At 66.6% G+C, this 56,885-nt stretch carries 52 protein-coding genes and 7 pseudogenes (2 of these 59 only partly in view); 18 read left to right on the top strand and 41 right to left on the bottom strand.

Going from position 1 to position 56,885, the window contains the following annotated elements:
• Positions 1-266, bottom strand: the start of a protein-coding gene (glmU, locus tag N0A20_RS05825) for a bifunctional UDP-N-acetylglucosamine diphosphorylase/glucosamine-1-phosphate N-acetyltransferase GlmU (protein ID WP_260583020.1). The gene continues 1,087 nt to the left of window position 1, outside the view; only the first 266 of its 1,353 coding nucleotides appear in the window; the start codon lies at positions 264-266; its stop codon lies off the left edge, out of view.
• Positions 267-325: 59 nt separating this feature from the next.
• Between glmU and N0A20_RS05820 the strand changes: the two genes are divergently transcribed.
• The gene (locus N0A20_RS05820; protein ID WP_260583019.1) at positions 326-994 is read left to right on the top strand and encodes an HAD-IA family hydrolase; all 669 of its coding nucleotides are present in this window, start codon (positions 326-328) and stop codon (positions 992-994) included.
• 140 nt (positions 995-1,134) lie between these two features.
• Here N0A20_RS05820 and N0A20_RS05815 read toward each other — a convergent pair whose 3' ends face one another.
• From N0A20_RS05815 to N0A20_RS05775, 9 genes are read right to left on the bottom strand one after another with little or no spacing between them, the layout of a single operon-like run.
• Positions 1,135-2,148 carry a nucleotidyltransferase family protein gene (locus N0A20_RS05815; protein WP_260583018.1) on the bottom strand — a complete coding sequence of 338 codons (1,014 nt, stop codon included), beginning with the start codon at positions 2,146-2,148 and terminating at the stop codon, positions 1,135-1,137.
• Positions 2,145-3,011 carry an HprK-related kinase A gene (locus N0A20_RS05810; RefSeq protein WP_260583017.1) on the bottom strand — a complete coding sequence of 289 codons (867 nt, stop codon included), beginning with the start codon at positions 3,009-3,011 and terminating at the stop codon, positions 2,145-2,147. The genes N0A20_RS05815 and N0A20_RS05810 overlap by 4 nt, the downstream gene beginning before the upstream one ends.
• On the bottom strand, positions 3,008-3,289 hold the full coding sequence (locus tag N0A20_RS05805; protein ID WP_260583016.1) for an HPr-rel-A system PqqD family peptide chaperone: 282 nt from the start codon (positions 3,287-3,289) through the stop codon (positions 3,008-3,010). The genes N0A20_RS05810 and N0A20_RS05805 overlap by 4 nt, the downstream gene beginning before the upstream one ends.
• Positions 3,282-3,728: a MarR family winged helix-turn-helix transcriptional regulator gene (locus tag N0A20_RS05800; RefSeq protein ID WP_260583015.1), complete on the bottom strand. Its 447-nt coding sequence runs from the start codon at positions 3,726-3,728 to the stop codon at positions 3,282-3,284. The genes N0A20_RS05805 and N0A20_RS05800 overlap by 8 nt, the downstream gene beginning before the upstream one ends.
• A gap of 55 nt (positions 3,729-3,783) precedes the next feature.
• Positions 3,784-5,838, bottom strand: a complete 2,055-nt coding sequence (locus N0A20_RS05795; RefSeq protein ID WP_260583013.1) for a TonB-dependent receptor — start codon at positions 5,836-5,838, stop codon at positions 3,784-3,786.
• On the bottom strand, positions 5,835-6,467 hold the full coding sequence (maiA, locus tag N0A20_RS05790; RefSeq protein ID WP_260583011.1) for a maleylacetoacetate isomerase: 633 nt from the start codon (positions 6,465-6,467) through the stop codon (positions 5,835-5,837). The genes N0A20_RS05795 and maiA overlap by 4 nt, the downstream gene beginning before the upstream one ends.
• Positions 6,464-6,850 (bottom strand): hypothetical protein, encoded by a 387-nt coding sequence (locus N0A20_RS05785; RefSeq protein WP_260583010.1) that lies wholly within the window; start codon positions 6,848-6,850, stop codon positions 6,464-6,466. Before N0A20_RS05785 ends, maiA begins: the two co-directional genes overlap by 4 nt.
• A complete protein-coding gene (locus N0A20_RS05780) occupies positions 6,762-7,511 on the bottom strand; it encodes a hypothetical protein (protein WP_260583009.1) in 750 nt (249 codons plus the stop codon). Before N0A20_RS05780 ends, N0A20_RS05785 begins: the two co-directional genes overlap by 89 nt.
• A complete protein-coding gene (locus N0A20_RS05775; RefSeq protein ID WP_260583008.1) occupies positions 7,508-8,686 on the bottom strand; it encodes a parallel beta-helix domain-containing protein in 1,179 nt (392 codons plus the stop codon). The genes N0A20_RS05780 and N0A20_RS05775 overlap by 4 nt, the downstream gene beginning before the upstream one ends.
• Before the next feature lie 155 nt (positions 8,687-8,841).
• On the opposite strand from N0A20_RS05775, the gene N0A20_RS05770 reads away from it, so the two are divergent.
• On the top strand, positions 8,842-9,255 hold the full coding sequence (locus tag N0A20_RS05770) for a DUF2147 domain-containing protein (protein ID WP_260583007.1): 414 nt from the start codon (positions 8,842-8,844) through the stop codon (positions 9,253-9,255).
• A gap of 3 nt (positions 9,256-9,258) precedes the next feature.
• Here the strand turns inward: N0A20_RS05770 and N0A20_RS05765 are convergent, their stop codons facing one another.
• From N0A20_RS05765 to N0A20_RS05740, 6 genes are all read right to left on the bottom strand, one after another.
• On the bottom strand, positions 9,259-9,519 hold the full coding sequence (locus N0A20_RS05765; protein ID WP_260583006.1) for a DUF2147 domain-containing protein: 261 nt from the start codon (positions 9,517-9,519) through the stop codon (positions 9,259-9,261).
• Positions 9,520-9,693: 174 nt separating this feature from the next.
• A complete protein-coding gene (locus tag N0A20_RS05760) occupies positions 9,694-10,392 on the bottom strand; it encodes an aspartate/glutamate racemase family protein (protein WP_260583005.1) in 699 nt (232 codons plus the stop codon).
• Between the two features lie 188 nt (positions 10,393-10,580).
• Complete coding sequence (locus N0A20_RS05755; RefSeq protein ID WP_260583004.1) at positions 10,581-12,089, bottom strand: NAD(P)(+) transhydrogenase (Re/Si-specific) subunit beta; 1,509 nt, start codon at positions 12,087-12,089, stop codon at positions 10,581-10,583.
• 1 nt (position 12,090) lies between these two features.
• Positions 12,091-12,372 carry a proton-translocating transhydrogenase family protein gene (locus tag N0A20_RS05750; RefSeq protein WP_058808197.1) on the bottom strand — a complete coding sequence of 94 codons (282 nt, stop codon included), beginning with the start codon at positions 12,370-12,372 and terminating at the stop codon, positions 12,091-12,093.
• A gap of 24 nt (positions 12,373-12,396) precedes the next feature.
• Positions 12,397-13,518: an NAD(P) transhydrogenase subunit alpha gene (locus N0A20_RS05745; protein WP_260583003.1), complete on the bottom strand. Its 1,122-nt coding sequence runs from the start codon at positions 13,516-13,518 to the stop codon at positions 12,397-12,399.
• 10 nt (positions 13,519-13,528) lie between these two features.
• Positions 13,529-13,648, bottom strand: coding sequence for an aa3-type cytochrome c oxidase subunit IV (locus N0A20_RS05740; protein WP_260583002.1), 120 nt, complete (start codon positions 13,646-13,648; stop codon positions 13,529-13,531).
• Between the two features lie 242 nt (positions 13,649-13,890).
• Here N0A20_RS05740 and N0A20_RS05735 point away from each other — a divergent pair.
• A pseudogene (locus tag N0A20_RS05735) lies at positions 13,891-15,322 on the top strand (sigma-54-dependent transcriptional regulator).
• Positions 15,323-15,340: 18 nt separating this feature from the next.
• Positions 15,341-15,712 carry a hypothetical protein gene (locus tag N0A20_RS05730; RefSeq protein ID WP_260583001.1) on the top strand — a complete coding sequence of 124 codons (372 nt, stop codon included), beginning with the start codon at positions 15,341-15,343 and terminating at the stop codon, positions 15,710-15,712.
• A 10-nt stretch (positions 15,713-15,722) separates the two neighbouring features.
• On the opposite strand, the gene folP is transcribed toward N0A20_RS05730, so the two are convergent.
• The 7 genes from folP to glmM all read right to left on the bottom strand — a co-directional run bounded on the left by folP (position 15,723) and on the right by glmM (position 22,915).
• Positions 15,723-16,853: a dihydropteroate synthase gene (gene folP / locus N0A20_RS05725; protein ID WP_260583000.1), complete on the bottom strand. Its 1,131-nt coding sequence runs from the start codon at positions 16,851-16,853 to the stop codon at positions 15,723-15,725.
• Between the two features lie 120 nt (positions 16,854-16,973).
• Positions 16,974-18,113, bottom strand: coding sequence for a site-specific DNA-methyltransferase (locus N0A20_RS05720; RefSeq protein ID WP_312846603.1), 1,140 nt, complete (start codon positions 18,111-18,113; stop codon positions 16,974-16,976).
• 388 nt (positions 18,114-18,501) lie between these two features.
• Positions 18,502-19,398 (bottom strand): oxidoreductase, encoded by an 897-nt coding sequence (locus N0A20_RS05715; RefSeq protein WP_260582999.1) that lies wholly within the window; start codon positions 19,396-19,398, stop codon positions 18,502-18,504.
• A gap of 15 nt (positions 19,399-19,413) precedes the next feature.
• Complete coding sequence (locus tag N0A20_RS05710) at positions 19,414-19,968, bottom strand: ribonuclease HII (protein ID WP_260582998.1); 555 nt, start codon at positions 19,966-19,968, stop codon at positions 19,414-19,416.
• 104 nt (positions 19,969-20,072) lie between these two features.
• Positions 20,073-21,233 carry a bifunctional hydroxymethylpyrimidine kinase/phosphomethylpyrimidine kinase gene (gene thiD / locus N0A20_RS05705; RefSeq protein WP_260582997.1) on the bottom strand — a complete coding sequence of 387 codons (1,161 nt, stop codon included), beginning with the start codon at positions 21,231-21,233 and terminating at the stop codon, positions 20,073-20,075.
• A complete protein-coding gene (locus N0A20_RS05700) occupies positions 21,230-21,454 on the bottom strand; it encodes a DUF1272 domain-containing protein (RefSeq protein WP_260582996.1) in 225 nt (74 codons plus the stop codon). Before N0A20_RS05700 ends, thiD begins: the two co-directional genes overlap by 4 nt.
• A gap of 120 nt (positions 21,455-21,574) precedes the next feature.
• A complete protein-coding gene (gene glmM / locus N0A20_RS05695; RefSeq protein ID WP_260582995.1) occupies positions 21,575-22,915 on the bottom strand; it encodes a phosphoglucosamine mutase in 1,341 nt (446 codons plus the stop codon).
• A 113-nt stretch (positions 22,916-23,028) separates the two neighbouring features.
• Between glmM and N0A20_RS05690 the strand changes: the two genes are divergently transcribed.
• Positions 23,029-24,279 carry a dicarboxylate/amino acid:cation symporter gene (locus N0A20_RS05690; RefSeq protein WP_260582994.1) on the top strand — a complete coding sequence of 417 codons (1,251 nt, stop codon included), beginning with the start codon at positions 23,029-23,031 and terminating at the stop codon, positions 24,277-24,279.
• The gene (locus N0A20_RS05685) at positions 24,276-25,271 is read left to right on the top strand and encodes an aldo/keto reductase (RefSeq protein ID WP_260582993.1); all 996 of its coding nucleotides are present in this window, start codon (positions 24,276-24,278) and stop codon (positions 25,269-25,271) included. Before N0A20_RS05690 ends, N0A20_RS05685 begins: the two co-directional genes overlap by 4 nt.
• A 76-nt stretch (positions 25,272-25,347) precedes the next feature.
• Here N0A20_RS05685 and N0A20_RS05680 read toward each other — a convergent pair whose 3' ends face one another.
• From N0A20_RS05680 to N0A20_RS05660, 5 genes and pseudogenes are all read right to left on the bottom strand, one after another.
• Entirely contained in the window at positions 25,348-25,857 is a 510-nt protein-coding gene (locus N0A20_RS05680; protein ID WP_260582992.1) for a DUF1003 domain-containing protein, read from the bottom strand.
• Positions 25,858-25,861: 4 nt separating this feature from the next.
• The gene (locus N0A20_RS05675) at positions 25,862-26,563 is read right to left on the bottom strand and encodes an NnrU family protein (protein ID WP_260582991.1); all 702 of its coding nucleotides are present in this window, start codon (positions 26,561-26,563) and stop codon (positions 25,862-25,864) included.
• Between the two features lie 113 nt (positions 26,564-26,676).
• A complete protein-coding gene (locus N0A20_RS05670) occupies positions 26,677-28,011 on the bottom strand; it encodes an amidohydrolase family protein (protein ID WP_260582990.1) in 1,335 nt (444 codons plus the stop codon).
• Between the two features lie 113 nt (positions 28,012-28,124).
• Positions 28,125-29,531 (bottom strand): amidohydrolase, encoded by a 1,407-nt coding sequence (locus N0A20_RS05665; RefSeq protein WP_260582989.1) that lies wholly within the window; start codon positions 29,529-29,531, stop codon positions 28,125-28,127.
• Between the two features lie 3 nt (positions 29,532-29,534).
• A pseudogene (locus N0A20_RS05660) lies at positions 29,535-31,119 on the bottom strand (peptide MFS transporter).
• A gap of 191 nt (positions 31,120-31,310) precedes the next feature.
• Between N0A20_RS05660 and N0A20_RS05655 the strand changes: the two are divergent.
• Positions 31,311-31,893: pseudogene (locus tag N0A20_RS05655) on the top strand (nitroreductase).
• Positions 31,894-31,963: 70 nt separating this feature from the next.
• On the top strand, positions 31,964-32,311 hold the full coding sequence (locus tag N0A20_RS05650) for a GntR family transcriptional regulator (RefSeq protein WP_260582988.1): 348 nt from the start codon (positions 31,964-31,966) through the stop codon (positions 32,309-32,311).
• A 113-nt stretch (positions 32,312-32,424) separates the two neighbouring features.
• Here N0A20_RS05650 and N0A20_RS05645 read toward each other — a convergent pair whose 3' ends face one another.
• The 7 genes and pseudogenes from N0A20_RS05645 to cysD form a co-directional block, all read right to left on the bottom strand.
• The gene (locus N0A20_RS05645) at positions 32,425-34,263 is read right to left on the bottom strand and encodes a tetratricopeptide repeat protein (RefSeq protein ID WP_260582987.1); all 1,839 of its coding nucleotides are present in this window, start codon (positions 34,261-34,263) and stop codon (positions 32,425-32,427) included.
• 1 nt (position 34,264) lies between these two features.
• A complete protein-coding gene (prsR, locus tag N0A20_RS05640; protein ID WP_260583833.1) occupies positions 34,265-35,650 on the bottom strand; it encodes a PEP-CTERM-box response regulator transcription factor in 1,386 nt (461 codons plus the stop codon).
• Positions 35,650-37,746 carry an XrtA/PEP-CTERM system histidine kinase PrsK gene (gene prsK / locus N0A20_RS05635; RefSeq protein ID WP_260582986.1) on the bottom strand — a complete coding sequence of 699 codons (2,097 nt, stop codon included), beginning with the start codon at positions 37,744-37,746 and terminating at the stop codon, positions 35,650-35,652. Before prsK ends, prsR begins: the two co-directional genes overlap by 1 nt.
• A 2-nt stretch (positions 37,747-37,748) precedes the next feature.
• Positions 37,749-39,138 (bottom strand): annotated as a pseudogene (locus tag N0A20_RS05630) (TIGR03013 family XrtA/PEP-CTERM system glycosyltransferase).
• Between the two features lie 133 nt (positions 39,139-39,271).
• Positions 39,272-40,024 carry a 3'(2'),5'-bisphosphate nucleotidase CysQ gene (locus N0A20_RS05625; RefSeq protein ID WP_260582985.1) on the bottom strand — a complete coding sequence of 251 codons (753 nt, stop codon included), beginning with the start codon at positions 40,022-40,024 and terminating at the stop codon, positions 39,272-39,274.
• Positions 40,021-41,922: a sulfate adenylyltransferase subunit CysN gene (gene cysN, locus N0A20_RS05620; RefSeq protein ID WP_260582984.1), complete on the bottom strand. Its 1,902-nt coding sequence runs from the start codon at positions 41,920-41,922 to the stop codon at positions 40,021-40,023. Before cysN ends, N0A20_RS05625 begins: the two co-directional genes overlap by 4 nt.
• A gap of 155 nt (positions 41,923-42,077) precedes the next feature.
• Positions 42,078-43,019 carry a sulfate adenylyltransferase subunit CysD gene (gene cysD, locus N0A20_RS05615; protein WP_260582983.1) on the bottom strand — a complete coding sequence of 314 codons (942 nt, stop codon included), beginning with the start codon at positions 43,017-43,019 and terminating at the stop codon, positions 42,078-42,080.
• Positions 43,020-43,232: 213 nt separating this feature from the next.
• Between cysD and N0A20_RS05610 the strand changes: the two genes are divergently transcribed.
• From N0A20_RS05610 to N0A20_RS05600, 3 genes are read left to right on the top strand one after another with little or no spacing between them, the layout of a single operon-like run.
• The gene (locus N0A20_RS05610; protein WP_260582982.1) at positions 43,233-44,399 is read left to right on the top strand and encodes an isovaleryl-CoA dehydrogenase; all 1,167 of its coding nucleotides are present in this window, start codon (positions 43,233-43,235) and stop codon (positions 44,397-44,399) included.
• 51 nt (positions 44,400-44,450) lie between these two features.
• A complete protein-coding gene (locus N0A20_RS05605; protein ID WP_260582981.1) occupies positions 44,451-44,801 on the top strand; it encodes a hypothetical protein in 351 nt (116 codons plus the stop codon).
• Positions 44,798-45,091 carry a hypothetical protein gene (locus N0A20_RS05600; protein ID WP_260582980.1) on the top strand — a complete coding sequence of 98 codons (294 nt, stop codon included), beginning with the start codon at positions 44,798-44,800 and terminating at the stop codon, positions 45,089-45,091. The genes N0A20_RS05605 and N0A20_RS05600 overlap by 4 nt, the downstream gene beginning before the upstream one ends.
• Positions 45,092-45,205: 114 nt before the next feature.
• On the opposite strand, the gene N0A20_RS05595 is transcribed toward N0A20_RS05600, so the two are convergent.
• On the bottom strand, positions 45,206-46,363 hold the full coding sequence (locus tag N0A20_RS05595; protein ID WP_260583832.1) for a M13 family metallopeptidase: 1,158 nt from the start codon (positions 46,361-46,363) through the stop codon (positions 45,206-45,208).
• A gap of 115 nt (positions 46,364-46,478) precedes the next feature.
• Positions 46,479-47,156 (bottom strand): annotated as a pseudogene (locus tag N0A20_RS05590) (M13 family peptidase); the annotation flags it as partial.
• Positions 47,157-47,510: 354 nt separating this feature from the next.
• Here N0A20_RS05590 and N0A20_RS05585 point away from each other — a divergent pair.
• The 7 genes and pseudogenes from N0A20_RS05585 to N0A20_RS05555 all read left to right on the top strand — a co-directional run bounded on the left by N0A20_RS05585 (position 47,511) and on the right by N0A20_RS05555 (position 53,502).
• The gene (locus N0A20_RS05585; protein ID WP_409574771.1) at positions 47,511-49,079 is read left to right on the top strand and encodes a carboxyl transferase domain-containing protein; all 1,569 of its coding nucleotides are present in this window, start codon (positions 47,511-47,513) and stop codon (positions 49,077-49,079) included.
• A gap of 8 nt (positions 49,080-49,087) precedes the next feature.
• A complete protein-coding gene (locus N0A20_RS05580) occupies positions 49,088-49,468 on the top strand; it encodes a hypothetical protein (RefSeq protein ID WP_260582978.1) in 381 nt (126 codons plus the stop codon).
• A 229-nt stretch (positions 49,469-49,697) separates the two neighbouring features.
• Entirely contained in the window at positions 49,698-50,144 is a 447-nt protein-coding gene (locus N0A20_RS05575) for an endonuclease domain-containing protein (protein ID WP_260582977.1), read from the top strand.
• Complete coding sequence (locus tag N0A20_RS05570; protein WP_260582976.1) at positions 50,141-51,682, top strand: acetyl/propionyl/methylcrotonyl-CoA carboxylase subunit alpha; 1,542 nt, start codon at positions 50,141-50,143, stop codon at positions 51,680-51,682. Before N0A20_RS05575 ends, N0A20_RS05570 begins: the two co-directional genes overlap by 4 nt.
• 182 nt (positions 51,683-51,864) lie before the next feature.
• Positions 51,865-52,092, top strand: a pseudogene (locus N0A20_RS05565) (acetyl-CoA carboxylase biotin carboxyl carrier protein subunit); the annotation flags it as partial.
• 148 nt (positions 52,093-52,240) lie between these two features.
• Entirely contained in the window at positions 52,241-52,651 is a 411-nt protein-coding gene (locus N0A20_RS05560; RefSeq protein ID WP_409574732.1) for a MaoC family dehydratase, read from the top strand.
• On the top strand, positions 52,651-53,502 hold the full coding sequence (locus tag N0A20_RS05555) for an HpcH/HpaI aldolase/citrate lyase family protein (RefSeq protein WP_260582975.1): 852 nt from the start codon (positions 52,651-52,653) through the stop codon (positions 53,500-53,502). The genes N0A20_RS05560 and N0A20_RS05555 overlap by 1 nt, the downstream gene beginning before the upstream one ends.
• On the opposite strand, the gene N0A20_RS05550 is transcribed toward N0A20_RS05555, so the two are convergent.
• The 4 genes and pseudogenes from N0A20_RS05550 to N0A20_RS05535 all read right to left on the bottom strand — a co-directional run.
• Positions 53,503-53,883, bottom strand: coding sequence for a DUF3617 domain-containing protein (locus N0A20_RS05550; protein WP_260582974.1), 381 nt, complete (start codon positions 53,881-53,883; stop codon positions 53,503-53,505).
• Positions 53,880-54,533, bottom strand: coding sequence for a toll/interleukin-1 receptor domain-containing protein (locus tag N0A20_RS05545; RefSeq protein WP_260582973.1), 654 nt, complete (start codon positions 54,531-54,533; stop codon positions 53,880-53,882). Before N0A20_RS05545 ends, N0A20_RS05550 begins: the two co-directional genes overlap by 4 nt.
• A gap of 66 nt (positions 54,534-54,599) precedes the next feature.
• Positions 54,600-55,757, bottom strand: a complete 1,158-nt coding sequence (locus tag N0A20_RS05540) for a phospholipase D-like domain-containing protein (protein WP_260582972.1) — start codon at positions 55,755-55,757, stop codon at positions 54,600-54,602.
• Positions 55,758-56,334: 577 nt separating this feature from the next.
• Positions 56,335-56,885: pseudogene (locus tag N0A20_RS05535) on the bottom strand (acyl-CoA dehydrogenase C-terminal domain-containing protein); it runs 1,253 nt beyond the window's last position.

Genomic DNA, 56,885 nt, shown 5'->3' with positions numbered 1-56,885 from the left:
GCCTCGGTCTGCTGCACCGCGTGGCCGGTGCCGAGCTGCGGTTCCTGCACCGCAAGGTCGGCGCTGCCCGCCAATGCGGCTTCGATCTGATCGGCCTTGTCGCCGACAATCACGACCTTCTTCGCGGGGTTCAGCGCGTCGACACTGGCCATCAGGTGCAGCAGCATCGGCCGGCCCGCGATCGGATGCAGCACCTTGTGCAGGTCGGACTTCATGCGGGTGCCCTTGCCCGCGGCAAGGATGACGGCGGCGATCGGATTGCTCATGCGCGCCGCCATGCCAGCAAATCGTTGCGGTTTCCAGACCGTCGCGCCATGCGGGGCCGATGAGAGATTTCCCCTTTGCTATCGTCGGCTTCGATCTCGACGGTACCCTGGTCGATACCGCCGGCGATCTGACCGCCGGCGTGAACCACGCCCTGAGCCTCGCCGCGCGCGCGCCACTCGACGTTGAACAGGTGCGGCCGATGATCGGGCTCGGCGGACGTCACATGCTCGAACAGGGGCTGCTCGCGACCGGCGGCGTGCCCGGCGGCGATTTCGAGCGGCTGTTTCGCGAATTCCTCCGCCATTATGAAGCGAATATCGCGGTTCACAGCCGCCCCTTCCCGAGCCTGATCGACGCGCTCGACCGGCTCGACACGCTGGGCGTGAAGACCGCGGTGGTGACCAACAAGAGCGAGAAGCTGGCTCATATCCTGCTCGGCGAACTCGGCCTCGCCGACCGTATGGCAACGATCATCGGCGGCGACACGCTGGGGCCGGGCAACGCCAAGCCCTCCCCCGCCCCGGTGCTCGAAATGATCGCCCGCTGCGGCGGCGGGCGCGCGGCCTTTGTCGGGGACAGCATTTACGATGTGACCGCCGCCAACCGCGCCGGAGTAACCAGCATCCTTGTCGGCTTCGGCTTCCTCGACCGCCCGTCCGCAGAGTTCGGTGCCGACCATGTCATCGGTCATTATGACGAGCTGGTCCCGCTTCTCGAAACGCTTTAGGCTGTATCGACATTCAGTCCTGGCGGCCTGCAAATGGCGGCTTTCCGCGCTTCCGGTGCTCACGCACATGGAGTGCGCTGCGCTCCGGGTCACCGAAAACCACCATTTTCAGCTCGCCATCTTCTGAATGTCGATGCAGCCTAGCCCTTCCGCCACTTGGTCCACAAATGCCGCGCCAGCATCGTCGGCGGCATGCGCAGCCAGTGCGAGCGGATGTAGAAAGCCTGTTGCAGCAACGGATCGGTCGCGCGGCCCCAATCGTCACGCGCGAGCAGGCGGCGCTGGTAGCGCCCGTCGCCCGGCGGGTGGCTGTTCCATCCCGACGGCAGCCGGGTGCCGTAGAGGTCGCGCGCCAGCCGCGCCGCGCGGTGGACCGCCCGCTCCAGCCCGTGCATCTCCGCCCGCTCGTCGAGCTTGCCCCAGAAGCCGCGGTCGAGCGCGGCGAATTCGCCCGTCAGCGCATGGAAATCCCAGAGGTTGCGCAAGCCCCCCTGCAAATCGCCATCGGCGATCAGATGCGCCGCGCAATGGCACGCCATATCGGTGGGGCACAGGACCGCGAACCCGCCGGCGGTCCGCACGGCATCGCTGACCAGCGCCAGCGCGTCGGGAGTCACCCGGTGCGTCCGCGGCAGGATCGTGTGATGCACGTCGATCATCCGGTCGCGGGCCTTGTGGATCAGCGGCGGCAACTCGTGCATGTGCCGGCGGTAATAGGCGTCGTCATAGGCGTCTTCCTTCACCCATTCCCACCCCGCGACCAGCAGCGCATTTTCGGCGCGCCCGAGGTCATGCCAGGGGACGAGGATGTCGAGGTCGCCGATCTGCCGTCCCGCCGCGCAGGCGAGACCGGCCGCGGCATAGGCCGTGCCCTTGAGCAGCACGAATTCGACGCCGTGCGGCGCCAGCGCGCGGCGCGCCATTTCGGCTTCCCACAAGGCCTGCTTCGTCGCAACGGCGGCGGCGGCACGGCAGTCGGCGAAGAGCCACGCCACCGGACCGGGCACCTCGCCATCCTCCACCCGGTGCGCCAGCGTACCGAGCAGCACCTCGGCACGCGCGACGCCGATCACGCCGTCCCATTCGCGCGGCGCCAGATCGGCGGCGGGGCGGCGGCCCGCGAGCAGATCGACCAGCGTCTCGACCGCGCTCATCGCACCGCCTCGGCCCAAAGCTGCTCGACGATCGCCATGCCCCTCGCGCTGTCGGGATAGGATATGGTGAAGGCCGGCGTCTCGCGCACGAAGCGGGACAATGCGGCAAAACCCGCTTCGCCCAGCGTGACATAGTTAGTCGAGGCTTCGGTCAGCCGCACGAACGCCTCGCCTTCGCCAAGCCGCTCGATCGCGGGAGCGCCGCCGAAGCGCGGGAAAAGCAGCAGCGCGGGACGCACCGGTTCGTGCATCGCAGCGATCGCGTCGGCGCGCGGGATCAGGTGGCGGATATCGCCCTTGGGCGTCCCGGCGAGGAGCGGGCCGAGCCGTTCCGGGCCGACGCGCGCCGCGACTTCGGCGATCGCCTCGTTCTTCAGGCTGACCGCACGCGGAAAGGCCAGCGCGTCCCCGCTCCCCGGATCGACCAGCGTGAACTCGTCGCCCATCAGCCGCCAGCCGCCCTCGCCGAGCAGCGCCGCGAGGGTCGATTTGCCCGACCCGGATTCGCCCGACACGATGACCGCGCGGCCATCCTTCGCGACCGCGCTGGCATGGAACAGCAGGTGCCGCCGCCAGCCCAATGCGACCTGCAAATTCATCCCCATTTCGGCGGCGAGCAGCCCCATCGACAGCGGCAGCGGCAGCGCGTCGGGGACGATATAATCGCCGCCGATATGCACCGAGGGGCGCAGCCAGCGCCGCCAAGGCCGCGCCGCGAACAGCCGCACCGTCGCGTCGGCGGGGCGATCCCTGTCCCGCGGGTAGCCGGCATAGAGGCGGTCCAGCGCCGCGATCGGTGCCGCCCAGTCGCTGCCGATGCGAAACTGGACCGGGCCGACCTCGATGCGGGTTCGATGCCTCACGCGCGCTCCACTAGCCCCATCGCCGCCAGTTCGTCGAGCCGTTCGGACAGGATCGCCGCGGCATCGCCCTCGCCGTCGAGGTCGAAGCGGTCGGCAAGGCGGGCGGCGAGCGTCGCGGCGTCGCATGGCCCGGCCGCCAGCGCCGCCAGAATTTCGGGCATGGGCTGCGTCACCAGATGCGTCTGCATCGAACGCCGGTCGAAAATCGCGGTGAGGTCGCCGAGCGGCTCGACACGCAGCGCGCCCTCCTCCGCCGCGCGATAAAAGGGGTCAGCCATAATCTTCGGCGGCGGCGGTCAGCTTGGCGAGGATGGCGAGCAGGGTCGCGCGCTCGGCGGCGGTGATGTTCGATTCGAGCCGCGCTTCGCTGGCGAGCGCGGCGGGCACGATGGCGTCGTAGAGTTCACGCCCGGTGGCGGTCAGGTCGAGGTGGTGCGAACGCCCGTCGGCCTCATGCGCCTGGCGCGCGATCAGCTGGCGGTCGTGGAGCGCCTTTGCCGCGCGGTTGACCGTTACCTTGTCCATGCGCGTCGCCTCGACCAGTTCGCGCTGGGTCTTGGGCTTGCCCTCGCCCAGCACCGCCATCAGCCGCCATTCGGGGATCTTGAGCCCGAAGCGGTTCTGATATTCGGCGGCGATCCGCTCCGACAGCGCGTTCGACGCGATCGACAGGCGGTAGGGCAGGAAATTGTCGAGGTTCAGTTTCTTGGCGGCCATGGCCCGTTCTTATCGACTATTGCCCGGCTGTGAAGGGCGCAGTTGCGCGATTTTCCTAGAATGAGACGCGCGCGCCGACCCACAGGGTGCGCGGGCTGGCGCGTTCGACGATCCCGGTGGAGGAAATCGCCGCGGGGACCAACTCATCGAACAGATTTTCGCCGCGCGCCTCGATGCTGAACCCGCCCGAGACGCGCCACGACAGCCCGGCGTCGAGCGTGAGCGCGTCGCCCAGCACCAGCGCGCCGAGATCGTCCTCATTCTGCTTGCCGATATAGCGCAGCGTCGCGAAGCCGCCGACGGGCCCGCGGCCGTTGCTGCGGAGCGAGAGGCTGCCGCCATGCTTCGCGATCTGCGCGGGGCGGCGGCCGTCGAGCGTCGCGGCTTGCCCCGAGGCATCGACCTCGGCGTCGGTGAAGGCGTAGGTCGCACGCAGCGTTGCCGGGCCAACGACCTGCTCGGCGCCGATCTCGATCCCCTTGCTGTCGATCGCGCCCAGATTCTGCCGCTGGCTCAAATTCGGCGCGAGCGTCACATTGGCGATGGCGTTCGACAGGCGATTGGCGAACAGGGTCGCCGACAATTTCGTCGATCCCTTGTCCCAATCGATCCCGACCTCGCCGCCCCACAGCCGCTCGGGTTCGAGCATCTCGTTCGCGTTGGTCACGTCGGCGCCCACGCGGAACGGGCGGTAAAGCTCGTTCAGCGTCGGCAGGCGCCAGCCGCGATAGCCCGCCGCGCGGATCGACCATGCGTCCGACGTCCAGCGCACGCCGGCACGCCCGCTGCCCTCCCAGCCCTGCCGCGCCGCGAAGCGCAGGCTGGTGATGGTGCTGCCGCCGATATTGCGTTCGAGCCGGTACCCCTCGCCCAGCCACCAGCGGTCGAGGCGTCCGCTCAGCGTCCACAAAAAGCCGTCGCCGGCATCGCCCGACGTCCATTCGGCGAAGGCGCCCACCGTATCGCTGCTGCCGCCCGCGATGCGGTGGCGGCCGGGGATCACGCCGGTGAAGAAGAAATCCTCCTCGGTGCGCCCCGTGGTGCGGCGCCAATCGGTCCCGATGCGCAATGTGTTGCCTCCGCCGACGGCGGGCCGCAATTCGAAGCGCGCGCCGAGCCCCGTCGCGGGCACCCGCTGGAACAGCGCCGGGACGACGCTGTTCCGTCCCGCCGCGACGCTGGCGAAGCCGCTGTCGAAATCGCGGACCTGCACATAGGCGAGCGCGAGCCATTGCGTCTCGCCATAGGGTTCGTGAACGAAGCGCAGGCTGGCGTCGACGCCGTCGGTCTTGCTGGTCGTGAAGTCGGTGCCGCGGTCTCGGCGGTCGACAAAGCCGCGCAGGCTCGCCTCGATCCGGCTGTCCGCGCCCGCATCGAACCGCAGCCGCAGGCCGAGTCCCCCCTGCTCGTAGGGCGCCGCGCGGTCGACGAGGTCGCGCTGGCCCTCGGCCACCGGCACGAAGCCGTCGCCGCGACTGTAGCGGCCGTCGATGGCGACCTGCCCGCTGCCCAGCTTGCCGCCGAGGCTCGCCGATGCATCCCAGCCGTCACGGCTACCATAGGCTAGGCTGGCGGTCGCGCCGTCGGTCATCGTCGAATGAAGGCCGATCGTTCCCGCGAGCGCGCCGGGGCCGTCGGCGCCGCTGCCGCCGCCGCGCGTCACCACGATGCCGCCCAGATGGATCGCGTCATAAGCGCTCCACGCGACCCAGCCGCCGAAGGGGTCGGCCTGAGGCACCCCGTCGAGCGTCACCAGCGCGCGGCTCGACGCATTGCCGCCGAGCCCGCGCAGCGTCACGCCCTGACTCGTAGGATGGGCCGAACGGCCGTCGGACCGGCGGAACTGGACGATGCCCGCCTCGTCGCGTAACCGGTTTTCGATGCGGGTGCCGAGCCCGGGATCGAGGTCGGACAACAGGCTGGACGCCGCCACCTTGTCGCTGTCGGACGGGCGGAGCGCGCCGCTGCCGTTCACGACGATCACCTGCGGCGGCAAGCGCACCCAGTTGATGCAGCAAATCTCTTCGTCGGCCTGCGGGGCGCCCTCATCCTGCGCCATCGCCGCCGCCGGCATCGCCAGCAGCGCGGCGCCCGTCAGCAGCCGGATCACGCCGGCTTGACCGCGTCGGGATGCGCGCGCTGGAACGCGCCCAATTCCATGCACGCCGCGTCGATCGCGACCAGCCGCGGATAGCCCTCCAGCGGCACCTCGAAGCGCCGCGCATTGTACATCTGCGGCACCAGGCAGCAGTCGGCGATGCCCGGCGCGTCGCCGCCGAGATAGCGCCCGTCGCCCGCCATCGCTTCGAGCGCCTCGAACCCCTGCGCGATCCAGGTCGCGATCCAGCGGTCCTTGGTCTGCTCGTTGAGGCCGAGGTCCCTGGTCAGATATTTGAGCACGCGGAGGTTGTTGAGCGGGTGAATGTCGCTCGCCACCACCTGCGCCTGCGCCAGCGCGACCGCGCGCGGCATGGCTTCGTCGGGGATCAGGCGCGGTTCGGGATAGGCACGATCAAGCCAGTCGATGATCGCCATGCTCTGGATGATCGTCTCGCCATCGGCGATCAGCAGCGGCACGAAGCCCTGCGCGTTGAGTTCCAGAAAGGCGTCGCTGCGCTGCTCGCCCGCGATCAGGCTGACCTCGACGCGCTCATAATCGAGCCCTTTGAGATTGAGCGCGATGCGCACGCGAAAGCTCGCCGAGGAGCGGAAATAATCGTGGAGGACGAGAGAGGTCATGATGCGGGTTTCTGCCCGTCCTTGGGCATCTGTGCAATCCATTGCCGCAGCAGCGCCGCGCCCTCCTTGTGCACCGTCGAGCGCCCGACTTCGGGCATCGCGATGCCGGGGTCGGTGCTTTCGAGGCGGTAGATCATATAGCTGTGATCGGGGTCGCCCGGCGCAATCGCGAAATCCATGCCGCCGCTGCCGCGCCCGGCCGCGGTCGGTCGCTTGCCGATGCCGTAATTGACCCCCTTGGGATCGTCGGTCCAGCGCAGGAACAGCCCGCTGTTCGACGCACTGCCCGCCGGATTATGGCAATGGGCGCAATTGACGTCGAGATAGGCGCGGGCGCGCTCGCCGACGCTGCCCGATTGGGGGTCGTCCCACTGGGGCAGCACCGGCTTCAGCGCCGCGGGCTTGTCGAAGGTGATGCCGCGCCAATAATCGGTCGCGCCCGCTCGGCAACACAAAATTCCGCGCCTTGGGGCCGATCGGCGCGATCTCCCCCGACAGGCTGTGGCATTCCTTGCACTGGTTCTTGTTCGGCACCGCATAGCGGATCTCGTGCGTCTCGCCATCCGGACTCATGAAAGTCACCGGCACCCTTCGCCCGCCGAGCGCCAGCGTCGCATCCTTGCCGTCGGCGTCCCAGATATAGGGCAGCGCGACCCAGCCTTCGGCGCGATGGATCAACAGGCGGGTTTCGACCGGGCGCCCGCCGTTGACATCGGGCCAGCCAAAGCTTTTGACGATGATGCTACCCACGGGGAAAGCGATGCTGCCATCGGCGGCAACCGAAGCTTTTCGGCCTTTCGGAATCCAGAACATCCGGTGCTTATCGGTATAATCCGAGAAAAGCGCAGTACGCAGCGTATAGGGCGTCAGCGATTCGAGCGGCTGCGACGAGTCCGGCCAGAAGAGCCGGAACGCCGACAATTTGGGCGGCAGGCTGCCGCCCTCGATCACCGACTGGTCGGGTTCGGGCACCGGCACCACGACCGCCGAACCGACGCTCGCACACAGCAGCGCCGCGGCCAGCGCAGCGATAAGGCGCTTCACTGGATCTTCGCCTCCATCGCCTCGGGCAGCGTGATCCCCGGCAATGCCGCGGGCGGCGTGCCCTTCGACAGGTCGGCGGGCGACGGCTTCGCCTCGCTCCGCGGCGTCGCGACGTCGGGCAGGTTCAGCGACAGCACCCCGACCGGATCGAGCACCACCACCTCCTCGCCCGCACCGTCCCACAGCACCGGCGGGATCGCCCCGCCCAGCGCCGCGGCGATCTCGGCCCCGCCCTCGAAGGCCGGGGCATAGCCCGCCTTGCCATGGCTGTTGTCGCGCACGACGATCTGGCGCGGCAGCGGCTGATATTGCGCGTCCTTATGCTCGTAGCGATAGCCGACGATCATCACATTGGCGGTGCCGTTCTCGTCGAAGCCATTGTCGAATATCTCGACATGGCGGTTCGCCATGACGAGCACCCCTGTGCCGGTCGGCACGCTCGCGACGATATTGCCCTTGGGCGCGAAATTCGGCGTGTTGTTGTCGACGACCGCATTGTCGAAGACGCGGACATTGTGCCCGCCCTGCATCGGCAGGCTCGGCAGGTCGAAGACCAGGATGCCGCCGGTATTCTTCGTCGCGATATTATCGTGAACGTCGGCGTCATAGCTGTTCTCGATCTCGATCCCGGCGACATTCTCGGTGGCGATCGAATCGCGGACGACGATATTCTTCGACTGGCCGACATAAATGCCGGCGTCCGACGCGCCGCGCACATAGACGCTGTCGATCAGCACGTCGCTGCTTTCGACCGGATAGATGCCATAGGCGCCGTTGGTTGCCTGCGGCCCCGCGGTCCATTCGACGCGCAGCTTGTGATAGACGATGCGGTCGGCGCCCTTCGACTTGATGCCGTCGCCCTTGCTGTTGACCACCGCGAAATTGGTGAGCAGCACATCGTCGGACGTCACGAGCAACCCCTCGCCCGCGCCCTGCTGCCCGGTGAAGTCGAGGATCGAGCCGCCGTCACCGATGCCGGTTCCGCGTAGCGTCACCCCCGCGACGTCGAGCGACAGCCCGTCGGTCAGATGCCAGGTCCCCGCGCCGAGTTCGACGACATCGCCCGGTTCGGCGACGATCAAGGCCTCCTGCAGCTTTTCGTTGGCATCGGCGCCGCCCGGCACCACGCTGATCGTCTTGGCCAGCGCTGGCGCGGTGGCCAGTGCCAGCGCCATCGTGCGGCGGCACGGCGAAATGATGGACTCGCATCAGACTCTCCCTTGTTTTTTGCGAGCATGGTGCAAGACTGCGCCCATGCCAAGCCATGTTGCTGACATGGATGTAGCTAAAGGGTCAGGGTCGCAGCCCCGCCCGAACCGGGGAGATTATTGTGGGTCGAATTTTTGTGGCGGCCGTCGCCGCGCTCGCCGTCGCCGTGCCCGCGTCGGCGGCACCGCAGCCGATCATCGGCCGCTGGGCCACCGACGACGGCAAGGCGATCGTCGACATCTATGCCTGCGGCGCCAAGCTGTGCGGCAAGGTGAATAAATTGCTCATCAAGCAGCCCGCAGGAGGCCAGCGCGACGAACGCAACCCCGACAAGGCGAAGCGGACGCGCCAGGTGTCGGGCCTGCAAATCTACTGGGACCTCGCCGCCGACGGCAATTCCTGGAAGGGCCAGGGCTACAGCCCCGAGGACGGCCGTTATTACAAGGCGCATCTGACGGCCAAGGGCGGCAAGATGACGATGAAGGGCTGCGTCGCGGTCTTCTGCCGCACGGTGACCTGGACGAAGATGGGCTGATCGTCAGCGGGCTCGTTCCCAATAGTTCCAAAGGCAGACGAGCTTGGGCCCCTCTTCGGCGGGCACACATCGCCCCACTTTCAAGCGGTCGCCGTCGCGCTGGACGAGCGTGTCACCGACATGCCCGGCCGCTGGCGCATAAACCTTGCCGCGCCAGAAATCGCCTTCGACCTTCAAGTCAAAGAGGATCGGCACGCCCGACAGCGGCCGCCCTCGCAGCTTGGGATCGGGATTGAACCGGTCCTTCGCCTCACCCAGCGCCAAGCCGGTTCAATCGCTCGACCTTGGCACAAAGATATTCGCCGCATGGCGCGATCTTCACGACGGGCTGCTCGCTGGAAATCTGCCAACGCCCCTCGATGTCCAACGGGGCGGGAAATCCCGTCGAAGCCTGAAGCAGCAAGATCGCCAACCCCAACGACATCACTCGGTCCCCTCCTAGGGCGCATCCCCCAAAATCCAGTCGACGCCCGCCTCGGCATGGATGCGCGTCGTGTCGTAGATCGGCAGGACGTTGGCGTCGGGATCGACGAGCATCACCAGCTCGGTGCACGCCAGCACGATCGCCTGCACATCCTGTTTGGCGATGTCGGTGAGAAAGGTCTTCATCGTCCGGCGCGAGGCTTCGTTGACCTTTCCCTGCATCAGCTCGTCATAGATGATGCGGTCGATTTCCTCGGCGCGCGTCGCGTCATAGGGAGCGAGCGTCAGGCCGTAGCGGACCAGGTGCTGGCGAAACCAGGGCTCGGTCATCACATTGCGGGTGCCGACGACCGCGGCCGACTTCACCCCGTCGGCCTTCAGTTTCTCGCCCGCCTCGTCGACGATGTGGATCAGCGGGATCGACACCGCTTCGGCGATCTCCTTCGCGATCTTGTGCATCGAATTGGCCGCGACCATCAATGCCGTCGCCCCCGCCGCCTCGAGCCGCTGCGCCGAGGCGGTCAGCACCTCCTTCGCATGGGCCCATTGTTCGGGGGTGGTCAGCCGCGACAGTTCGCAGAAATTCAGGCTTTCGAGCAGGATCGGCGCCGAACAGGACGATCCGATGCGCTTCTGCACGCCGCGGTTGAGCTGCCGGTAATAGACTTCGGTCGAAGCCCAGCTCATTCCCCCGATCAGGCCGATTTTGCGCATAAGGTCTCCACAACAATAAAAATCCGTTCGCCCTGAGCCTGTCGAAGCCTGTCCTGAGCGACTGACAAGTCAGTCGAAGGGGGCCGTTCTTCAACGTGGTAGAAGAAAGAACGATGCTTCGACAAGCTCAGCACGAACGGTTTGGGTTTATCCGATGACCTCTACGCTCTTGTGGTCGGGCGCAGAAATCAGTGCCCGCTGCCGCTCAGCGCCTTGACGATGTCGTCGGCCATCTTTTTCGCATCGCCGAGCAGCATCATCGTCTGGTCCATGTAGAAGACGTCATTGTCGACGCCGGCATAGCCGACCCCGCCCATCGACCGCTTCACGAACAGCACCGTCTTGGCATTGGCGACGTCGAGGATCGGCATGCCGTAGATCGGCGACGACTTGTCGGTCTTCGCCGCCGGATTGGTCACGTCGTTCGCGCCGATGACGAAGGCGACGTCGGCCTGCGCGAATTCGCCGTTGATGTCCTCCAGCTCGAAGACCTCGTCATAGGGGACGTTCGCCTCGGCGAGCAGCACGTTCATATGGCCGGGCATACGCCCCGCAACCGGATGAATCGCATATTTGACGTTGACGCCTTCCTTCTTCAGCTGGTCGGCCATTTCGCGCAGCGCGTGCTGCGCCTGCGCCACCGCCATGCCGTAACCGGGAACGATGATCACATTTTCGGCCTGGCTCATCAGGAAGGCCGCGTCGTCGGCGCTGCCGGGCTTCCACGGGCGCTGTTCCTTCGCGCCGCCGCCGGCGCCCGCTTCGGCATCGGCGCCGAAACCGCCCGCGATCACGCTGATGAAGCTGCGGTTCATCGCGCGGCACATGATGTACGACAGGATCGCGCCCGACGAGCCCACCAGCGCGCCGGTGATGATCATCGCCGTGTTGCCGAGCGTGAACCCCATCGCCGCCGCGGCCCAGCCCGAATAGCTGTTGAGCATCGACACGACGACCGGCATGTCGGCGCCGCCGATCGGGATGATCAGCAGGAAACCGATCGCGAAGCTGAGCCCGGTGATCGTCCAGAATACCCACGGCGACTGGTCCTGCGTGAAATAAGCCGTCAGCCCGATGATCGCGGCCAGCGTGCCGAGATTGATGACGTGCCGCCCCGGCAGCATGATCGGCGCGCCCGACATATTGCCGTTGAGCTTCAGGAAGGCGATGACCGAGCCCGAGAAGGTGATCGCACCGATCGCGATGCCGAGGCCCATCTCGATCCGGCTGACCGTGTGGATCTGTCCCGCCGCATCGGCGATCCCGAACGCGCCGGGGTTCAGATAGGCCGCGGCCGCGACGGCGACCGCCGCAAGGCCGACGAGGCTGTGAAAGGCCGCGACGAGCTGCGGCATTGCGGTCATCGCGATGCGCCGCGCCATGACGATGCCGATCACCGCACCGATGCCGATCGCGGCGAGGATTTCGATCAGCCCGATCGTGTCGAGGGTGAAGGCCCAGCCATCGTGCGCAGCCGAGGTGTTTGTCCCCGGCGCGTGGGTCAGCAACGTCGTGACGACGGCGATCGTCATGCCGATCATGCCGAAACGGTTGCCGCTCTGCGCCGTCGCCGGGCTCGACAGCCCGCGCAGCGCGAGGATGAAGAGGATGCCCGACACCAGATAGGCGATGGCGGCCCAGGGGTTCACCGCGCCATGGCCGCCGGTCGCGGCCGAAAGGATCGCTTGGACGTCCATCTCAGCGCTCCTTCTTCTTGTACATCGCGAGCATGCGCGACGTCACCGCGAAGCCGCCGAAGATGTTGATGCTGGCCATCACCACGGCCGCGAGGCCGAGCCATTTCGACGTCGCCGAACCCGCCGCCGCACTGGCGATCAGCGCGCCGACGATGATGACCGACGAAATCGCGTTGGTCACGCTCATCAGCGGCGTGTGCAGCGCCGGGGTCACCGACCAGACGACGAAATAGCCGACGAAACACGCCAGGACGAAAATCGAAAAGATACTGATGAAGTCCACTGCCAGTCTCCCCTGTTCGCCGGATCAGCCCAGCAGCCGTTCGTTCACCACCTTGCCGCCCTGCGTCAGGCGCACCGCATTGCCGATTTCCTCGTCGAGCACGGGCTTGCCCGCTTCCTTGTCCCAGAAGGCCGAGAGGAAGTTGAACAGGTTGCGGCTGAACAGCGCGCTGGTGTCGGCGGGCATCAGCGCGGCGATATTCTTCGCGCCGATCACGGTGACGCCGTGAATCTTCCTGGCCTCGCCCGATACCGCGCCCTCGACATTGCCGCCGCTTTCGGCCGCCATGTCGACGATCACGCTGCCCGTGCGCATCGTCGCGAGCTGCGCATCCGAAATCAGCCGCGGCGCGGGGCGCCCCGGGATCAGCGCGGTGGTGATGACGATGTCCTGCTTGGCGATGTGCGACGACACCAGCTCGGCCTGCGCCTTCTGATATTCCTCCGACATTTCGGTGGCATAGCCGCCCGCGCCCTCGCCCTCGATCCCCGCGACGCTTTCGACGAAGATCGGCTTGGCGCCGAGGCTGAGTATCTGCTCCTTGGTCGCCGAGCGCACGTCGGTCGCGCTGACCTGCGCGCCGAGGCGGCGCGCGGTCGCGATCGCCTGCAGGCCGGCGACGCCGACCCCCATCACGAACGCCTTGGCGGCGCTGACGGTGCCCGCCGCGGTCATCATCATCGGAAAGGCGCGGCCATAGGCGTTCGCCGCCATCAGCACCGCCTTGTAGCCCGCGAGGTTCGCCTGGCTGGAGAGGATATCCATCGACTGCGCGCGCGTGATGCGCGGCATGAATTCCATCGCCAGCGCTTCGAGTCCGAGCTTGGCATAGGCATCGACGCGCTCGCGCTCGCCGAACGGGTTGAGCCCCGCGGCGAGCCAGGCGCCGTCGGCAAAGCCCTTCAGCCCCTTGGGGTCGGGGCCCTGGATGGCGAGGATGATATTCGCGCCTTTCAGCGCATCGGCGCGGCTGCCGACGCTGGCACCCGCGGCGCCATAATCGGCATCGGCGATGGAGGCGCTTTCGCCTGCCCCCGATTCTACGGCAACTTCGGCCCCCAAACCAATGAATTTCTTTACGGTTTCGGGAGTCGCGGCGACACGGGTCTCGCCAGGGGCGAGTTCCTTCAGGACGGCGATGCGCATGCCGGCCCGGTCAGGAGATCAGAAGAACGACAAAGACGGCCACGACCGCCGCGACGATCGTCCCCACCTTGAGCAGGTTCACAAACCCCGCATAGGTTTCGGTCGCCGCCTTCATTTCCTGCTCTGCCATGGCTTTTCCCCTTTTTGTCGCTGCCCGATGCCTCGCGGACGCGCCGCGCCGCGCCCGGAATCGGCTTTCGCAGCGGTCTTAGCCATGCCTCCCGCGATGCTCAATAGCGGTTTCGCCTCGCCGCTTGCTCCGCGGGAAAGGTCCCGCGCTTAATCCACCTTTTACCCCTTTTGCGTAGATTGTTGGTTCAATGCGGAACAAGCCGCGAAAAAGCGCGGCAAAGCGGGGGCAGAATCGGTACGATGGCTAGTGCGCGCGACACCCGGATGGTGATGATCGTCGACAGCGAGCCGGCGCAGCAGCGCTTCCTGTCGGCGCTCGTCTCGCGCGGCGGCTGGCGCAGCATCATCGCCGGCGATACCGACACCGCGCTCGCCAAGCTCGGCACGCAGGAAGGCCTGGCGCTCGACGCGGTTCTCGTCGACCAGGGCGTTCCCGGCGCCGATCTCGCCGATTTCGTCGCCGACCTGCGCCGCTGGCGCCCGGCGCTGCCGCTGATGGTCATCACGATGCGCAACGGGGTCGAGATCGCGGTCAAGGCGATGCGCGCCGGGGCGAGCGACTTCGTCCAGAAACCGATCGCCCCCGACCGGCTGCTGAGCGCGCTCGACCGCATCATCTCGCCGGGCGGCCCGCAGGGTGAACTGCGCCCGCTGACCGAAAAATTGCGCGCGCCGCTGGCGTTCGAGGAAATCATCGGGTCGAGCCCCAATTTCCGCAGCGCGCTCGCCATCGCCGCCAAGGCGGCGCGCGCGCGCGTGCCGGTGATGATCAACGGCAAGCCCGGCACCGGCAAGGAGGTCTTCGCCCGCGCGATCCACAGCGCTTCCCCGCGCGCGCGCGGCCAGCTTGTCATGGTCGATTGCTCGGCGGTATCGCCGGGGCTGATCGGTTCGGGCCTGTTCGGCCACGAACGCGGTGCCTTTCCCGGCGCCTTCGACCGCCAGGTCGGCCGAGCTGGTGCAGGCCGACGGCGGCAGCATCATCATCGACCATGTCGAGTGCATCCCGCTCGAAACACAGGCGAAGCTCGTCGAATTCCTGAATACGGGCGAGGTCCAGATGATCGGCGGCAGCATCCGCCAGAGCGTCGACGTCCGCATCATCGCGACGAGCGCCAGCCCGCTCGACAAGCTGATCGAGGCGGGCCATTTCCGCGAAGACCTGTTCTACGCGCTGTCGACCGCGCAATTTACCCTGCCCTCGCTCTCGGAACGCCGCGGCGACGTCGGGCCGCTCGCACGCCATCTGCTCGCGCGCATCGGCGGGTTGCCGGGCATGGGACCGATCGGCGTCACCGACGACGCGCTGCGCCTGCTCGCCGCCTATGCCTGGCCGGGCAATGTCCGCCAGTTGCAGGACGTGCTGTTCCGCGCCGCGGTCGGCAGCACCACCGACGTCCTGACCAGCGCCGATTTCCAGGCCATCGAAGCGACGCTCGGCGGCGGCATGACCGGCACGAGCGACGTCGCGATCAACGGCGAAGCGATCGGCGTGACCCTCTACCTCCCCGACGGCAATTTGCGCCCGCTCGAGGAAATCGAAGCCGACGTCATCCGCCTCGCGATCGGCCACTATCGCGGCCGCATGAGCGAAGTCGCGCGGCGGCTGGGGATCGGGCGGTCGACGCTGTACCGCAAATTGAGCGATCTGGGGATCGACACCGCTGCCTGATGCCCATAGGATCGCGCTATGAAGCGCAGTCTTCCCTTCATCACCCTATTGTTCCTTGCAGTTGCAGCCGACGCATCCGCGCCGCGCTATGGTGAGGACTACCCCTGTTATTGGGTCCATGGCAGACTGACCGCGGCCAATGGCAATCCTCTGTGGCGGATATGGCCAAGCGGGACGAAGCGGATCCTCGGCATAGTCGGCGATCATCGCGGCGAAGATGCTGATTTTGCGTCTTGGCCGCTCGCGCTCCGGCGCGCAAATCCCGGATTTAACCGCATCATCTGGGGTCAATTCCAAGTGTGTCCGGTAACGGCGGAACGCGTCGGCTGGATGCGGTTTGTTCACCTCAAGGACGCAAAAGTCCTGAAAATCAAAACACGGGGCAGCTAATTCTCGGCAGTCAGCCCGTCAGGGCCGCATCCCTGAGCCCGCGCCACACGCGCAGCGCCTGCCGGTTCTCCGCGACGTCATGCACGCGCAGCAACTGCGCCCCTTGAGTGGCCGCATGATAGTGCAACGCCACCGTGCCACCCAGCCGCTTGTCGGCGGGCGCCTCATTATCGAGCGCGCCGATCATGCGCTTGCGGCTCGCCCCGAACAGGATCGGGCAGCCGAGCGTGTGGAACAGCGCCAGACCGTTCACCAGTGCCAGATTGTCGCTCACGCCCTTGCCGAAGCCCAGCCCCGGATCGACGATGATCTTCGCGGGGTCGATGCCGCCCGCGACGCACGCGGCGACGCGCTCGGCGAGCAGGTCGTAGACGTCGAGCAGCACATGCTCGTAGCCGCCCCCCTCATGCGGGTCGCTCTTCGCCGAGGGCGCATGCATCAGCACCACCGGGCAGCCGGCTTTCGCGACCACCTCCATCGCGCGCTCGTCGTAGCGGAGCGCCGAAATATCGTTGACGATGGTCGCGCCGGCGGCGAGCGCCGCCTCCATCACCGCGGCCTTGCGCGTGTCGATCGACACCGCGACGCCGCCCCTCGCCAGCCCCGCGACGGTCGCCTCCACGCGCTCGATCTCGTCGCCTTCCCACACCAAAGGCGCGCCGGGCCGCGTCGATTCGCCGCCGACGTCGATGATCGCCGCACCCGCCGAGGCCATGGCGAAGCCCGCCTCGATCGCGGCGGCGCTATCGACATGCTTGCCGCCGTCGGAGAAGCTGTCGGGGGTGACGTTGAGGATGCCCATCAGTTGCGGCTCGCCCAGCCGCACCTTGCGTTCGCCGAGTTGCAGCGCGCCGCGCGGGTGCAGCACCCCGGCGCGCTGGGCGTCCGCCATGGCTGCCAGAGGGTCGGGCATGGCCGCGATCCAGCCGGCATATTCGGGCACCGTCACGATCGCCGATCTGACGACGCCCTTGTCGCGCAGGCTGATGTGCCAGGCCGCGAACCAGACCATCGTGTCGGCGATGCGCAGGCAGTTATCGTCGAGTTCGTGCGGGCGATCGACGAAGCAGGCCGGGCGGCAATAGAGGCGCGCATCGGGAGATGCCGAGCCGAGATCGGGCTTGGTCAGTGGTGCGAACATCGCCCTCCCCCTATCCGTTCGTGCTGAGCTTGTCGAAGCACCGTTCTTCCTTCAGGATCGTCAAAGAACAAGGACGGCCCTTCGACAAGCTCAGGGCGAACGGATGTTGGAGAACGGAGGTTACGCCTCGTTCGCCAGCAGCCAGTCCTGCCGCACCGCATCGATGACGCGCAATTGCCTGCCGTCGTCGAGGTGCCAGAAGGTCCAGCCGTTGCAGCTCGGCGCGCCCTGCACCCCCGCGCCGACCTTGTGGATCGACCCCGCGGGCTGACCCGCGCATTCCAGGCTGCCGTCGACGCGCACCACCGCCTTCCAGCGGCGCTTCGCATCGGTCAGCACCGACCCCGGCGCCACCATCCCGCATTCCACCAGCGTCCCGAATGCCACGCGCGTCGCGGCCTTGGGCGCCATCATCGTCTTCACCGTGCTTTCGTCGAGCGGCAGCGCCATTTCGATGCGCTCGAGCGCGGCGGCGATATAATCATCCTCGCGCTCGATGCCGATGAAGTGGCGCCCGAGCCGCTTCGCGACCGCACCCGTCGTGCCGGTGCCGAAGAAGGGATCGAGCACCACGTCGCCGGGGTTCGAGCAGGCGAGCAGGATGCGATAGAGCAGGGCTTCGGGCTTCTGCGTCGGGTGGACCTTGTGCCCGCCCTTCTTGAGCCGCTCCTGCCCGCCGCAGATCGGGATCAGCCAGTCGCTGCGCATCTGAAGCTCGTCGTTGAGCGTCTTCATCGCGCGATAATTGAACGTATATTTCGCCTTCTCGCCCATCGACGCCCAGATGAGCGTTTCATGCGCATTGGTGAAGCGCGTGCCCTTGAAATTGGGCATCGGGTTCGCCTTGCGCCACACGATATCGTTGAGGATCCAATAGCCCTGGTCCTGGAGCGCCGTGCCGACGCGGAAGATATTGTGATAGCTGCCGATCACCCAGATGCTGCCGCCGGGCTTCAATATGCGCTTCGCCTCGGCAAGCCAGGCGTGGGTGAAGCGGTCATAGGCGCCAAGGCTGTCGAACTTGTCCCATTCGTCGTTCACCGCGTCGACCTGGCTGCCGTCGGGACGGTGGAGGTCGCCGCCGAGTTGCAGATTATAGGGCGGGTCGGCGAAGATCATGTCGACCGACGCGGCGGGCAGGCTGCGCATCATCTCGACGCAATCGCCCTGCAAGATGCTGTCGAGCGGGAGGTCGACGGGCGCGATTTTCGCCGCACGCTGCTTCATCGCGGGCGCCTTCACCCGTTCCATCACACCCATGCTCTCGCCCCTGTCCGTCCTCGAAGAAGGCCCTGATGAGTCCGGCGGAGTCCGCCGTCAACCCCGGGATTCTAGGGATTCCAAGTGTCATAATGGTTAACGCGACAGGAACGAAAGAAGTCCCCCACAGCATATGGAGTCTGCGCCGAATCGCGGACTCAACCGGTGGTATTGTGGCAAAGAGGACTCAGTCGCGAAAATAATTCCTTCTCCCCTTGCGGGAGAAGGATACGAAGGCTTGCGAGCGAAGCGAGCTAGCCGCAGTTGGATGAGGGGTTGCGAGCGAAGCTCGCTCGGTCCTTTGGACCGCAACCCCTCACCCAGCTTCGACCAGGCAGCAAGCTGCCAAGTTTGCGCATCCCTCTCCCGCAAGGGGAGAGGGAGTATGTCACAAGCCCGGATCGACGCCCGACAGCTCCACCGACCGCTCCCACAATTCCCTCGCCAGCTTGGGATCGCGCGCCGTCCGCGTCGCGCGCGCCGGACCCGACCGCCCCGAGATTTCGCCCAGCCCCTGCGGCCCCAGATAATCGCCGCCCTGCACATGCGCGCCCGTCGCCGCCTGCAGCGTCGGCCACGCCCCCTGTGCCGCGCTGTTGAAGAAAGGTCCGGCCAGCGGCGTCATCGCCCGCAGCGGCAGCGGCAGGTGCCGCGTCAGTTCGGTCAGCGCGACGCCGGGGTGGCATCCGATCGCCTGCGTCGCCCGCCCCGCCGCGCCCAGCCGCCGGTCGAGTTCGAACATGAACAGCAGATTCGCCAGCTTGCTCGCCTGATAGCGCGGCCATTTATGATAGCTGCGGCTTGCCGACAGGTCGCTGAAATCGATCTCGCCGCCCTTGTGCGCGATGCTGCCGGTGACGACGATGCGGTCGTCGACATGCGGATGGACCAGGCCGGTGAAGGCGAAGGTGCCGAGATGATTGACCCCAAACTGCAGCTCGAAACCCTGCTTCGTGAGTGTCTTCGGCGGGATCATCACCCCCGCATTGTTGACCAGCACGTCGATCCGCGGCCCGGCGAGTACCGCCCTCGCTGCATCCTTCACCTGATCGAGATCGGCGAGGTCGAGCGGCTGGAACGACAGGTCCACGGCGGGCAGGTCGGCGCGGATGCGGTGCATCGCCGCTTCGGCCTTGCCCGCGTCGCGGCACGCCAGCACGACCTGCGCCCCGCGCGCCGCCAGCACGCGCGTCACCTCGAAGCCCAGCCCGGCGTTGGCTCCGGTGACGAGGAAGCGGCGGCCCGTTTGCGCGCCGACGTCGTCGGCCGTGAAACCCTTGCTCATCGCCGTCTCCTGTTCTCAGACCAGCTGCATTTGAGCGACCGGGGCAAAGCTGGTCCGATGGAGCGGCGTGGGGCCATGCCGACGCAGCGCCGCGATATGCTGGGCGGTACCATAACCCATGTTTCTTTCCCAGCCGAAGTGCGGAAAATCGCGCGCCGCCGCGACCATGAAGCGGTCGCGATGCTCCTTGGCGATGATGCTCGCGGCCGAGATGCACGGGTGCAGGGCGTCGCCGCCGACGATCGCCCGCGCGGCGTAGCGCCATTTCGGCAGCCGGTTGCCGTCGACCAGCACCTCGGCCGGCTCGAACCCCAGCGCATCGACGGCGCGGGTCATCGCGAGGAAGGTGGCCTGCAGGATGTTGATCCGGTCGATCTCGGCGACGCTCGCCTCGCCGACGCCCCAGCGGCAGCGCGCCTTGATCTCGGCTTCCAGCACGGCGCGGCGTTTGGCGGTCAGCTTCTTGCTGTCGTCGAGCCCGGCGATGCCGCCGTCGCACAGCAGAACCGCCGCCGCGACCACGGGCCCGGCGAGCGGCCCGCGCCCGACCTCGTCGACGCCGACGATCATCTTCTCCCCTCCCCTTCAGGGGAGGGGCCGGGGGTGGGGGCTGTCGGGGTTGCGCAAGGCCGATGGCCCCCACCCCAACCCCCTCCCCTGAAGGGGAGGGGCTTTTAGATACGCCACGGCGGATATCTCCGATACTCGCCCGCCTGATACAGGCACAGCCGGTTCCCGAACGGATCGGTCAGCCGCGCCTCGCGCCAGCCCCATTCCTCGTCCTTCGGCATCTGGTCGAAGCGCACCCCGCGCCGCGCCAGCCAGGCGACCCAGGCGTCGAGCGCGCCGCTTTCGAGATAGGTCGTGACCCCTTCCTCTCCCCTCCCGCTTGCGGGAGGGGATAGATGGATCGACAGCGTCACGCCGTTGACCGCCTCGAACCGCGCATATCCATTACCGGGGCTGTCGACGATCTGCGTCAGCCCCATCTGCTTGTAGAAGGCCACCGACGCCGCATAGTCGCTCGCGGGCAGCGTGATCTGGTTGAGCGCCGGGCCGGTGAACAGCCCGTCATTGCGCACCGTCTGCTGCCCCATCGGACCATGGCCCCGCCCCAGCCCCGGCGCGCCCATCAGCGCCAGCCGCACGAAGTCGCGCGCGCGGGCGGTCGCGGGCTCCAGCGGCATGCCTTGCGCCAAACCGCACGCGATCGCGCTCGCCAGCGTACAGCCGGTGCCGTGGGTGTGCGGCGTGTCGATGCGCGGCGCTTCCCATTCGGTATAGACCGGCTGGCTGCCGTCGTTGGGCCACAGCCGGTCGACGACCGCCTCCCCTTCGCCATGCCCGCCCTTTTCGAGCAGCGCGCAGCCGTGCGCCAGCACCGCCTCCAGCCCGCCCAGCGCCGCGAGTTCGGGCAGGTTGGGCGTCACCACCGTCGCGCGGTCCAGCAACGTCCGGAACGCGGCGATCGTATCCGCATCGGCCAGCACCGACCCGCTGGTCGCCACCATCACCGGATCGAAAACGACCGCGGCCTGCGTCAGGTCGGGCCGCGACAGCCGTTCGGCGACCGCCGCGGCGGTTTCGGCGCTGCCGATCATGCCGATCTTGACCGCATCGACCCCGATGTCGGCGGCAACGCTGTCGATCTGCGCCAGCACCATGGCGGTGGGCACGGCATGGACGCCCTGCACGCCCAGCGTATTCTGCGCGGTGATCGCGGTGATCGCGGTCATCGCATGGCCGCCGAGCATCGTGACCGTCTTGATATCGGCCTGGATCCCCGCGCCGCCCCCGCTGTCCGAGCCGGCGACAATCAATATGCGCGCGGTCACCCCTTGAATTTCCGCTCCGTCGAGGCCGGAAATTTCGCCAGCGCCGCGCCCTCGCGCAGCGGCCGGTCGAGCAGGTCGCCGCCGCAATTGGGGCAGATTTCGTCGAACTTGTCGGCGCAATTGGCGCAGAAGGTGCATTCGAACGAACAGATGAAGGCACCGTGGATGTTGGCGGGCAAATCGCGGCCGCATTTCTCGCAATCGGGACGCATTTCGAGCATGGAAAATTCCTTAAAAACCGTTCGCCCTGAGCTTGTCGAAGGGCCGTTCTTCCTTCGCCGCCTTTAGAGAAAAGAACGGTGCTTCGACAAGCTCAGCACGAACGGAGTGAGACAAATCGTTCAGTTGGCAGCCGCCGCACGCACCGCATCGCAGATCATATCGACCACCTGCTCGACCTGCGCCGCATCATCGCCCTCGGCCATGACGCGGATGAGGGGTTCGGTACCCGACGCGCGGATGACGAGCCGCCCGCGCCCCGCCAGCGTGCCCTCGCCGTCGGCAATCGCCGTCTTGACCCGCGCGTCTTCCAGCGGAGCGCCGCCCGCGAAGCGGACATTCTTCAAAAGCTGCGGCACCGGATCGAACTGGTGGAGCAATTCGCTTGCCGACTTGCCCGATGCGACCAGCTCGGCGAGCACCTGCAGCCCCGCGAGGGTGCCGTCGCCGGTCGTCGCATGATCGGACAGGATCATGTGCCCCGACTGCTCGCCGCCGACGTTGAAACCGCCGGTCTTCATCCGTTCGAGCACATAACGGTCGCCGACCTTCGTCCGCTCCAGCGTCAGCCCCTGCCCCTGAAGGAAACGTTCGAGGCCCAGGTTCGACATCACCGTCGCGACGACGCCGCCGCCCTTCAGCCGTCCCTGCCGTGCCCAGCTCGCGCCGATCAGCGCCATGATCTGGTCGCCGTCGACGATCGCGCCCGCCTCGTCCACGACGATCAGCCGGTCGGCGTCGCCGTCCAATGCGATACCGATGTCGGCGCCGCTCGCGACGACGGTTTCCTGCAGCAGTCCCGGCGAGGTCGATCCGCATTTGTCGTTGATGTTGATGCCGTTCGGCGTGACCCCGATCGCGACGACGTCGGCGCCGAGCTCCCAGAACACCGTCGGCGCGCTGTTGTAGGCGGCGCCATTGGCGCAATCGAGCACGATCTTGAGGCCGTCGAGCCGCACCGATTCGGGCAGGCTCTGCTTCACCGCATGGATATAGCGCCCGCGCGCGTCGTCGATACGCTTGGCGCGCCCGATCTGCGCCGGCTCGGCGAGCTTCGGCTCGCTCGCCAGCAGCAGTTCGATCTGTAGCTCGTCCTCGTCGGACAATTTATAGCCGTCGGGGCCGAACAGCTTGATGCCGTTGTCGTAATAGGGATTGTGACTCGCCGACAGCATCACGCCCAGGTCGGCGCGCATCGAGCGGGTCAGCATCGCGATCGCGGGGGTGGGCATCGGGCCGACCTGCACCACGTCCATGCCGACGCTGGTAAAACCCGCGACCAGCGCATTTTCGAGCATATAGCCCGACAACCGCGTATCCTTGCCGATCAGCACGCGATGCTTGTGGTCGCCGCGCAGGAAATGCGCGCCCGCCGCCATGCCGACGCGCATCGCGACCTCGACCGTCATCGGGATCTGGTTGGTCAGCCCGCGAATGCCGTCGGTGCCGAAAAACTTGCGCATGAAACCTCTGCCAAATAAGCCGGGTGAAAGCCCACCCCGGCGTTCCCGGGACGGCAGTAGGTCAGCCGTTTTTTGTTGGCAAGCTGAGCGGCGCTCCCAAGGGGAATTTGAACTTGAAATCGGCATGGATCATCCTGGGCGCGCTGATTGCCGGCATGCTCATCGGCATCGCGATCGAAAGCGTGTCGATGGACGCGGCGACCGCCTCGCTGCCCTTCATCGAACCGGTCGGGCTGCTGTGGCTCAACGCGCTCAAGATGACGATCGTCCCGCTCGTCGTCGCGCTGCTCATCACCGGCATCACCGCGACCGCCGACGCCGCGCGCGCGGGCAAGCTGGCGGCGCGCGCGGTGGTCATCTTCCTCGCCGCCATCTTCCTGTCGGGAGCCATGTCGCTGCTGATGACACCGCTGCTGCTGCGCTTCTTCCCGCTCTCGGCGAGCGCCGCCGATGCGCTGCGCCACGGCCTCGGCGGCACGGCGGAGGCCGGACCCTCACCGACCTTCGGCGATTTCCTGCTCTCGCTGATTCCGACCAACCCGATCGCCGCCGCCGCCGAAACCGCAATCCTGCCGCTGATCGTCTTCACCACCATCTTCGCCTTCGCGATCACCAGGCTCGAAACGCCGCAGCGCGCCACCCTGTCGGGACTGTTCAAGGCGCTCGGCGACGCGATGCTGATCGTCATCGGCTGGGTGCTCGCGCTCGCCCCGATCGGCGTGTTCGCGCTCGGCTATGCGCTGGCGGTCAAGGCGGGGTTCGCGGCATTCGGCGGGCTGATCCATTATGTGCTGATCCTGATGGCGATCGGCGTCTGCTGCGTCCTCCTCGGGCTTTTGCTCGCCTGGCTCGTCGTCGGCATTTCGCTGCCGCGCTTCGTCCGCGCAATGGTGCCGACGCTCGCGGTCGCGATCAGCACCCAAAGCTCGCTCGCCAGCCTGCCCGCGATGCTCAAATCGTCGGAGGAACTCGGCGTCGATCCCAAGAAGGCCGACGTGGTGCTGCCGCTCGCAGTCGCGCTGTTCCGCTTCACCAGCCCGGCGATGAACCTCGCGGTCGTGGTCTATGTCGCCTGGCTGTTCGGGGTCGAACTCACGCCCTGGGAAATGGCGGTCGGACTTGCGGTCGCGATGGCGGCGGCGCTGTCGTCGGTCAGCCTGCCCGGCTCGATCAGCTTCGTGACCTCGATCGCGCCGATCGCGATCGCCATGGGCGTGCCGGTCGCGCCGCTGGCCCTGCTCGTCGCGGTCGAAACCTTCCCCGACATTTTCCGGACACTCGGCAATGTTATCGCCGATGTCGCCGCCACCAAATATGCCGCCGACGGAGTCGGCGACGATCAACCAACGGGAGAGCCATCATGAAATACCGCACGCTCGGCCACGGCCTCGAAGTGTCCGCCATCGGCATCGGCTGCATGCCGATGATCAAGGGCGGCAACATCCTCTATGGCGAGGCCGCCGACCTCGACGAATCGACCGCGACGATCCACCGCGCCATCGACCTCGGCGTCACCTTCTTCGACACCGCGCAAATCTATGGCCCGTTCAGCAACGAGGAACTGCTCGGCGCCGCGATCAAGGGCAAGCGCGAGGGGCTGGTCATCGCGACCAAGTTCGGCTTCAAATTCGACGGCAACCAGATCGTCGGCGTCGACGGCAGCCCCGAAAATGCGCGCCGCGCGTGCGAAGGCTCGCTCCAGCGGCTCGGCATCGACACGATCGACCTCTTCTACCAGCACCGCGTCGACCCGTCGGTGCCGATCGAGGAGACCGTCGGCGGCATGATGGAGCTGGTGAAGGAGGGCAAGGTCCGCCACATCGCGCTGTCCGAAGCCGGTCCCGAAACGATCCGCCGCGCCGCGAAAGCCGCGCCGATCACCGCGCTGCAAAGCGAATACTCGATCTGGGAACGCGACGTGGAAGCGGAAATCCTGACCGCCTGCCGCGAGAACGGCATCGGTTTCGTCCCCTATTCGCCGCTCGGCCGCGGTTTCCTCGCGGGCGCCGTGCGCAGCCGCGACGAGCTTCCCGAACATGACTGGCGCCGCAACGATCCGCGCTATTCGGAGGAAAACCTGCCCGCCAACCTCGCGATCGTCGATGCGATCGGCGCGGTGGCGGACCGCCATGGCGTGTCGAAGGCGCAGGTCGCGCTCGCCTGGCTGCTCGCGCAAGGTCCCGACATTGTCCCCATCCCCGGCACCAAGCGCCGCGCGACGATGGAAGACAGCGTCGCCGCCGCCGACGTGACGCTCACCGCCGACGACCTCGCCGCGATCGACGCCGCGGCACCGATGGGCGGCACCAGCGGCAATCGCTACGGCGAACAGGGCATGCGGATGGTGCGGCTTTAGTCTGCTCCCCGGCGAAAGCCGGGGCCCAGAAGCCAACGCTGCGTCAACTGGACCCCGGCTTTCGCCGGGGAACAGTTCAGCCGTTGCCGCCCAACTCCCCAACCTTCTCGGTCAGCGCGTCAATCTTGTGATGCAGCCGCATGATCTCCAGCTCGGCGCGCAGGTTGATCTCGTAATCGAGGCTCGCGGCCAGCCGGTCTTTCGCGGAGGCGCGGTTCTGGCTCATCATGATGATCGGCGCCTGCACCGCCGCCAGCGTCGACAGCATCAGGTTGAGGAAGATGAACGGATAGGGATCGAAGGCGAGCCCGAAATGCTGCAGCACCTCCGAATTGAGCAGCATCCACGCGAGCAGTACCAGCGCGAAGACGATGATGAAGCCCCACGACCCGCCCACCGCCGCGACGCGGTCGGCCAGCCGGTCGCCGAAACTCGCGCGCGCGTCGTCGAGGTCGGCGGCGTCGCGGCTCGTCGGCGCGCGCGCCGCGATCGCCTGCAGGACGCGGCCTTCCTCGGGATCGAGGTCGGCATAGGGCCGCCCGAGCAGGCGCAGCGCCAGGTCCGAAAGATGCGCCTCATCGCTCACCGGCTCAGCCGACCCAGCGCCAGATGCCCGCGACCATATAGCCCAATGCGCCATGCGCCCAGGTCGCGGCGGCCCACAGCAATATCCCGCCGAACAGCGCATGCGGCCGCGGGATCGCATCGCCCCACGCCCCCCGCCCGCCGAGTTGCCGCGCGAAGGGGACGAAGCTCGTCCGCGCCGCCCAGTGGCGCCAGGCGTCGCCCATCAGCCGCGCCTTCTTGACATCCTGCCCCGCCGACCCGCCGAGCGCGAGAAAGGCGATGATCGCCGACAGCACGATCTGACCCGGCGTCGGCACGACCAGCGCATGGGCAAGCGCCCACAGGGCAAAACCCCACATCATCGGATGGCGCGTGATCGCGAACACCCCGCGCGGCGCGCCCTGCGCCGCCGCCGCGGCGTTGGGAGCGGGCAGCGCCGGATTGCCGATCAGCGATCCCATGAACAGGATACTCGCGACCAGCACGATCAGCGTCGCGACCATCCACAAGCCGTCGCCGCCCGCCCAGAGCGGCGGCTCGGGCGGCATGCCGCGCCACGCCTGCACCAGCAGCGCGAAGGTCGCGATCGCGACCACCGAATAGACGATCTGGAACGCCCGTTCGCCCATCCGCCCCGCGAGCGGCGCGCGCAACGGGTGCGACAGCGCGAAATGGGTGCCGACGAACAGCACCCCCGTGGTGATCAACAGCGTCATCGGTTGCATGGAGCTCTCCCTCTCCTCCCGGCACGACCCATCATATCATATCCGTCATCCCGGCGAAGGCCGGGACAAAGAAAGGAGGGGTGTCGCGCCGCCCGGCGCAACGCCCGATATGACTATCGGTCGTAAGCTTTCGGCAAACCGCCTTCCTGCGGGGTCGCATAACGGTCGCGCAGGCGATCCTGCCGCGTCGTCAGCGACTGCGCCTTGCCGTCGATCCACACCGCAGTCGGCCGGCTGCCGAGTTCGAGCGGATCATTGTCCCAGATCACCACATCGCCGACACGGCCGGGCCGCAGCGATCCGACGGTGGCGTCCATGCCGACCGCGCGCGCCGGAGCGCTGCTGATCGCCGCAAAGGCCTGGTCCCAGCTCAGCCCGCTCGCGCCGGGCAGCTTCGTCAATCCGACGAGGTTGCCGGCATATTGCGTCGCATAGCCCATCTTGTGCGCATCGTCGTCGTCGAACACCCCGACCGACACCGGCACGCCCGCGGCGGCCAGCCGCCCGGCGTTCGACTGGGTCGCGCCCAATTGCTCGAAATTGCCGGGAAGGTCGGTCAGCGGCGACACCAGCACCGGCACGCGCGCCGCGGCGATGTCGCGCGCGACCAGCCAGCCCTCGGTCGCGCCGACCAGCACCAGCTTCAGCGCCGGAAACTCCTGCCTGAGCTTGAGCACGTTCAAGATGTCGGTGGCGCGGTCGACGCGCACGAACAGCGGCGTCGTGCCGTCGATCACCCGCACCAGCGCTTCGGCATCGGCGCGCTGGATCAGCGCGTCATTGCCCCATTCGGCCAGCGTCGCGGGGTTGCGGGCATAGCTGCGCGCCGCGAGCAATTGTTCGCGGAACAGCAGGAACAGCGCGGCGCGGCTGCCGCCCGCCTTCGCCGACCCGTCCTCGCCGAACGCCACGAACTGCAGCGCGCGGGGCTTGGTCACCATGTCGTTGTCATCGGCCAGGTCGACCACCGCGCCCTGGCCCGCGAACAAATTGCCGCTCGCCCCCGGCGCGACGATCGCGCGGGTCACGCCCGCGGCGCGGTTGACCGCGACGGGCGATCCCATCGGATTGAGCGCCGGCGCGATGTCGAGCCCCGCCGAAAAGCGCGACTTGCTCGCCGAGCGGTCGTTGCTGCCGGTGACGGCGTCGACCTCGACCAGCCCGACGCGGCTGAACGCCGCGACGATGCCCGGCGTGACCCAGCGCCCGCCCGCATCGACACGTTCGACTCCGGCCGGGACCGCCACACCGGCGCCCGCCGCCACGACCTTGCCGCCGCGCACGACGACGGTGCCGCCGTCGATCGGCGCGCTGCCGTCGCCGATGACCAGCTTCGCGTTGGTGATCGCGACATCCTGGGCCTGCGCTGGCGCGGCAAGGGCAAGCGCCGCAATCAATGCGCCCCCCAAACCCGCTCGCGCTGCGCCCCTGCGAAGGCAGGGGCCCATCACCTGCTCCCTCGCTCTTTCGCCGCCGCCCGCGTGATATCGACGGGTTCGGAGATGGGCCCCTGCCTTCGCAGGGGCACGGACTACGAAGGAAAGGGCCGTCAGGAGCGCACTCATTTCACATCTCCCTCACCCGGCTGGCCCAGCTCGAAATCGCTCACCGGGCGCCGTTTCGGGTCCATCGCGTCATACATCATCGCGCCGTCGATCCACACCTTCTCGGGCCGCGTATAGGCGCTGAACGGATTGCCGTTCCACAGCACGACGTCGGCCATCTTGCCGGGCTTCAGGCTGCCGGTCCGGTCGCCGATGCCCAGCGCCTTCGCGGGGTTGATCGCCAGCCAGGTCCAGGCCTGTTCGTCGCTGATCTGCATCCTCATGCGGCGCCCCGCCGCCAGTGCCTTCGCCGCCTCCTGGTTCAGCCGCTGGATCTGGTTGGCATCGTCCGAATGGACGATGGTGCAGGCGCCCGCCTTGTACACCAGCGGGATATTTTCGGGCACGCTGTCATAGGCTTCCATCTTGAAGCCCCACCAGTCGGCCCACATCGCGGCGCAGATGCCTTCCTTTTCCAGCAGGTCGGCGATCTTGTATGCCTCGACCGCGTGGTGGAAGGCCGACACCTTGTAGCCGAACTCCTTCGACATATCGATCACCAGCGCCATCTCGTCGGCGCGGTAGCAGTGATTGTGGACGAGGATTTCGCCCGACAGCACGCCCGCCAGCGTCTCCATCGCCAGGTCGCGATCGACCGCCTTGCCCTCGTCGAGCTTCTTCTTGTAGGCGACGGCCTTCGCCCAGGTCGCGCGGTTGACCGCGAAATTGCCCATGCGGGTGGAGGGCATGCGCCCCTTGCTGCCGTAGACGCGCTTCGGATTCTCGCCGCACGCCATTTTCAGGCCATAGGGCGCGCCGGGGAATTTCATGCCCTGCACGGTGCGCGCCGGCACATTCTTGAGCGTGATCGAGCGCCCGCCCATCAGATTGGCGCTGCCCGGCAGGATCTGGAGAGTCGTCACGCCGCCATTGGCCAGCGCGCGGCCGAAACCGGGATCCTGCGGCCAGACGCTGTGCTCGGACCAGACCTCGGGCGTGGTCGGCGACGTCGCCTCATTGCCGTCCGAATGCGCCTCGACGCTGGGGCTCGGATAATCGCCGAGGTGGCTGTGAACGTCGATCACGCCGGGGGTCAGATATTTGCCGGTGCCGTCGACGACGTCGGCGTCGGTCGGCAGCTCCATGCCGGGACCGCCGATCCGGTCCACCTTGCCGCTCGACAGGACGATCGACCCGTTGTCGATCCGCCCGCCCTCGCCGTCGAAGATGGTGACGTTCCGCACGACCGTCAGCCGCGTCGGATAGCCGGTGTAGGTCGACGGATAGGGGTCCTTGTTGAACTTGACCGGCTTTTCGGGGGCGGGCTTGCTGCTCGCCGTTTCCACCTCGCCGCTGTTCGCGGTGCAACCCGCGAACGCCAGCGACACCGCGGCCAGCAGGTCGGCCCTCACGCCCCGGATCATCGCTTACGCTCCCTTGCGTTCGGGATGGACGCCGGCGCCCTGCGGTTCGGCGAGTTCCTTCTGGCCCGCCAGATCGTCGGCGTCGCGCAGCGTGTCGAGGTGCATCAGCTTCTTGATCAGCGGCGAGACCAGAATGACGAGGACACCGAAGCCGACCGCCCACAGGCCGATCGTCCCATAGACGTCGAGCACCAGCGCCTTGCCGGCGCCTTCGCCGCTCGCCTTTTCCGATCCCGTCGCTGCGGCGATCAGGCCGGCGGCGAAATTGCCCGTCGCCGAAGCGAAGAACCAGGTGCCCATGATCAGCGACGCCATATGCGCCGGCTGCCAGCCGGTTCATCGCGCTGAGGCCTACGGGCGAGAGGCACAGTTCGCCGGTCGTATGGAACAGATAGATGAGGAAGATGAAAAGCACCGGCGTCGCATTTTCCATGCCGACCGCGGCCGCACCCCATTTGAGGACATAGAAGCCGAGGCCGAGCTGAAGCATCGCAAGACCGAACTTCACCGGCGTCGATGGCTCCATGCCCTTGCGGCCGAGCCAGGTCCACAGCCCCGCGAACAGCGGCGCGAGCAGGACGATGTAGATGGCGTTGACCGACTGGAACACCGAAGCCGGCACCCCGCCGCGGTCGACATAGCGGTCGGTGAAGAGATTGAGCGACGAACCCGCCTGTTCGAACAGCGCCCAGAACAGGATCGAACCGAGGATCAGGAACATCGCGGCGAAGATGCGGTCGCGGTCTTCGGCGGGCAGCTTGATGACCGCGGTGCCAATCACATAGGCGATGAGGATCAGGCCCGCAGCGCCGAGCAGCGTGCCGACGATCGCCTGGTTCTGCACCAGCCACCAGCATATGACGACGGCGACGAGCCCGACGGCATAGAGCAGCCATTCAAAGGGAATGCCGAACTTCTTCTCGGTTAGCAGCGCCGGATTTTCGGGCTCGCCGCGACCGAGCAACAAGGGCTTGAACGCGACGAAGACGATCAGGCCGAGCAGCATGCCGAAACCCGCGGCGCCGAAGCCATAGGCCCAGCCATAGGTTTCGCCGAGATAGCCGCAGAGCAGCGAACCGAGCGCCGCGCCAAGGTTAATCCCCATGTAGAAGATGGTGTAGGCGCCATCGCGGCGCACGTCGGTGCGCGGATAGAGCTGGCCGACGATCACCGAGATATTGGCTTTCAGGAAGCCCGACCCGACGATGATGAAGGCGAGCGCGAGCCAGAAGATGTTGAGGCTGGCCGGATCCTGTCCCCCGTCACCCTCGAATCCCATCATGAAATGCCCGAAAGTCAGCAGGATCGCGCCATAGAGAACCGCCTTTCGCTGTCCCAGCCATCGGTCCGCCAGATAGCCGCCAAGCACCGGGGTGATATAGACCAGCGCGGTATAGGCGCCGTAGATGACGCCCGATTCACTATCCGAGAACAACCAGTGCTTGGTGAGATAGAAAATCAGCAGCGCGCGCATGCCGTAATAGGAAAAACGCTCCCACATCTCGGCGAAAAAGAGAACGAACAGGCCTTTCGGATGGCCGAGGAACGTGCCAGCGGAGTCCCCGTGCTGGGCGTAGGCTTTGGTCATGTGCGACTTTTCCCTAGGATCGTTGTGCTTTGGGTGCCGTCGATGCGGCCCGGTTATAGGGCAACCTAGCGCGAAAATTGCGTATGGGAAGAATCTAATTGCGCATGAAACCGGTTGGCTAAGCGCGCGATTTTGTTGCGAATCGTTCGCAACACTTGCAAGGGCGTTCCGGAAAGGCCACATGCGGCGCCATGTTCAACGACACCTCCTCGCTCCTCGCCCACCTCGCCACCCGCCGTTCGGGCAAGGCGCGCGCCATGGTCGCGCCCGGCCCCGATGCCGCGCAATTGCGCGATATCATCGCGCTGGCGCTGCGCACCCCCGACCATGGCAAGCTCGCGCCCTGGCGCATCGTCACCGTCGCCGATGACCAGCGCGAAACATTCGCGAGCCTGCTCAAGGACGCGTGGGTGAAGGAAAACCCCGGCGCCGCGGGCCTCGACCTGTCGGCGCTCGACCAGTTCGCGCATCAGGCGCCAACCTTGCTCGTCCTCATCTCGACCCCGGTCGCAGGCGCGAAAATCCCGGTATGGGAACAGCAGATGTCGGCGGGCGCCGTCGGCATGAACCTGCTCCACGCCGCGCACGCGCACGGCTTCGTCGGCAGCTGGCTCACCGGCTGGGCGGCGTACAGCGCCGACGTCGTGGCGGCTTTCGGCGCGCGCGAAGGCGACCGCGTGGTCGGCTATTTCTTCCTCGGCACCGCTGGCTGCCGACCTCTCCGAACGCCCTCGTCCCGAATATGACAAAGTCGTTCGCGCTTGGGACATTTAATTTCAACGGCCCGCCAATAAAGCTAAGTTTATGATTTGACTGTGCTGCTGTCTTATGGCATTAAAGCGGCATGCTCGACCAGCCCAAACCCGTATACCAGCGTCTGCGCGACGTGATCGCCAACGCCATCCTCGACGGCAGCTTCAGCGACGGCGACATGCTGCCGTCGGTGCGCAGCCTCGCCGCGGAGGAAGGCGCCAACCCGCTCACCGTCGCCAAGGCCTATCAGACCTTTCAGGATGAGGGCCTCGTCACCGTGAAGCGCGGCGTCGGCATGTTCGTCGCCGACGGCGCGACCGAACGGCTGCGCACCCTGATGCGCGAGGATTTCCTGGCGAATGTCTGGCCCCCGGTCGCCGAACAGATGCGCCGCATCGGCCTCGACGCGCGAACCCTGCTCGATCTGACAGAGGCCTGACGCCACCATCCATCATTCGCCCGTCGTTGCGAGCGAAGCGAAGCAATCCAGGGCCCGCGTAAACCGCCCTGGATTGCTTCGCTTCGCTCGCAATGACGAGACTGCTGGCGGCCCTACCGCCCCACCTGCTCCATCTTCTCGCGCAGGTCCGTCGCGCCCCGCACGTCGCCACCCTGCGCGAGCTGGTCGGCATAAAGCCGCATGATCTCTCCGTTGAGCGGCTGCAGCCGGTACGCCAGCGCGATCGTCGCGGTGGCGCGGGCGCGGTCGCGCTTCGCCGCATAGGCCTTCGACAATTCGCGCAGCACGACGACGTCGCGATTGCCGATCCGCTGGCGCACGCGCTCGAAATGGGTGATCGCCTCGTCCCAATGCCGAAGGTCCATCGCGAGCGAGCCCGCCAGCCGGTCGGCGGCGATGCTCGACGGCTGGCTGTCGCGCAGCGCCATGATCGCCGCGCCCGATCCCGCGGGGTCGCCCGCGCGGAACAGGGCGTTGGCAAGGCGCAGCGTCGTTCGCTCGCCCGCATCGAGGTCGCGTGCGGCGCGGAAACTCTGCACCGCCAGCCGGGTATCGCCCGCCGCCAGCGCCGCATCGCCGTGCAATATATGCGCGTCGGCGACCCCGCGATTGGCGTCGCGCAGCAACGCCGCGCGCGACAGCGCCCGCGCCGCGTTGCCGCTCGCCATTTCGGCTTCCATCGCCGGAATCACCTTCGCGGGGTTGAGCGGCTCGGCGTCGGCACCCGCCGCCAGGCCGAACCCGTCGGGCGCGAAGGGCGCCGCCTCGCCCGGCGCCAGCGCCGCCGCCCGCTCCTGATATTCGGCCGACGCCGCCTTCTGCCCCAGCTCGGCCGCGACCCTGGCCGCGAGCAGCAGCGACCAGCTGTCGGCGTCGGCGCGCGACACGATCGGCGTCAGCGCTTCGGCGGCGCCATCGGCATCTCCCCCCGCCCATTCGGACACGGCGAGGATACGGCGCGCGGCGAGGTTTTCGGGCTGCACGTCGATCAGCCGGTCAGCCCAGGTCGCCGCGACCGCCTCGCCGCCGAGTTCGAGCTCGACGACCGCGCTGAGCAGCATGAACCCCGGTTCGTCGTCCATCCGGCCGCGCGTTCGCTGGAGCAGGCTGCGCGCCAACCGGTAATTGCCCGCCCGCGCCGCGAGCACTGCCTGCAAATAATAGATTTGCGCATTGCCGGGCACCAGCGTCGCGGCACGGCGCAGCGATACCAGCATGTCCCTGTAGCGCCCGAGGTCGCCGAGCGTCGCGGCCTGGTCGATCAGCGCGCCGGCATTGTCCGGATCGGCGGCGAGTGCCTTGTCGTACCAGGGCAGCGCCGCCATCAGTCCCGACTGGGCGCGGACGAGGTTCGCCTTGTAGGCCAGCGCCGCGCTGTTCGCCTTGTCGAGCTCGATCGCATAATCGACCGCGTCGCGCGCGCCCAGCGCATCGGCATTGGCGTCGCGAAAGCGCGCGACATCGACCCACAGGTCCGACGCGCGCGGCAGGTCCCGCACCGCCCGGTCGAACGCGTCGCGCGCGGCGCCGAGATCGCCGTTGTCCAGATGGACGTTGCCCGCGACCCACGCCGCCTCGCCGATCATCTCGGGCGCGATCGGTCCGGCATCGAGGATGCGGAAGGCGCGGTCGCCGTCGCCCTGCATCGCCGCCGCCTTCGCCGCCAGCGGCCGCAGCGCCGCCTCGTCGCCGCCAGCGCCGAGCGCCGCATGCACCGCCGCCTCGGCGCCGACCCCGTCGCCGAGCCTGAACAGCACGCGCGCCAGTTCGACCTGCTGCGCGAGCTGTTCCGGATCGTCGGCGAGTTCCTTCTGCAGCGCGACGCGCCTTTGTTCGAGCGCGGCGCGCGGGCTCACCGGACGCGGCTCGCCGCACCCCGCCAGCAACAGCGCGCCGCACAGGGCGCCGATCCAGATACGAAGGCGGCGCAACTCAGGCCGCCTGCATCCGATATTGCTTGAGCAGGTCGTAAAGCGTCGGGCGGCTGATCCCGAGCAGCTTGGCGGCGGCGGAGATATTGCCCTCGCTCTGCATCATCGCGCGGCGGATCGCGACCCGGTCGGCCGCCTCGCGCGCGCTGCGCAGGTTGAGCCAGCTTTCCTCGCCGTCGTTCGCCGCCGCGCCGGCAAGATCGAGGTCGTCCTTCGCGACCAGCTTGCCGTCGGCCATGATCACCGCGCGCTTGATGCGGTTTTCCAGCTCGCGGACATTGCCCGGCCAGCGCGCCTCGTCGATCGCCTGCAGCGCGTCGGGCGCGAAACCGCGCACGCCGGGATTCATCTCGGGCGCATATTGGTGGAGGAAGTGGCGCGCGAGCAGCACCGCGTCGCCCGGCCGCTCGACGAGCGAGGGGATCTTCACCACCATCTCGGCGAGCCGGTAATAGAGGTCGTCGCGGAAACTCTGCGCCGCGATCATCGCGTCGAGGTCGCGGTGCGTCGCGCAGACGATGCGGGTATCGACCGCGATCGACTTGCGCCCGCCGATCCGCTCGATCGTCCTTTCCTGCAGGAAACGCAGCAATTTGACCTGCAGCGGCAGCGGAATGTCGCCGACCTCGTCGAGGAAGAGCGTGCCGCCATGCGCCAGCTCGATCTTGCCCTCGGTGGTCTTGACCGCGCCGGTGAAGGCGCCCTTTTCGTGCCCGAACAATTCGCTTTCGAGCAGGTTTTCGGGAATGGCGGCGCAGTTGATCGCGACGAACGCGCCGTCGCGCCGCCCGCTCGCCTCGTGCAGCCCGCGCGCCAGCAATTCCTTGCCGGTCCCGCTCGCGCCGAGCAGCATCACCGACACGTCGAGATTGGCGACGCGTTCGATCGTGCGCGCGACCTTCAGCATCTCGGGCGCGCCGGTGATCATGCCGCCGAGCACGCGGTTGTCGTTCGCGCCCTGTTCGGCCAGCCGGGCATTCTCGACCTCCAGCTCGCGGACATGAAAGGCCCGCCGCACGATCAGCCCCAGCTCGTCGATGTCGATCGGCTTCTGATAGAAATCCCACGCGCCCTGCGCGATGGCGTTCAGCGCGCTCGCGCGCTCGCCATGCCCCGACACGACGATCACCTTGGTGTCGGGCTTCATTTCGAGGATCGCCTTCAGCGTCCGGAACCCCTCGCGCGTCCCGTCGGGATCGGGTGGCAGGCCAAGGTCGAGCGTCACCACATCGGGCTCCTCGGCGCGCAGCAGCTCGATCGCCGCGTCGTGGTCGCCCGCGACCAGCACCTGATAATCCTCATAGGCCCATTTGAGCTGCGTCTGCAGCCCCGGGTCGTCCTCGACCACCAGCAGCTTGCGCGGTGCTTCGGCGCCGTCCTTCTTCATCATGCCACTTTCATCCAGTCTTCGCCCGCGGCGGGCAGCCACAGGGTGAACCGGCTCCCCTCGCCGGGTTCGCTCGTCACGTCGATCGCCCCGCCGATCGCCTGCGCCAGTTGCAGCGCCTCGAAGGCGCCGAGACCGAAGCCGCCCTCCTTCGTCGACACGAACGGTTTGAACAGGCCGTCGCGGATGAACTCGCGGCTCATGCCCTCGCCCTGGTCGAGGATGTCGATCCGCACCCGCCCCGCCTCGCGCGCCGCGATCAGCTGCACCGGCGCATCGTCGGCCGAGGCGTCGATCGCATTGGTCACCAGCTGCTCGACGATCTGGCGCACCGACGCATCGTCGGCCCAGGCCGACAGCCCGACCTCGCAGCCCACCGACAGCGTCCGGCGCGGGCGCATCTGCGCCGCGATGCCGTCGAGCAGCGGCTCGATCATCACCTGCCCCGCCTCCGCCGCGCGCCCGCGCTCGCGCGGCGACAGGCGCGCGAGCAGGTCGGACAGGCGGCCCGCCGACAGCTTCAGCGTCTCGACCATGTCGGCGCGGAATTCCGGCTTGTCGGCGTGGCGCTCCGCATTGCGCGCGAGCAGGGCGAGCTGGCTCGCCAGATTCTTGATGTCGTGCATGATGAAGGCGAAGCGGCGGTTGAACTCGTCGAAGCGTTTCGCCTCCGACAAGGCCGCCTGGCTCTGCGATTCGGCGAGGTAGCTCCCCGCCTGCCGCCCTGCGATGCGCAGCACGTCGAGATCCTCCCAGTCGAGCGCGCGCGACACCGGCGGGCGGTGCAGGATGACGATCGCGATCATCCGCTGGAAATGGAGCACCGGCACCACCACCCATGCGCGCGTGTCGGCGATCAGCCAGTCGGGGATCGCCAGATCCTGCCCGCCCGCGGTGGTCGCGCCGCGGCGCACCGCGTCGAGGTCGACGATATGTCCCGAGTCCTGCAGCATGAAGGCCGAGCGCAGCGACAGCGCGCGGTCGGCGTCCGCGTCCGCGCTCCAGTGCCAGCGGTCGACGACGCGGTAATGGCCCTGCGCGTCGGGGCTCATCAGCAGCGCTCCGGGGCTCCCGGTCAGCTCGGCCAGCGCCCTGGCGACGCGGCGGTGCAGGTCGCCGTCCCCCTCGCCCTCCCGATGGTCGGTGCGCGCCAGCGTCGCGGTGAAGCGCATCCATTCGGCGCGATAATCATAGCGATGCTCGAAAAAATGCTTCGAGATCATCACCGACAGCCACGCCCGCGCGCGCGCCGAGGCGAGGAGCAGGCCGCCCGCCCCCAGTGCGACGATCAGCGACAGGCTCTGCGCCAGTTCGGCATAGTTGCCGCCGATCGTCCGCGCGACCGCGCCGGCCAGCCCGATCAGCACCAGATAGCTGGCGCCCCCCATCAACAGGATCGTGCGCGTCGCGGCGGTGCGCGACAGACGCATCCGCTCGCGCCCGACATCCATCGCCGCGAGGACAAAGGTGGGCAGCGTCAACAGCACGACCGCGGGCAGCAGCAGGATCAGCGTCCGCGCCGACGTCCCGGTCATCACGCCGATGAAACCGATATTGAGCTCATAGGCCCACAGCATCGCAAAGCCGCCCGCGACGGCGAGCAGGGGCATGCGCAGGCCGGCGCTGGCGTGCCGCACCCCGCTGTCGACGAGCAGCAGCCCGCCCGACGCCGCGATCATCATGACGATCGACAGGCCCGGTCCGATCCACGCGCCCGCCGCCGCGCCCTGGCGCGTCCAGACGGCGGCCGCAAAGACCGCGGCGACCAGCAACTGCGTGGCGATCAGCCGCAGGATCAGCCGCAGCGGACGCGACATCGGCGCGCGCGCGTTCCAGAAGGTCGCGCTCAGCCAGCCCAGCACCGCCACGTTCGACAATGTGCGTGCGGCAAAGGCCTCCGGCGACGCCGGACCGGCCCACCAGATACCCGCGCTCCACAGGGTCATGCCGCCCGCCGCCGCGATGAGCCAGCCGAAGCTCGGCATCAGCGCCGCCATCCGCGCGCGCGGCCGCAGCATCAGCCACAGCGTCACCGCCGCGAAGCCGGCAAAGGTTACCCCCGCCACCACGGCCGAAAAGTCCGCGAGCGCCCCCATGGTCAGCGCGCCCCCTCCGGCCACAGCACGACGCGCACGGTCTGGAGCAGGATCAGCAGGTCGAGGAAGGGCGAATAATTCTTCGCGTAATAAAGGTCGTATTCCAGCTTCACCCGCGCATCCTCGACCGATGCGCCATAGGGGTAGTTGATCTGCGCCCAGCCGGTCAGGCCAGGCTTCACCATGTGGCGCTCGGCATAATAGGGCAGCTCGCGTTCCAGCTCCTCGACGAAGCTCGGCCGCTCGGGACGCGGCCCGACGAAGCTCATCTCGCCCTTCAGCACGCACCAGGTCTGCGGCAGTTCGTCGATCCGCAGCTTGCGGATGATGCGGCCGACACGGGTGATCCGCGGGTCGTTCTCGCTCGCCCACACCGCCTTTCCCGCCGCTTCGGCATCGGTGCGCATCGAGCGGATCTTGATGATATTATAGGGCTCGCCGAACATGCCGACGCGCGGCTGGCGATAGAAGATTGGCCCCTTGCTGTCGAGCCGCACCGCGATCCCGGCGATGACGATCAGCGGCAGGCCGACCACCAGCACCGCCAGGCTGGCGAGGATATCGAACAGCCGCTTGCTGACCTTGCCGATCCGCTGTCCCGCCGAAAAACCGTCGGAAAAGATCAGGAAGCTGGGGTTGGTCGTCGCCAGATCGACGCGCCCGGTCTCGCGCTCGAGGAAGCTCGCGATGTCGTTGACATGCACCCCGGTGGTCTTGACCCGCAGCAGGTCGGCGAGCGGCAGCGAATTGCGCCGTTCCTCCATCGCCAGCACCACCTCGCCCGCGCCCAGCGCGATCGCATGATCGGCGAGGCTGGCGATCTCGGCCCGCGGCACCGCGCCGCGGATCGCAGTTTCATTCTCCGCCATCGCGACATAGCCGACCAGTTGAAATCCGCGTCCCGGCTCCTCCGACAGCGTCTTCAGCCGCGCGGCGCGCGGTCCGGCGCCCAATATCAGGATTCTGCCGGCGAAAGGCATCGGCCCCCGCGCTCTGCGTCAGCAGCGCGCGGATCACCAGCAGCAGCGCGATCGCCAGCAGCATCGCATAGATGCTGTTGGCGCGCCAAAGCGTCGCGGTGGGCAGCAGGAAGCCGATCAGCGACAGGAAGATCACCCCGAGCGAGATCGCCGCGAGCAGCCGCGCGGTGGCGAACCCCATCGAGCGCAGCGCCTCGGTCCCGTACATGCCGACCGCCATCATCGCGAGCGCGTTGGACACGGCGAAGGTCAGCACCGGCAGCCAGCGGTCGGCGAACGCGCCCGCGTCGAAACCGGCCTGCGCCGCATAGAGATGCCACGCCCCCTCGGCCGAGCCGAGCAGCGCGCAAAACTCGATCAGCGCGAGCCAGACGACCGCGTGCGGGACATAATGTTTGAACAGCCGGAACATGGAAATGCGGTGCCCTTTCGGGCCGCTATCCTAGGGAAGAGGCGTGAAGTGTCGGTTAATTTTACACATGAGGCGAAGGCGGCAACGCCCGCCGGGAAAACGAGGTCTCGTGACGCCCGAAAGCCGAGCCCGGCTATGCCGCGGCTGAAAACTCCCTGGCCAGCCGCAACGCCTCTTCGGCCAGTTCCTTTCGGCAGATCAGCAGGTCGGGCAGATAGGGATTTTCGCAATTGTAAACGAGCGGCGTCCCATCGACGCGGCTGACGTGCAGCCCCACCGCTTTCGCCACCGCCGCCGGGGCGCAATTGTCCCACTCATATTGGCCGCCAGTGTGCAGATAGATGTCGGCCTCGCCGCGTACCACCGCCATCGCCTTCGCCCCGGCCGATCCCATCTCGATCAGCTCGGCGCCCAGCCTTTCGGCGACGAACACCGCTTCGGCGGCGGGCCGGGTGCGGCTCACCAGCATCTTCGGCGGCACATTGGCGGGTTCGAGCGGGCGCGGCGCGCCCGAGGTCAGCGTCAGGCCGAGGCCCGGCAGCGCCACCGCGCCGACGGTCGGCACCCCGCCCACGGCCAGCGCGACATGCACCGCCCAGTCGCTGCGGCCCTCGCTATATTCGCGGGTTCCGTCGAGCGGATCGACCACCCAGCAGCGCGCGAAAGCGCAGCGCGCGACGCTGTCCTTTTCCTCTTCGGACAGGATCGCATCGCCGGGCCGCGCGGCGCGCAACTCGCGCATCAGCATCGCGTTCGCCTGCCGGTCGCCCTCCTTGCCGAGGGTCTTGCCCTCGAATTGCCCGCTCGTCTGCAAGGCGATCAGGATGCGGCCCGCCGCCGTCGCGAGTCGTTCGGCGAGCTGTTCGTCGCTTTCTGCCAGGGTCATCCGATGAGTCTTTCGACGATAAGGTTCGCGGCTTCCTCGGGGGTCATGGCGGTGGTGTCGATACGGATTTCCGGTTCCTCGGGCGCCTCATAGGGGCTGTCGATGCCGGTGAAATTCTTGAGCTGGCCGCTGCGCGCCTTCTTGTAGAGGCCCTTGACGTCGCGGCGCTCGGCTTCGGCGAGCGGGGTGTCGACGAAGATCTCGACGAACTCGCCCTCGGGCAGCATCGCGCGGACCATCTCGCGCTCGGCCTTGAACGGCGAAATGAAGGCGGTGATCACGATCAGCCCCGCGTCGGTCATCAGCTTCGCGACCTCGCCGACGCGGCGGATATTCTCGATCCGGTCGGCCTCGGTGAACCCCAGATCCTTGTTCAGCCCGTGGCGGACATTGTCGCCGTCGAGCAGGAAAGTGTGCCGGTTCATCCGGTGCAGCTTCTTTTCGACCAGATTGGCGATCGTCGATTTGCCCGAGCCGGAGAGGCCGGTGAACCACAGCACCGCGGGCTTCTGGTTCTTGAGGCCGGCGTGGGCGTCGCGGTCGATGTCGGTCGCCTGCCAATGGACATTCTGCGCGCGGCGCAGGCTGAAATGCAGCATGCCCGCCGCGACGGTCGCATTGGTCAGCTTGTCGATCAGGATGAAACCACCCAATGTGCGGTTGTTGCCATAGGCCTCGAACACCACCGGCTTGTCGGTCGCGACCTCGACGACGCCGATGCCGTTGAGTTCGAGCGTCTTGGCCGCCAGATGCTCCATCGTGTTGACATTGACTTCATATTTGGGCGGCTGGACCGTCGCCGAGACATTCTGGGTCGCGAGCTTCAGCCAATAGGCGCGGCCCGGGATCATCGGCTCGTCGGCCATCCAGACCAGCGTCGCCTCGAAGCGGTCGGCCACTTCGGGCGGCGCGTCAGCGAGCGCGATGACGTCGCCGCGCGAGCAATCGACCTCGTCGGCGAGGCACAGTGTCACCGACTGCCCCGCGACGGCCTCGTCAAGGTCCTGATCGAGCGTGACAATCCGGCTGACGGTCGAGGTCTTGCCGCTCGGCAGCACGCGCACCGCGTCGCCCGGCTTGACCGAGCCCCCCGCGATCAGCCCGGAAAAGCCCCTGAAATCAAGGTTCGGACGGTTAACCCATTGAACGGGCATACGAAACGGCTTTTCGGCCTCACGCTCCGCGGCAACTTCGACACTTTCCAGATGCTCGACCAGCGCCTGCCCCTTGTACCAGGGGGTGTTCGGCGACAGCGTCGTGATATTGTCGCCCTTGAACCCCGAAATCGGGATCGCGGTGAAGCGCGTGATACCGATCTCGGTAGCGAAGGCGCGATAGGCGAGCAGGATGCGCTCGAACACCGCCTTGTCGTAATCGACCAGGTCCATCTTGTTCACCGCGAGCACGATGTGCCGCACGCCGATGAGGTGCGCGAGATAGGAGTGGCGGCGCGTCTGGGTCAGCACGCCCTTGCGCGCGTCGATCAGGATGACGGCGAGGTCGGCGGTCGAGGCGCCGGTGACCATGTTGCGCGTATATTGTTCGTGGCCGGGCGTATCGGCGACGATGAACTTGCGCTTCTCCGTCGTGAAAAAGCGATAGGCGACGTCGATGGTGATCCCCTGCTCGCGCTCGGCGGCAAGGCCGTCGACGAGCAGTGCGAAGTCGATCTCTTGCCCCTGCGTGCCGACACGCTTGCTGTCGGCTTCGAGCGCGGCGAGCTGGTCCTCGAAGATCATCTTGCTGTCATAGAGCAGCCGCCCGATCAGCGTCGACTTGCCGTCGTCGACCGAGCCGCAGGTGATGAAGCGCAGCAGCGACTTTTGCTGATGCTGCGCGAGATAGGCGTCGATGTCCTCGGCGATGAGGGCGTCGGTGACGTAGACGGGGTCGGTCATGTCAAATCCTCCCCGCTTGCGGGGAGGGGGACCACCCGCGAAGCGGGTGGTGGAGGGGGTGGCCGTCTGATGCGGTGCAAGACCGAGAGCCCCCTCCGTCAGCGCTTCGCGCTGCCACCTCCCCGCGAGCGGGGAGGATTTGATGAGGTCCGCCATCAGAAATACCCCTCCTGCTTCTTCTTCTCCATGCTGGCGTCGCCGCCATCCTTGTCGATAGCCCTGCCCTGCCGCTCGGACGTGGTAGTCAGCAACATCTCCTGGATGACTTCGCTCAGCGTCTTCGCTTCGCTCTCGACGGCTCCCGTCAGCGGGTAGCAGCCCAGCGTGCGGAAGCGGATCGAACGTTCCACCGGCACCTCGCCATCCTTCAGCGGAAAGCGCTCGTCGTCGACCATCAGCAGCAGGCCGTCACGCTCCACCGTCGGGCGCGGGGCCGCGAAATAGAGCGGGACGATCGGGATGTTCTCGCGCGCGATATATTGCCAGATGTCGAGCTCGGTCCAGTTGGAGATCGGAAAGACCCGGATGCTCTCGCCCTTGGCCTTGCGGGCATTGTAGAGGTTCCACAGCTCGGGCCGCTGGCGCTTCGGGTCCCAGCCGTGGCTCGCGGTGCGGAAGGAGAAGATGCGCTCCTTCGCCCGGCTCTTCTCCTCGTCGCGCCGCGCGCCGCCGAAGGCGACGTCGAAACCGTGCAGGTCGAGCGCCTGCTTCAGCCCCTCGGTCTTCCACATGTCGGTGTGCAGCGGACCGTGATCGAACGGGTTGATCTCGCGCTCCTTCGCCTCGGGGTTTTGATAGACGATCAGCTCCATGCCGCTCTCGGCCGCCATGCGGTCGCGCAGCGCGTACATGTCGCGGAACTTCCACGTCGTATCGACATGGAGCAGCGGAAAGGGCGGCGGCGACGGATAGAAGGCCTTGCGCGCGAGGTGGAGCATCACCGCGCTGTCCTTGCCCACCGAATAGAGCATCACCGGCTTCGCCGCATCGGCCATCACTTCGCGCATGATGTGGATGCTCTCCGCCTCAAGACGGTCGAGATGCGTCAATTCCGTGATTTCTTTCCGCTTTGGCGACGACAAGCTAACTTCCTTCATCCAGCCCCGTGCCTCCCCGCCATAAGCGGATCGCGGGCGGCGCAAATTCCCATATGGGAGCAGCCATCCGACCGGGGCGCCCCGCCCCTAGCCATCGGCGTGGCCGCGAGGCAAGCACTATGGGCTTTCGGGCATAATAGTCTGGCTTGTGCATCCCCTTCTGTTTGCGGCACCTTCCTGCTAGTCGCAACCCGAACAGCATAAGAGGACCCCATGCGCGCCACCCCCGATTTCGATTTCGCGCTCGGCGAAAATGCCGAGATGATCCGCGACACCACCGCCCGCTTCGCCGACGAACGGATCGCGCCGCTCGCAGCCAAGGCCGATGCGGAGGACTGGTTCCCGCGCGACGAACTGTGGGCCGCGATGGGCGAGCTCGGCCTGCATGGTATCACGGTGGAGGAGGAATTTGGCGGACTTGGCCTCGGTTACCTCGAACATGTAGTCGCGGTCGAGGAAGTCAGCCGCGCCAGCGCCGCGATCGGCCTCTCCTACGGCGCGCATTCGAACCTCTGCGTCAACCAGATCCGCCGCTGGGGCAATGCGGAGCAGAAGGCGAAATATCTGCCGAAACTGATTTCGGGCGAGCACGTCGGCAGCCTCGCGATGTCGGAGGCGGGCGCGGGCAGCGACGTCGTGTCGATGAAGCTGAAGGCCGAGAAGGTTCAGGGCGGCTATGTCCTCAACGGCACCAAGTTCTGGATCACCAATGCGACCTATGCCGATACTTTGGTGGTCTATGCCAAGACCAGTCCCGAAGCGGGTTCGCGCGGCATCACCGCCTTCCTGATCGAAAAGGACATGCCGGGCTTCGCCATCGGGCAGAAGATCGACAAGGTCGGAATGCGCGGTTCGCCGACCGCCGAGCTGGTGTTCACCGACTGCGAAATCCCCGAGAGCCAGGTGATGGGGCCCGAGAATGGCGGCGTCGGGGTGCTGATGTCGGGGCTCGACTATGAGCGCGTCGTGCTCGCGGGGCTGCAGCTCGGCATCATGCAGGCGTGTCTCGATACCGTCATCCCCTACGTCCGCGAGCGCAAGCAGTTCGGCAAGCCGATCGGATCCTTCCAGCTGATGCAGGCCAAGGTCGCCGACATGTATGTGATGCTCCAGTCGGCGCGGTCCTATGTCTATAATGTCGCCAAGGCGTGCGACGCGGGACAGACGACGCGTTTCGACGCCGCAGGCTGCATCCTGCTCGCCAGCGAAAGCGCGGTGAAGGTCGCGGGCGAAGCGATCCAGGCCTTGGGCGGCGCGGGCTACACCAAGGATTGGCCCGTCGAACGCTATTGGCGCGACGCCAAGCTGCTCGACATCGGCGCCGGAACGAACGAGATCAGGCGGATGCTGATCGGCCGCGAACTGATAGGGGCGGGCTGAGTTTAGCCAAGGGGGAATTATGGGGGCAATCGGCACCGGGTCGGACCGGGCATGAACTGGCTGTGGCTTGCCGCGGCGGCGATGACGCTGTCCGCCCTCACCCATTCGATCCTCGGCGAAAAGCGGCTGATCCAGCCGTTGCTGCGCATCAAGCGCGGCATCCTGCTCGCCGATTTGCCGCGCAAGATATTCCGTTTCGCCTGGCACGCGATGGCGGTCCTGATGCTGCTGTCCGCGGCGACGGTGGGCTGGCCGGGCACGCCGCGCGGACTGATCGTCGTGATCGGCCTCGGCTGGCTGGGAACCGGAATCGTCAACGCGGCTTGTACCGGGGGACGCCACATCATCTGGCCCTTCCTCGCCGGGTCGGGGGTGCTGGCCCTGATCGGAGCCTGGGTTTGAGCGAAGCGCTGCTGACCGGATTGCAATATTATGGCGCCGGTGCCGCAACGCTGGCGGCGCTGGTCGTGTCGCTGAACCTGGGGCGGCGCTGGACCGGCTGGGCGTTCGTCGTCTTCGTCACCAGCAGCATCGCACTGATCGCTTGGGGGTTCCTGCAACCCGACAGCGAGGGCATCGGGTGGCAGAATATCGCGCTGCTGATCATCAATGCGATCGGGGTGTACCGGTATCTGATCCTGAAGGAAAAGCCGGGGGGACAACAACCTCCCCTCCCTGAAAGGGAGGGGTAGCGAGACTTGCCAGCTTGCTGGCTAGTCGCAGCTAGGGGTGGGTATGCTGGACAGCGCAGACGCTCGCTGCGCTCGCACCCACCCCCAACCCCTCCCTTGCAGGGAGGGGAGCATCTACCCCCAAACCCGGACGCGCTTGTCGGGCGCCAGGTACAGCTTGTCGCCTTCCTTGACGTCGAACGCCTTATACCAGGCGTCGAGATTGCGGACGGTCAGCGCGCGGTACATGCCCGGCGCGTGGCCGTCGGTCGCGACGCGGGCGCGGAGCGCCTCGTCGCGCATCTTGGTGGCCCAGGTCTGTGCATAGGCGATGAAAAAGCGCTGATCCCCCGTGAAACCGTCGATCACCGGTGCCTCCTTGCCCTTCAGCGACGCGCGATAGGCGTCATAGGCCGCCTGCAGCCCCGCGACGTCGGCGATATTCTCGCCCAGCGTCAGCTTGCCGTTGAGCGCAAGGTCGGGAAACGGCTTGTAGCCGTCATATTGCGCCGCCAGCGCCGCGCCCGCGGCGTTGAACTTCGCAAGGTCGGCGGGCGTCCACCAGTTGCGCAGCGCCCCGGTCGAATCGAAGGCCGCGCCGTTGTTGTCGAAGCTGTGGCTGATTTCGTGACCGATCACCGCACCGATCGCACCGTAATTATAGGCGGGGTCGGCCTTGGCGTTGAAGAAGGGCGGCTGAAGGATCGCGGCGGGGAAGTTGAGCGCGTTCTGGACCGGCAGGTTCACCGCGTTCACTGTCTGCGGCACCATCCACCATTCGCCCTTGTCCATCGGCTTGCCGATCTTGGCAAGCTGGTGCGCGGTTTCCGCCTTTTGCCCCGCGACCTCATTGGCATAGGCATCGGCGCCAACGGTGTAGCTGCCATAATCGCGCCAAGTCTCGGGATAGCCGACGCCGACGACGATCGTCTCGACCTTCCGGACCGCTTCCTTCTTGGTCTCGGGCGCCATCCAGTCGATACCCTCGACGCGCGTGGCAAAGGCCGCCTTGATGTTCGCCACCATGTCGCCGACTTCGGCCTTGGCCGCGGCGGGGAAATATTTGTCGGCATAGGCCTTGCCCACCGCATCGCCGAGATAGGTATCGAGCGCATCGAGCGCGCGCTTGTCGCGGGCGCGCTGCTGCGGCGTTCCGGCAAGCGTGGTGCCGTAAAAGGCGAAATGCGCCTGATCGATCGCGGTCGGCAGCACGTCGCTGTGGCTGTTGATCTGGTGGAAGACGAGCCAGTCCTTCCACGCGTCGAGCGGCTCGGACGCGACGAGCGCCGACAGCCCGCTGATCGCGCCGGCGTGATAGGCGCCGAACTTGCTCGCGCCGCCCAGTCCTGCCGCGGCGAAATAGGCCTAGCCAGTCGATGCCCGGCGCCTTTTTCGCGAAATCCTCCTTGCTCCACACCCCCGCCGACTTGGCGAAATCCTCGCTGTCCTCGCGCGACACATGCGCCTTGGCGATCTTGACCTCCAGGTCATAGATGCGCTTCGCCTTCGCGGCGGCATCGGCCTGTCCGGCGGCCGTCAGCAGCTTCGCAATATAGGCCTGATATTGGTCGCGGATTGCCGCCATCTTCGGGTCGGCCGACAGATAATATTCGCGCTCGGGCAACCCCAGGCCGCCTTGCAGCACATAGGGGATGACTTCGCCGGGGGTCGCGAGGCCCTGCGTCACGAAAAGGCCGAAGAGATTTTCCGTGAAGAAGTTGGTGGCGTTCAGCGGATCGACGTCGACGCGCGTCTGTTCGCCCAGCACCTTCGACAGCGCCGCCTTGTTGGTGATCGCCTCGAAGCGTGCGATGTCCGCCGCCATCGGCTTCATGCCCGCCGCGTCGATCGCCTTCACGTCGGTATAGGCCTTGTAGAAGGCGGCGATGCGGCCCTCATTGGTATCGGGCGCCGCGTCGCCCTTGACGATCGCGTCGATCAGTTCGCGGTTGCGCTTCTCGGTTTCGATCTGCGCGATCGTAAAGGCGCCGATCGACGAGCGGTCGGCCGGAATCTCGGTCGTCTTCGCCCAGTTGCCGTTGGCATAAGCGTAGAAATCGTCGCCCGGCTTCACGCTCGCATCCATCGCCGCCTTGCTGATGCCGAGTTCGGTGCCGACAGTGTAGGCGGCGCTGCTGTCTTCCTTACCGCTGGTGCAGGCGGCGGTGCCGCCGACGATCGCGGCGCTGGACAGCAGGATGGCGAGAATATGATGTTTCATAGGGGAACGACCTTGTTGCTTGAAAATATGCCGAAGCAACGGCCCTGTGTGCCGATGGTTTCAAAGCCACGCTTATTCGGCGTGCGGCGCTTTTCAATCGACGAGCGACCGGCTAACGCCGCCTTTCTGAACGGGAGAGCAAGAGACGTGAGCGCACCGGTCCTGGGAACCATGATCAACGCCGATAGCGAGACCTATCGCGCCAATGCCGCGCATAATATCGCGCTGAAGGACGAACTGCGCGCGCGCGTCGCCGAGGCGGCGCTGGGCGGCAACGCAAAATCGCGCGAGCGCCACACGAGCCGCGGCAAATTGCTCCCGCGCGAGCGCGTCGAGCGGCTGCTCGATCCGGGTTCACCCTTTCTCGAAATCGGCCAGCTCGCGGCGAACGACCTCTACGACGGCGAAGTGCCGGGTGCGGGGCTGATCTGCGGCATCGGGCGCGTGTCGGGGCGCCAGTGCATGATCGTCTGCAATGACGCGACGGTGAAGGGCGGCACCTACTATCCGATGACCGTCAAGAAGCATCTGCGCGCGCAGGAGATTGCCGAGGCGAACCGCCTGCCGTGCATCTACCTCGTCGACAGCGGCGGCGCCAACCTGCCCCATCAGGATCAGGTCTTTCCCGACCGCGACCATTTCGGGCGCATCTTCTTCAACCAGGCGACGATGAGCGCCAAGCGCATCCCGCAGATCGCGTGCGTGATGGGAAGCTGCACCGCGGGCGGCGCCTATGTCCCGGCGATGAGCGACGAGACGGTGATCGTCCGCAATCAGGGCACGATCTTCCTCGTCGGCCCGCCGCTGGTGAAAGCCGCGACGGGCGAGGAGATCAGCGCGGAGGATCTGGGCGGCGGCGATTTGCACGCGAAGAAATCGGGTGTGGTCGATCATCTGGCCGAGAATGACGAGCATGCGCTGACGATCGTGCGCGACATCGTGTCGCACCTCTCGGGCCCGTTCGTGTCGAGCGAAGTCGAGACACCCGTCGCCATCTCGACTTCGCTCGATGCGAACGGGATGAGGGAACCCAGAGCGCCCAGATACGACCCCGAGGAGCTGTACGGCATCGTCCCGCAGGATGTCCGCGCACCCTATGATGTGCACGAGGTGATCGCGCGCATCGTCGATGGCAGCGAGTTCCACGAGTTCAAGGCGCATTACGGCAGCACGCTCGTGTGCGGCTTCGCGCATATCTGGGGCATTCCGGTCGCGATCCTCGCGAACAACGGCGTGCTGTTCAGCGAAAGCGCCGTCAAGGGCGCGCATTTCATCGAACTGGCGCAGCAGCGGCGCACCCCCCTGCTCTTCCTCCAGAATATCAGCGGCTTCATGGTCGGCGGGAAATATGAGGCGGAAGGCATTGCGAAACATGGCGCAAAGCTGGTGACCGCGGTCGCGACCGCGACGGTGCCGAAGATCACCGTGCTGATCGGCGGCAGCTTCGGCGCGGGCAACTACGGCATGTGCGGGCGCGCCTACTCCCCGCGTTTCCTCTTCACCTGGCCCAATGCGCGAATCAGCGTGATGGGCGGCGAACAGGCGGCGAGCGTGCTGGCGACCGTCCACCGCGACGCCGACAAATGGACACCCGAGGAAGCCGAAGCCTTCAAGGCGCCGATCCGGCAGAAATATGAGGATGAAGGCAATCCCTATCATGCAACGGCGCGGTTGTGGGACGATGGCATCATCGACCCCGCGCAGACGAGGGATGTGCTGGGGCTGGCTTTTGCAGCGACGCTGAATGCGCCGGTGGAAGAGCGCGGGTTCGGGGTGTTCAGGATGTAATGATGCCAATGCGCCGTTATGAAAACTTGTTGGCCATCGGGTCCGAGCTTCAATCCTTTCGAGGTTATCTCGACATGGAGGACATCAAGCAGCGAAACAGCGTGCAGCATCGCTTCGATCAGGAACGCCGCGTGTTTGTGTTCAACGCTTTGAAAGACAGCCACGGGCCGGGAATCGCCCGGCAAAAGATTGTTCTGGAGCTGGATGCCTATCTGGCGGAACATGGCGACGGGCTTGGTGAAGTCAGTTTTGTAAAAGAGCAGCTTCTGAAGCATCTCGACAAACAGGCGGGTCGCGCGCCGATTGTTCGTTTCGTGACGCGTTGGGCTGTTCCGACCGGCGGCGCGCTAGTCACCATCGCATATATCTACCTGCAGGTTGTCAAATGACCCAATCCCTCCTCATCGCCAATCGCAGCGATCCTCCCCGGTACGGGGAGGGGGACCATGCGAAGCATGGTGGAGGGGTACGGGCAGGCATGCACAGCGGTGTGAGCCTAGAGAAGACGGGGCCTAATTTCTTGCGGGGACGAACTGGATTTCGGAGGTCGAACTTACCCGCCTGTATCCCTCCACCACCCTTCGGGTGGTCCCCCTCCCCGTTCCGGGGAGGATTGGCTTGATCAACGGGCCGAGAGAGACGCTGAAACGCGCGCGCAAGCTGCGGACCGAGATGAGCTTGCCCGAGATGATGCTCTGGCGGGTTCTGCGATCACGGCCAGGAGGATTCAAATATCGACGGCAACATCCGGCGGGCATCTACATTCTTGATTTCTATTGTCCGGTCGTTCGACTGGCCATTGAGGTCGATGGGCAGGCGCATGATGGTGAGATCGCGGCGAAGAGCGATGCCGTTCGGACCGATTTTCTGCGGTCGCAACATGTGGCCACGCTACGGATTCCGGCAACGGCGATCATGACAAATCTGGAGAGCGCGGTGACGCGAATAATCGAAGTGTGCAAGGAACGGGCGATGAAGATCAGTGAACGGCAAGGCAAACCGCCTGTACCCCTCCACCATCCTGCGGATGGTCCCCCTCCCCGTTCCGGGGAGGATCGGCTGTGATCCAGTCCCTCCTCATCGCCAATCGCGGCGAGATCGCCTGCCGCATCATCCGCACCGCGCGCGAGATGGGCATTCGGACGGTTGCGGTCTATTCGGACGCCGACGCGAAGGCGCTGCATGTGCGCGAGGCCGATGAGGCGGTGCATATCGGGCCGTCGTCGGCGCGCGAATCCTATCTGGTCGGCGAGAAGATTATCGCGGCCGCCAAGGCAACCGGGGCCGAGGCGATCCATCCGGGTTACGGCTTCCTCTCCGAGAATGCCGAATTTGCGCAGTCTGTAATCGATGCCGGACTCGTGTGGGTCGGGCCGAAGCCATCGTCTATCACCGCAATGGGCCTGAAGGACGCCGCCAAGAAGCTGATGGCCGAGGCCGGGGTGCCGGTGACGCCGGGCTATATGGGCGAGAATCAGGACCCTGCCTTCCTCGCCGAGCAGGCGGCCGAGATCGGCTATCCCGTTCTCATCAAGGCGGTCGCGGGTGGCGGCGGCAAGGGGATGCGCAAGGTCGATGCCGCGGCGGACTTTGCCGACGCCCTCGCTTCGTGCCAGCGCGAAGCAGCGGCGTCGTTCGGCAACGATCATGTACTGATCGAGAAATATATCCTGACCCCGCGCCATATCGAGGTGCAGGTGTTCGGCGATACGCACGGCAATGTCGTCCATCTGTTCGAGCGCGACTGCTCGCTGCAGCGGCGTCACCAGAAGGTGATCGAGGAAGCCCCTGCCCCCGGCATGGACGAAGCGACGCGCGCCGATCTCTGCGCTGCCGCTGTGTGCGCGGCGAAGGCGGTCGACTATGTCGGCGCGGGGACGATCGAGTTCATCGCCGACGCCAGCGAGGGCCTGCGCGCCGACCGCATCTGGTTCATGGAAATGAACACGCGCCTGCAGGTCGAGCATCCGGTGACCGAGGAGATCACCGGGGTCGACCTGGTCGAATGGCAGCTCCGCGTCGCATCGGGCGAGCCGATCCCGCTGACGCAGGATGAACTGGCGATCAACGGCTGGGCGATGGAAGCGCGGCTTTATGCCGAAGACCCGGCGAAGGGCTTCCTGCCCTCGATCGGGCGACTGGATCTGATGCGCTTCGACGCGCCGCGCATCCACAGCACCACGCGGCTGGACACCGGGGTCGAGCAAGGCGCGACGATCACGCCCTATTATGATCCGATGATCGCAAAGGTCATCGTCCACGCCTATGATCGGGACGACGCGATCGACGGATTGCAGATCTGCCTTGGCTCGGCTCTGCGCACGCATGGCATCGTGACCAATGCCGGATCTCGTCCATCGGCTTCTCGACCTACCGGATTTTCGCAATGGCGTGATGGATACTGGCGCGATCGCGGCCAATATCGACGATCTGCTGGCGTCGGAACCTTGCCCCGCAGCCGCCATCGCTCGACGCCACGGGACTGTTGTGCAACGAAACGCTGCAGTCGGCGGCGGAAAAGAGAGACGCGAACCGCAAATATCACCCGCCCGGCACCCCGCGGCATGCCAGACGACCGCTCCGCGCGCGCGCTTTCAGGCTGAATGCCGAACCCCGGCGCAATGCCACCGTTTATGTCAACGGCGAGGCGCGTAACATCGATCTGTGGGATGAGACGCTTGTTTTCCCGATCGCCTATGACGAAGTGGAACGGGGGGTCCAGATTACCTGGCAAGGCAATCCCTCCCTTGTGTCGCTTCGTTCAGACGGCGCGGGTCAGCTTCAGGCCCATGACGGCGACATCCTCTCGCCGATGCCCGGCAAGGTCATCGCGGTCGATGTTGCCGCGGGCGATACGGTCGCCAAGGGGCAGAAATTGCTGACGCTCGAGGCGATGAAGATGGAGCATAGCCTGACCGCGCCGTTTGACGGAATCGTCGCCGAGTTGAACGCAACGGCGGGCGCGCAGGTGCAGGTGGAAGCGTTGCTGGTGCGGATCGAGAAGGACGAATGATGTTCCAGACCCGTTCGTGCTGAGCTTGTCGAAGCACCGACCTTCCTTCTAACGTCACAAGACAAGAACGGCCCTTCGACAAGCTCAGGGCGAACGGAGTTCATTATGGCTAAGCAGATATTTCGACGAATGGGCGATCGGCGATACGTTGACGCACGACATCCGCCGCACGGTGACCGAGACCGACAATCTGCTGTTCACGACGATGACGCACAATCCGCAGCCCCTGCACCTCGACATCGAGGCGGCGAAGGCGTCGGAGTTCGGGCAGATCCTCGTCAACGGCACCTTCACCTTCAGCCTGATGGTCGGGCTGTCGGTCGGCGATACGACGCTCGGTACGCTCGTCGCGAACCTGGGGTACGACAAGCTGGTGATGCCCAAGCCGGTGTTCATCGGCGACACGCTTTATGCGACGAGCGAGGTCATCGGGCTCAAGGAGTCCAAATCGCGGCCGAATGCGGGAATCGTGACCTTCCTGCACAAGGCGATCAACCAGCGCGATGAGATCGTTTGCCAGTGCGAGCGATCCGCGCTGATCCAGAGGAAGGCCGCCTGATGCGCCTGCGCTCCCTCCTCTTCGTCCCCGGCGACCGCCCCGAACGCTTCGCCAAGGCCGCCGCGTCGGGCGCCGATGCGATCATCCTCGACCTCGAGGATTCGGTGTCGCTCGCGAACAAGGAGGCCGCGCGCGCCGCGATCGCCGACTATCTGGCGGGGACACGCGCGGTCATCACGCTGGTGCGCGTCAATCCGCTCGACGGTCATCTGACCGCCGCCGACGTCGTGGCGATCGTCGGTGCCCGCCCCGACGCGATCATGCTGCCCAAGGCCGAGGGCGCGCCGAGCATCCAGCAGCTCGACACGATCCTGCGCAGCGAATCCGCGGGCGATGTCTCGCTGCCGCCGATCCTGCCGATCGCGACCGAAACCCCCGCCGCGATCTTCACCCTCGGCAGCTATCGCGAGGTGAGGGACCGGCTCGTCGGCCTGACCTGGGGCGCCGAGGATCTGCCCGCCGCGATCGGCGCCACGACGAGCCGCGAGGCCGACGGCGGCTATACCGCACCCTATCAGGTCGCACGCGCGATGACGCTGTTCGCCGCCCACGCCGCCGGCACCGCCGCAATCGACACCGTCTTCCCCGCGATCAAGGACGAGCCCGGGCTCGCCGCCTATGCGGCGCGCGCGCGGCGCGACGGCTTTACCGGCATGATGGCGATCCACCCGTCGCAGGTCGGCCCGATCAACGCCGCCTTCACCCCCGCCGCCGAAGAGGTCGCGCGCGCGCAGGCGATCGTCGACGCCTTCGCCTCCAATCCCGGCGCCGGGGTGCTGCAGGTCGACGGCAAGATGGTCGATGCCCCGCACCTCAAGCAGGCGCGGCACATCCTGTCGCTGGCGGACTGATCAGGCGGTACAGGACGGCCCGCGAAGCCATTTCTGGGTTTCATGGCTGCGGAAACGGACCATGCCCTGGCTGGTCTGCATGGTGACGATATTGTCGAACTCCATGCTGGTGCGGGTATAGGTCCCACGCACCGTCACCTGCAGATTGCCGTTGGAATCGCCCGCGATCTTGCAGTTCAGATAGCCACTGATCCGCCCGCCATTCATCTTGAACGAGCCGATGGTACAGCTCCCGTTATTCTCGGGATCGAAGAGCTTGACGTCGGGTTTCGCCGCGACCTCGGTCGCGATACAATCTTCGGGATCGGGATCGGTTTCCAACAGCGTCTTGAACTGTTTTTCATACTCGGGCGCGATTTCCTCCGGGAACAGGATTTTCACGACTTCGCGCTTGCTCGTCCAGATGCCGGGTTCGATGGGGTTGTCCGCGACGGCGGCATTAGGATCGCCACTGCTCTTTCCGGTACCGCCCATCCACCAGAAGCCGCCCGCGACCAGAGCCGCCAACGCAACCGCGCCCAGCCCCGGGAGCAGGGGGCGACGCGATGCGGGCGTTGCAGGGGCGCCAGCGCCGCTGCCAGTACCGGTGCCGCACGCGCGGCTTTGGCGGGAGCGCCGGTCATCGCCGCGACGATCCGTTCGACCGCCTGCTCCTCGCCCGCGAACCAGTCGATCCACTGATAATCCTTGAGCCAATAGGCGAGCCCCTGCGCCGAAACATCCTCCAGCCGCACCGGCAGGATCACCTTGTCGCCATCCTCGCCCAGCATCAGCTCGCGCTTCACATGCCGCGACTGGTCCGATTGCGCGCAGAAAAGCAGGACGATGGCATCCGACCTTGCGATCTGGTCGAGGATCGCCTGATCAAAAGCGGTGCCTGCCGCGATATCGTCGGGCGCCAGCCAGCCGTCGATGCCGCGTTCCCTGAGCAAGCCCTTCAGCCGCCGCGCGACCGCGACCTGCGAGCTGTGATGGCTGATGAAGGCGGAAAGCCGCCTCCCCGCTCCCGGACTGGTATCGAGGTCACTCATCGGTCGCATCATATGGCGGCACGCCGCCACCGCAAGTGCCGATGGTCACAGGCAAAAGGCGCGCGATCAGCGGCCGCGCATCCGCCTGATCCACGCCTTCCCCTTGTGCCAGTTCTTGCGCATCCCGCGTTCGGGGATCGCTTCGAACATCGCGTCGGGGCTTTCGGGATCGAGCAGCTCATGCTCGGCGATATATTCGTCGAACGGTCCCGGTTTGGTCAGGTCGAGCAGTTCGAGCGAGCGCCCGTCGCCCCGCAGCGCCTCGATCGCGCCGATCAGCGATCCGGTCGTTTCATGATGGCGCCCGACCATCGCGGGTTCGGCGCCCAGATGCTCGGCGATCAGCGATTCGCGCAAGGCCCGGATCTTCGGCTCGATCCCGGTGTTCGCGGGCAGCGCGGCGTCGATCGTCACGTCGCATTCGCTGTCGAGCCCCATCGAGCGGTTGTTCATGTTCGCCGAGCCGACGCGGATCATCCGGTCGTCGACGATCGCCGTCTTGGCGTGAACATAAATGGGATCGCCGCCCGCGGTGTGCGGGACATAGACGCGCAGGCGGTCGCCGTGCTTCGCCTTGGCGATCTCGCGCACCAGCTGCACGCGCGCGGCGTCCATCGCCATCTGTTCCAGCCAGCCGTCGGCGGTTTTCGGCATCACCATCACAAATTCGGGCGGATCGTCCTCGTTCAGCCGCTCGGCGATCGCCGCGGCGATCCTGGCGCTCGTGAAATATTGATTCTCGAAATAGATGAAGCGTCTGGCGGCCGCGATCATGTCGAGATAGAGCCGCTCGATCTCGCGGATTTCCTCATAACCGTCATATTCGGCGCGGGTGCGCGAAATCGCGACATCAACGCCGAAGAAATCGGGTTCGAGCGCGTCAGGCCAGTTCTCGCCATCGCCCTTCACCTCGCGTAGCGGCTTCTTCGTCGCGCGCTGCCAGCGTTCGTTGCCGAGCTCGGCGAGCGCATTGCCGACGGGTCCGGCGAGGATCATCGTCGAATCGTGCCAGGGCATATAGGGCTTGCCGTCGGGATCGGTCCGGCGCGGATCGGCATCGGGGTGATCGCGCGTGTCCCAGCGGCGCGCGGCGACGTCGATGCCGCCGCACACCGCCAGATGGTCGTCGAACACCGCGACCTTCTGATGATGGCTGCACCCGAAGGGATGCGCGCTGTCCATGCGGAAACTGATCGAGCGGGTGAGTTTCCAACGCGCGATCATCGAGATGATGGCCGCACGAGAGGAATTGTTTGAGCCCGCCGAAATTCCAGCGGAGGATGTCGATATCGCGGTCGGGGCGGCCGTGCGCGAGGCGCAGCAGATAGTCACCGAGCGCCTCCCCCTCCCCCTTGTCGTCGGGGCACAGCGGGATGCGCGGATCGAAGTCCCAGCCGATGAGCAGGATGCGTTCTTTCGCATCGTCCATCAGTTGCCGGAGCAGCGCATAATAATCGGCGGCATCGACGATCATCCGTGCCTTGTCGGCGCGTTCGATCCGCCAGCAGTTCCGGCCCTCGACGACGATCGGGGAAAGCGCGCCCTCGCTCATGATCGCCAACACGCGCCGCGATGCTTTTGGTTGCGGCGGTGGCTTGTGCTGAGGGAAATCGACCGGTTTCCGGCGGGAGCGGACGCTCGTTCTCCCCTCCCTGCAAGGGAGGGGCCGGGGGTGGGTGGCCGCCGAAGGCGGCGCTCTTCCTCTTGCTCGCTACGCTCGCCACCCACCCCTAACCCCTCCCTAAAAGGGAGGGGAATGTCTTATATCCACCCCAAAGCCGACCTTGCGCCCGCCCGACGATCACGCCGCGTGGAACTGCTCGGGCGTCAGCGCCATCATCGCCTCGCTGCCCGCCTCGATCTTTCGGCGGAGCGCGCCCGCGTCGGGCATGAAGCGTTCGGCGAAATGGCCCGCGGTGACCAGCTTGGCCTCCAGGAACGCCTTGTCGCCGCGGCCCTCGGCCAGCGCCTTCTGCGCCGCTTCGGCCATCATCAGCCACATCGAACCCAGCGCGACGATGCCCATGATATGCATATAGTGATGCGCGCCGGCTGCCGACATTGTTCGGGTTCGCCATGCCGTTCGCCATGAACCACATCGTCGCGGCCTTGAGCTCGCCATTCGCCTTTTCGAGCCGCTGCGCGAAATCGGCGAGTTCGGGAATGGCCTTCGCGCGCACGCACTCGCCGTCGACGACGGCGAACAGTGCCTGCACCGCGCGGCCGCCGTTCTGCGCCAGCTTGCGCCCGACGAGGTCCATCGCCTGAACGCCGTTGGCGCCCTCGTAGATCATCGTGATGCGGGCATCGCGGACATATTGCGACATGCCCTGTTCCTCGATGTAGCCGTGG

This window comes from Sphingopyxis sp. PET50 (assembly GCF_025244705.1).
In the GTDB taxonomy this organism is placed as follows: Bacteria; Pseudomonadota; Alphaproteobacteria; order Sphingomonadales; family Sphingomonadaceae; genus Sphingopyxis.
This window is presented reverse-complemented; position numbering and strand designations above follow the sequence as displayed.

What these genes read in the sequence shown, in the direction of transcription:
- N0A20_RS05670 (WP_260582990.1), bottom strand. Translation starts at nt 28,011, where the DNA reads ATGGGCCCCTGCCTTCGCAGGGGCGCAGCGCGAGCGGGTTTGGGGGGC.
- N0A20_RS05745 (WP_260583003.1), bottom strand. Translation starts at nt 13,518, where the DNA reads ATGCGCATCGCCGTCCTGAAGGAACTCGCCCCTGGCGAGACCCGTGTC.
- N0A20_RS05545 (WP_260582973.1), bottom strand. Translation starts at nt 54,533, where the DNA reads ATGAGTGACCTCGATACCAGTCCGGGAGCGGGGAGGCGGCTTTCCGCC.
- N0A20_RS05730 (WP_260583001.1), top strand. Translation starts at nt 15,341, where the DNA reads ATGAAGCGCAGTCTTCCCTTCATCACCCTATTGTTCCTTGCAGTTGCA.
- N0A20_RS05555 (WP_260582975.1), top strand. Translation starts at nt 52,651, where the DNA reads ATGCGCCTGCGCTCCCTCCTCTTCGTCCCCGGCGACCGCCCCGAACGC.
- N0A20_RS05580 (WP_260582978.1), top strand. Translation starts at nt 49,088, where the DNA reads ATGCGCCGTTATGAAAACTTGTTGGCCATCGGGTCCGAGCTTCAATCC.
- N0A20_RS05820 (WP_260583019.1), top strand. Translation starts at nt 326, where the DNA reads ATGAGAGATTTCCCCTTTGCTATCGTCGGCTTCGATCTCGACGGTACC.
- N0A20_RS05675 (WP_260582991.1), bottom strand. Translation starts at nt 26,563, where the DNA reads ATGCAACCGATGACGCTGTTGATCACCACGGGGGTGCTGTTCGTCGGC.
- N0A20_RS05805 (WP_260583016.1), bottom strand. Translation starts at nt 3,289, where the DNA reads ATGGCTGACCCCTTTTATCGCGCGGCGGAGGAGGGCGCGCTGCGTGTC.
- folP (WP_260583000.1), bottom strand. Translation starts at nt 16,853, where the DNA reads ATGTTCGCACCACTGACCAAGCCCGATCTCGGCTCGGCATCTCCCGAT.
- N0A20_RS05775 (WP_260583008.1), bottom strand. Translation starts at nt 8,686, where the DNA reads ATGGCGCTGGCACTGGCCACCGCGCCAGCGCTGGCCAAGACGATCAGC.
- prsK (WP_260582986.1), bottom strand. Translation starts at nt 37,746, where the DNA reads ATGGGGGCGCTCGCGGACTTTTCGGCCGTGGTGGCGGGGGTAACCTTT.
- N0A20_RS05625 (WP_260582985.1), bottom strand. Translation starts at nt 40,024, where the DNA reads ATGACCCTGGCAGAAAGCGACGAACAGCTCGCCGAACGACTCGCGACG.
- N0A20_RS05755 (WP_260583004.1), bottom strand. Translation starts at nt 12,089, where the DNA reads ATGGACGTCCAAGCGATCCTTTCGGCCGCGACCGGCGGCCATGGCGCG.
- N0A20_RS05760 (WP_260583005.1), bottom strand. Translation starts at nt 10,392, where the DNA reads ATGCGCAAAATCGGCCTGATCGGGGGAATGAGCTGGGCTTCGACCGAA.
- cysN (WP_260582984.1), bottom strand. Translation starts at nt 41,922, where the DNA reads ATGACCGACCCCGTCTACGTCACCGACGCCCTCATCGCCGAGGACATC.
- N0A20_RS05715 (WP_260582999.1), bottom strand. Translation starts at nt 19,398, where the DNA reads ATGAGCAAGGGTTTCACGGCCGACGACGTCGGCGCGCAAACGGGCCGC.
- prsR (WP_260583833.1), bottom strand. Translation starts at nt 35,650, where the DNA reads ATGAAGAAGGACGGCGCCGAAGCACCGCGCAAGCTGCTGGTGGTCGAG.
- N0A20_RS05665 (WP_260582989.1), bottom strand. Translation starts at nt 29,531, where the DNA reads ATGATCCGGGGCGTGAGGGCCGACCTGCTGGCCGCGGTGTCGCTGGCG.
- N0A20_RS05710 (WP_260582998.1), bottom strand. Translation starts at nt 19,968, where the DNA reads ATGATCGTCGGCGTCGACGAGGTCGGGCGCGGGCCGCTCGCCGGGCCC.
- N0A20_RS05720 (WP_312846603.1), bottom strand. Translation starts at nt 18,113, where the DNA reads ATGGGTGTGATGGAACGGGTGAAGGCGCCCGCGATGAAGCAGCGTGCG.
- N0A20_RS05815 (WP_260583018.1), bottom strand. Translation starts at nt 2,148, where the DNA reads ATGAGCGCGGTCGAGACGCTGGTCGATCTGCTCGCGGGCCGCCGCCCC.
- N0A20_RS05700 (WP_260582996.1), bottom strand. Translation starts at nt 21,454, where the DNA reads ATGCTCGAAATGCGTCCCGATTGCGAGAAATGCGGCCGCGATTTGCCC.
- N0A20_RS05605 (WP_260582981.1), top strand. Translation starts at nt 44,451, where the DNA reads ATGAACTGGCTGTGGCTTGCCGCGGCGGCGATGACGCTGTCCGCCCTC.
- N0A20_RS05650 (WP_260582988.1), top strand. Translation starts at nt 31,964, where the DNA reads ATGCTCGACCAGCCCAAACCCGTATACCAGCGTCTGCGCGACGTGATC.
- cysD (WP_260582983.1), bottom strand. Translation starts at nt 43,019, where the DNA reads ATGAAGGAAGTTAGCTTGTCGTCGCCAAAGCGGAAAGAAATCACGGAA.
- N0A20_RS05610 (WP_260582982.1), top strand. Translation starts at nt 43,233, where the DNA reads ATGCGCGCCACCCCCGATTTCGATTTCGCGCTCGGCGAAAATGCCGAG.
- N0A20_RS05740 (WP_260583002.1), bottom strand. Translation starts at nt 13,648, where the DNA reads ATGGCAGAGCAGGAAATGAAGGCGGCGACCGAAACCTATGCGGGGTTT.
- N0A20_RS05685 (WP_260582993.1), top strand. Translation starts at nt 24,276, where the DNA reads ATGAAATACCGCACGCTCGGCCACGGCCTCGAAGTGTCCGCCATCGGC.
- maiA (WP_260583011.1), bottom strand. Translation starts at nt 6,467, where the DNA reads ATGACCTCTCTCGTCCTCCACGATTATTTCCGCTCCTCGGCGAGCTTT.
- N0A20_RS05800 (WP_260583015.1), bottom strand. Translation starts at nt 3,728, where the DNA reads ATGGCCGCCAAGAAACTGAACCTCGACAATTTCCTGCCCTACCGCCTG.
- glmM (WP_260582995.1), bottom strand. Translation starts at nt 22,915, where the DNA reads ATGCGCAAGTTTTTCGGCACCGACGGCATTCGCGGGCTGACCAACCAG.
- N0A20_RS05540 (WP_260582972.1), bottom strand. Translation starts at nt 55,757, where the DNA reads ATGATCGCGCGTTGGAAACTCACCCGCTCGATCAGTTTCCGCATGGAC.